The 54,879-nt window shown below is 73.2% G+C and carries 56 protein-coding genes (2 of these 56 only partly in view); 14 read left to right on the top strand and 42 right to left on the bottom strand.

The features are described 5' to 3' along the window. A protein-coding gene (locus EDD30_RS00780; RefSeq protein ID WP_071803408.1) for a nucleotidyltransferase domain-containing protein crosses the window boundary here: on the top strand, positions 1–669 show its 3' portion. 90 nt of this gene lie to the left of the window's left edge; only the last 669 of its 759 coding nucleotides appear in the window; its start codon lies off the left edge, out of view; the stop codon is at positions 667–669. Positions 670–800: 131 nt separating this feature from the next. Then, positions 801–1,148 carry a hypothetical protein gene (locus tag EDD30_RS00775; protein ID WP_071803407.1) on the top strand — a complete coding sequence of 116 codons (348 nt, stop codon included), beginning with the start codon at positions 801–803 and terminating at the stop codon, positions 1,146–1,148. Positions 1,149–1,150: 2 nt separating this feature from the next. Here the strand turns inward: EDD30_RS00775 and EDD30_RS00770 are convergent, their stop codons facing one another. From EDD30_RS00770 to EDD30_RS00760, 3 genes are all read right to left on the bottom strand, one after another. Continuing rightward, positions 1,151–2,626, bottom strand: coding sequence for a deoxyguanosinetriphosphate triphosphohydrolase family protein (locus EDD30_RS00770; RefSeq protein ID WP_084556137.1), 1,476 nt, complete (start codon positions 2,624–2,626; stop codon positions 1,151–1,153). Between the two features lie 159 nt (positions 2,627–2,785). Further along, positions 2,786–5,272, bottom strand: coding sequence for a DEAD/DEAH box helicase (locus EDD30_RS00765; protein WP_071803405.1), 2,487 nt, complete (start codon positions 5,270–5,272; stop codon positions 2,786–2,788). A 380-nt stretch (positions 5,273–5,652) separates the two neighbouring features. Continuing rightward, the gene (locus EDD30_RS00760; protein WP_071803404.1) at positions 5,653–6,297 is read right to left on the bottom strand and encodes a nucleotidyl transferase AbiEii/AbiGii toxin family protein; all 645 of its coding nucleotides are present in this window, start codon (positions 6,295–6,297) and stop codon (positions 5,653–5,655) included. A 202-nt stretch (positions 6,298–6,499) separates the two neighbouring features. Between EDD30_RS00760 and EDD30_RS00755 the strand changes: the two genes are divergently transcribed. Further along, positions 6,500–7,291: a DUF3152 domain-containing protein gene (locus EDD30_RS00755; protein WP_071803403.1), complete on the top strand. Its 792-nt coding sequence runs from the start codon at positions 6,500–6,502 to the stop codon at positions 7,289–7,291. Between the two features lie 118 nt (positions 7,292–7,409). On the opposite strand, the gene EDD30_RS00750 is transcribed toward EDD30_RS00755, so the two are convergent. Continuing rightward, positions 7,410–8,177, bottom strand: a complete 768-nt coding sequence (locus EDD30_RS00750; RefSeq protein WP_071803402.1) for a DUF3152 domain-containing protein — start codon at positions 8,175–8,177, stop codon at positions 7,410–7,412. 114 nt (positions 8,178–8,291) lie between these two features. Next, positions 8,292–9,227, bottom strand: coding sequence for an EamA family transporter (locus EDD30_RS00745; RefSeq protein ID WP_211353734.1), 936 nt, complete (start codon positions 9,225–9,227; stop codon positions 8,292–8,294). Between the two features lie 84 nt (positions 9,228–9,311). Here EDD30_RS00745 and EDD30_RS00740 point away from each other — a divergent pair, with 84 nt between their 5' ends. After that, positions 9,312–10,184, top strand: coding sequence for a LysR family transcriptional regulator (locus tag EDD30_RS00740; RefSeq protein WP_071803901.1), 873 nt, complete (start codon positions 9,312–9,314; stop codon positions 10,182–10,184). A gap of 10 nt (positions 10,185–10,194) precedes the next feature. Here the strand turns inward: EDD30_RS00740 and EDD30_RS00735 are convergent, their stop codons facing one another. The 11 genes from EDD30_RS00735 to EDD30_RS00685 all read right to left on the bottom strand — a co-directional run bounded on the left by EDD30_RS00735 (position 10,195) and on the right by EDD30_RS00685 (position 19,743). Beyond that, entirely contained in the window at positions 10,195–10,746 is a 552-nt protein-coding gene (locus tag EDD30_RS00735; protein WP_071803902.1) for a MerR family transcriptional regulator, read from the bottom strand. Between the two features lie 172 nt (positions 10,747–10,918). Further along, complete coding sequence (locus EDD30_RS00730; RefSeq protein ID WP_071803903.1) at positions 10,919–11,383, bottom strand: bifunctional nuclease family protein; 465 nt, start codon at positions 11,381–11,383, stop codon at positions 10,919–10,921. A gap of 267 nt (positions 11,384–11,650) precedes the next feature. Next, positions 11,651–12,331 carry a transcriptional regulator FtsR gene (gene ftsR / locus EDD30_RS00725; RefSeq protein WP_071803910.1) on the bottom strand — a complete coding sequence of 227 codons (681 nt, stop codon included), beginning with the start codon at positions 12,329–12,331 and terminating at the stop codon, positions 11,651–11,653. A 59-nt stretch (positions 12,332–12,390) separates the two neighbouring features. Next, on the bottom strand, positions 12,391–12,843 hold the full coding sequence (odhI, locus tag EDD30_RS00720; RefSeq protein ID WP_067499957.1) for an oxoglutarate dehydrogenase inhibitor Odhl: 453 nt from the start codon (positions 12,841–12,843) through the stop codon (positions 12,391–12,393). A gap of 221 nt (positions 12,844–13,064) precedes the next feature. Further along, the gene (gene gcvH / locus EDD30_RS00715) at positions 13,065–13,445 is read right to left on the bottom strand and encodes a glycine cleavage system protein GcvH (RefSeq protein WP_071803904.1); all 381 of its coding nucleotides are present in this window, start codon (positions 13,443–13,445) and stop codon (positions 13,065–13,067) included. A 28-nt stretch (positions 13,446–13,473) separates the two neighbouring features. Beyond that, positions 13,474–14,403, bottom strand: a complete 930-nt coding sequence (locus tag EDD30_RS00710; protein ID WP_071803905.1) for a DUF881 domain-containing protein — start codon at positions 14,401–14,403, stop codon at positions 13,474–13,476. A gap of 9 nt (positions 14,404–14,412) precedes the next feature. After that, entirely contained in the window at positions 14,413–14,745 is a 333-nt protein-coding gene (locus EDD30_RS00705; protein ID WP_071803906.1) for a small basic family protein, read from the bottom strand. Further along, positions 14,745–15,629 (bottom strand): DUF881 domain-containing protein, encoded by an 885-nt coding sequence (locus tag EDD30_RS00700; RefSeq protein WP_071803907.1) that lies wholly within the window; start codon positions 15,627–15,629, stop codon positions 14,745–14,747. Before EDD30_RS00700 ends, EDD30_RS00705 begins: the two co-directional genes overlap by 1 nt. Then, complete coding sequence (clsA, locus tag EDD30_RS00695) at positions 15,626–16,243, bottom strand: cardiolipin synthase ClsA (RefSeq protein WP_071803908.1); 618 nt, start codon at positions 16,241–16,243, stop codon at positions 15,626–15,628. The genes EDD30_RS00700 and clsA overlap by 4 nt, the downstream gene beginning before the upstream one ends. A gap of 154 nt (positions 16,244–16,397) precedes the next feature. Continuing rightward, positions 16,398–18,344, bottom strand: a complete 1,947-nt coding sequence (locus EDD30_RS00690; RefSeq protein ID WP_123677997.1) for a vWA domain-containing protein — start codon at positions 18,342–18,344, stop codon at positions 16,398–16,400. 1 nt (position 18,345) lies between these two features. Beyond that, the gene (locus tag EDD30_RS00685; protein ID WP_123677996.1) at positions 18,346–19,743 is read right to left on the bottom strand and encodes a sigma 54-interacting transcriptional regulator; all 1,398 of its coding nucleotides are present in this window, start codon (positions 19,741–19,743) and stop codon (positions 18,346–18,348) included. A gap of 97 nt (positions 19,744–19,840) precedes the next feature. Between EDD30_RS00685 and EDD30_RS00680 the strand changes: the two genes are divergently transcribed. Together EDD30_RS00680 and EDD30_RS00675 are read left to right on the top strand one after the other, a co-directional pair. Next, positions 19,841–20,680: a PhzF family phenazine biosynthesis protein gene (locus EDD30_RS00680; protein ID WP_071808250.1), complete on the top strand. Its 840-nt coding sequence runs from the start codon at positions 19,841–19,843 to the stop codon at positions 20,678–20,680. 23 nt (positions 20,681–20,703) lie between these two features. After that, entirely contained in the window at positions 20,704–22,338 is a 1,635-nt protein-coding gene (locus EDD30_RS00675; RefSeq protein ID WP_123677995.1) for an ABC-F family ATP-binding cassette domain-containing protein, read from the top strand. On the opposite strand, the gene glgC is transcribed toward EDD30_RS00675, so the two are convergent. Next, a complete protein-coding gene (glgC, locus tag EDD30_RS00670; protein ID WP_071806758.1) occupies positions 22,335–23,567 on the bottom strand; it encodes a glucose-1-phosphate adenylyltransferase in 1,233 nt (410 codons plus the stop codon). The two genes, EDD30_RS00675 and glgC, sit on opposite strands and share 4 nt — an antisense overlap. A 59-nt stretch (positions 23,568–23,626) precedes the next feature. On the opposite strand from glgC, the gene glgA reads away from it, so the two are divergent. After that, positions 23,627–24,835, top strand: coding sequence for a glycogen synthase (gene glgA, locus EDD30_RS00665; RefSeq protein WP_071806757.1), 1,209 nt, complete (start codon positions 23,627–23,629; stop codon positions 24,833–24,835). On the opposite strand, the gene EDD30_RS00660 is transcribed toward glgA, so the two are convergent. After that, on the bottom strand, positions 24,817–25,731 hold the full coding sequence (locus EDD30_RS00660; protein WP_123677994.1) for an NAD(P)/FAD-dependent oxidoreductase: 915 nt from the start codon (positions 25,729–25,731) through the stop codon (positions 24,817–24,819). The genes glgA and EDD30_RS00660 overlap by 19 nt on opposite strands. Before the next feature lie 32 nt (positions 25,732–25,763). Here EDD30_RS00660 and EDD30_RS00655 point away from each other — a divergent pair, with 32 nt between their 5' ends. Next, the gene (locus EDD30_RS00655; RefSeq protein WP_071806756.1) at positions 25,764–27,371 is read left to right on the top strand and encodes a glycoside hydrolase family 10-like protein; all 1,608 of its coding nucleotides are present in this window, start codon (positions 25,764–25,766) and stop codon (positions 27,369–27,371) included. On the opposite strand, the gene EDD30_RS00650 is transcribed toward EDD30_RS00655, so the two are convergent. Beyond that, positions 27,361–28,638 (bottom strand): DUF418 domain-containing protein, encoded by a 1,278-nt coding sequence (locus EDD30_RS00650; RefSeq protein ID WP_071806755.1) that lies wholly within the window; start codon positions 28,636–28,638, stop codon positions 27,361–27,363. The two genes, EDD30_RS00655 and EDD30_RS00650, sit on opposite strands and share 11 nt — an antisense overlap. Before the next feature lie 103 nt (positions 28,639–28,741). Between EDD30_RS00650 and EDD30_RS00645 the strand changes: the two genes are divergently transcribed. Both EDD30_RS00645 and EDD30_RS00640 read left to right on the top strand, forming a co-directional pair. After that, on the top strand, positions 28,742–29,389 hold the full coding sequence (locus tag EDD30_RS00645; protein WP_071806761.1) for a GNAT family N-acetyltransferase: 648 nt from the start codon (positions 28,742–28,744) through the stop codon (positions 29,387–29,389). Beyond that, entirely contained in the window at positions 29,386–30,294 is a 909-nt protein-coding gene (locus EDD30_RS00640; RefSeq protein WP_071806754.1) for a PaaX family transcriptional regulator C-terminal domain-containing protein, read from the top strand. The genes EDD30_RS00645 and EDD30_RS00640 overlap by 4 nt, the downstream gene beginning before the upstream one ends. Before the next feature lie 10 nt (positions 30,295–30,304). Here the strand turns inward: EDD30_RS00640 and EDD30_RS00635 are convergent, their stop codons facing one another. The 4 genes from EDD30_RS00635 to EDD30_RS00620 are packed head-to-tail and all read right to left on the bottom strand — an operon-like array spanning position 30,305 to position 33,329. Next, the gene (locus EDD30_RS00635) at positions 30,305–31,324 is read right to left on the bottom strand and encodes an AraC family transcriptional regulator (protein ID WP_084556577.1); all 1,020 of its coding nucleotides are present in this window, start codon (positions 31,322–31,324) and stop codon (positions 30,305–30,307) included. Between the two features lie 36 nt (positions 31,325–31,360). After that, the gene (locus EDD30_RS00630) at positions 31,361–31,702 is read right to left on the bottom strand and encodes a phospholipase (protein ID WP_071806753.1); all 342 of its coding nucleotides are present in this window, start codon (positions 31,700–31,702) and stop codon (positions 31,361–31,363) included. Between the two features lie 4 nt (positions 31,703–31,706). Beyond that, positions 31,707–33,110: a DUF4331 domain-containing protein gene (locus EDD30_RS00625; protein WP_071806752.1), complete on the bottom strand. Its 1,404-nt coding sequence runs from the start codon at positions 33,108–33,110 to the stop codon at positions 31,707–31,709. Between the two features lie 15 nt (positions 33,111–33,125). Then, positions 33,126–33,329: a hypothetical protein gene (locus EDD30_RS00620; RefSeq protein WP_244945052.1), complete on the bottom strand. Its 204-nt coding sequence runs from the start codon at positions 33,327–33,329 to the stop codon at positions 33,126–33,128. Between the two features lie 257 nt (positions 33,330–33,586). Between EDD30_RS00620 and EDD30_RS00615 the strand changes: the two genes are divergently transcribed. Continuing rightward, positions 33,587–34,024 carry an SRPBCC family protein gene (locus EDD30_RS00615; RefSeq protein ID WP_244945051.1) on the top strand — a complete coding sequence of 146 codons (438 nt, stop codon included), beginning with the start codon at positions 33,587–33,589 and terminating at the stop codon, positions 34,022–34,024. A gap of 183 nt (positions 34,025–34,207) precedes the next feature. Here EDD30_RS00615 and EDD30_RS00610 read toward each other — a convergent pair whose 3' ends face one another. Then, positions 34,208–35,557 carry an MBL fold metallo-hydrolase gene (locus EDD30_RS00610; protein WP_071806750.1) on the bottom strand — a complete coding sequence of 450 codons (1,350 nt, stop codon included), beginning with the start codon at positions 35,555–35,557 and terminating at the stop codon, positions 34,208–34,210. Positions 35,558–35,697: 140 nt separating this feature from the next. On the opposite strand from EDD30_RS00610, the gene EDD30_RS00605 reads away from it, so the two are divergent. Further along, positions 35,698–36,900 carry an aminotransferase class V-fold PLP-dependent enzyme gene (locus EDD30_RS00605; protein WP_071806749.1) on the top strand — a complete coding sequence of 401 codons (1,203 nt, stop codon included), beginning with the start codon at positions 35,698–35,700 and terminating at the stop codon, positions 36,898–36,900. Between the two features lie 191 nt (positions 36,901–37,091). Here EDD30_RS00605 and EDD30_RS00600 read toward each other — a convergent pair whose 3' ends face one another. The 12 genes from EDD30_RS00600 to EDD30_RS00545 form a co-directional block, all read right to left on the bottom strand. Then, positions 37,092–37,889 (bottom strand): MBL fold metallo-hydrolase, encoded by a 798-nt coding sequence (locus tag EDD30_RS00600; protein WP_071806748.1) that lies wholly within the window; start codon positions 37,887–37,889, stop codon positions 37,092–37,094. Positions 37,890–37,938: 49 nt separating this feature from the next. Then, the gene (locus EDD30_RS00595; RefSeq protein ID WP_071806747.1) at positions 37,939–38,352 is read right to left on the bottom strand and encodes an SMI1/KNR4 family protein; all 414 of its coding nucleotides are present in this window, start codon (positions 38,350–38,352) and stop codon (positions 37,939–37,941) included. Positions 38,353–38,409: 57 nt separating this feature from the next. Then, positions 38,410–38,829, bottom strand: coding sequence for a hypothetical protein (locus EDD30_RS38095; protein ID WP_143162778.1), 420 nt, complete (start codon positions 38,827–38,829; stop codon positions 38,410–38,412). 218 nt (positions 38,830–39,047) lie between these two features. Further along, positions 39,048–39,728, bottom strand: coding sequence for an MBL fold metallo-hydrolase (locus EDD30_RS00585; protein ID WP_071806745.1), 681 nt, complete (start codon positions 39,726–39,728; stop codon positions 39,048–39,050). Positions 39,729–39,768: 40 nt separating this feature from the next. Further along, on the bottom strand, positions 39,769–40,839 hold the full coding sequence (locus tag EDD30_RS00580) for a polyprenyl synthetase family protein (RefSeq protein WP_071806744.1): 1,071 nt from the start codon (positions 40,837–40,839) through the stop codon (positions 39,769–39,771). Continuing rightward, positions 40,836–42,218 (bottom strand): alkaline phosphatase family protein, encoded by a 1,383-nt coding sequence (locus tag EDD30_RS00575; RefSeq protein ID WP_071806743.1) that lies wholly within the window; start codon positions 42,216–42,218, stop codon positions 40,836–40,838. The genes EDD30_RS00580 and EDD30_RS00575 overlap by 4 nt, the downstream gene beginning before the upstream one ends. Next, complete coding sequence (gene eboE, locus EDD30_RS00570) at positions 42,215–43,366, bottom strand: metabolite traffic protein EboE (RefSeq protein ID WP_071806742.1); 1,152 nt, start codon at positions 43,364–43,366, stop codon at positions 42,215–42,217. Before eboE ends, EDD30_RS00575 begins: the two co-directional genes overlap by 4 nt. After that, positions 43,366–44,214, bottom strand: a complete 849-nt coding sequence (locus tag EDD30_RS00565; protein ID WP_071806741.1) for a TatD family hydrolase — start codon at positions 44,212–44,214, stop codon at positions 43,366–43,368. Before EDD30_RS00565 ends, eboE begins: the two co-directional genes overlap by 1 nt. After that, positions 44,214–44,810 (bottom strand): EboA domain-containing protein, encoded by a 597-nt coding sequence (locus EDD30_RS00560; protein WP_071806740.1) that lies wholly within the window; start codon positions 44,808–44,810, stop codon positions 44,214–44,216. Before EDD30_RS00560 ends, EDD30_RS00565 begins: the two co-directional genes overlap by 1 nt. Beyond that, complete coding sequence (locus EDD30_RS00555) at positions 44,810–45,652, bottom strand: sugar phosphate isomerase/epimerase family protein (protein WP_071806739.1); 843 nt, start codon at positions 45,650–45,652, stop codon at positions 44,810–44,812. Before EDD30_RS00555 ends, EDD30_RS00560 begins: the two co-directional genes overlap by 1 nt. After that, positions 45,649–46,497: an SCO3242 family prenyltransferase gene (locus tag EDD30_RS00550; protein ID WP_123677993.1), complete on the bottom strand. Its 849-nt coding sequence runs from the start codon at positions 46,495–46,497 to the stop codon at positions 45,649–45,651. The genes EDD30_RS00555 and EDD30_RS00550 overlap by 4 nt, the downstream gene beginning before the upstream one ends. Further along, positions 46,494–47,630 (bottom strand): inositol-3-phosphate synthase, encoded by a 1,137-nt coding sequence (locus EDD30_RS00545; protein WP_071808155.1) that lies wholly within the window; start codon positions 47,628–47,630, stop codon positions 46,494–46,496. The genes EDD30_RS00550 and EDD30_RS00545 overlap by 4 nt, the downstream gene beginning before the upstream one ends. A gap of 190 nt (positions 47,631–47,820) precedes the next feature. Here EDD30_RS00545 and EDD30_RS00540 point away from each other — a divergent pair, with 190 nt between their 5' ends. Both EDD30_RS00540 and EDD30_RS00535 read left to right on the top strand, forming a co-directional pair. Next, positions 47,821–49,044, top strand: coding sequence for a PP2C family protein-serine/threonine phosphatase (locus EDD30_RS00540; RefSeq protein WP_123677992.1), 1,224 nt, complete (start codon positions 47,821–47,823; stop codon positions 49,042–49,044). After that, on the top strand, positions 49,041–49,397 hold the full coding sequence (locus EDD30_RS00535) for an STAS domain-containing protein (protein WP_084556889.1): 357 nt from the start codon (positions 49,041–49,043) through the stop codon (positions 49,395–49,397). Before EDD30_RS00540 ends, EDD30_RS00535 begins: the two co-directional genes overlap by 4 nt. 34 nt (positions 49,398–49,431) lie before the next feature. Here the strand turns inward: EDD30_RS00535 and EDD30_RS00530 are convergent, their stop codons facing one another. The 6 genes from EDD30_RS00530 to metH all read right to left on the bottom strand — a co-directional run. Further along, positions 49,432–49,614, bottom strand: coding sequence for a hypothetical protein (locus EDD30_RS00530; protein WP_071807815.1), 183 nt, complete (start codon positions 49,612–49,614; stop codon positions 49,432–49,434). A gap of 83 nt (positions 49,615–49,697) precedes the next feature. Continuing rightward, entirely contained in the window at positions 49,698–51,113 is a 1,416-nt protein-coding gene (locus EDD30_RS00525; RefSeq protein ID WP_244945544.1) for a PrsW family glutamic-type intramembrane protease, read from the bottom strand. After that, positions 51,113–51,667: a hypothetical protein gene (locus EDD30_RS00520; protein WP_071807817.1), complete on the bottom strand. Its 555-nt coding sequence runs from the start codon at positions 51,665–51,667 to the stop codon at positions 51,113–51,115. Before EDD30_RS00520 ends, EDD30_RS00525 begins: the two co-directional genes overlap by 1 nt. 95 nt (positions 51,668–51,762) lie before the next feature. Continuing rightward, positions 51,763–52,431 (bottom strand): response regulator transcription factor, encoded by a 669-nt coding sequence (locus EDD30_RS00515; protein WP_211277907.1) that lies wholly within the window; start codon positions 52,429–52,431, stop codon positions 51,763–51,765. Between the two features lie 44 nt (positions 52,432–52,475). Next, entirely contained in the window at positions 52,476–53,198 is a 723-nt protein-coding gene (locus tag EDD30_RS00510; protein ID WP_071807819.1) for a hypothetical protein, read from the bottom strand. Between the two features lie 10 nt (positions 53,199–53,208). Further along, positions 53,209–54,879: the 3' portion of a methionine synthase gene (gene metH / locus EDD30_RS00505; RefSeq protein WP_280526114.1), read on the bottom strand. The gene runs 1,977 nt beyond the window's last position; the window shows 1,671 of its 3,648 coding nt (coding positions 1,978–3,648); its start codon lies off the right edge, out of view; it ends in the stop codon at positions 53,209–53,211.

Genomic DNA, 54,879 nt, shown 5'->3' with positions numbered 1-54,879 from the left:
GGCTTCGCCTCCGTCGACAGCGACCTCGACCTGCGCGGGAGCCACCTCCTGCCCGCGGCCGACGTCGTCGGCCTGCGTACCGGCCCCGAAACGATCAACACCGACAGCTTGCGCGACGGGGTCGAGCTCGACGTGGTCAGCCACGACCTGCTCAAGTTCGCCCGCCTGTTCCACAGCCGCAACGGCTATGTCCTCGAACAATTGCTGTCCCCGCTCGTCGTCAAGACCTCGGCGGTGCACCGCGAACTGATCGCGCTCGCGCCCGCGATGATCACCCGGCACCACGCCCACCACTACCTCGGCTTCGCCGCCACCCAGGAACGGCTGTTCGCCAAGACCGGCGAGCTCAAGCCCGCCCTGTACACGCTGCGCGTCCTGCACACCGGCATCCACCTCATGCGCACCGGCGAGGTGGTCGCGGACCTCGGCGCGCTCTGCGACCTGCCGTACGTGCCGGAGCTGATCGCGATGAAGCGCGCGGCGGAGCACGGCGCCTTCCCGCCGCATCTTCGCGAGGCGGTGGCGGAGGACGTGAGCCGGCTGCGTGCCGAGCTCGAGACCGCCCGGGAGTCCTCGACCCTGCCGGACCACGCCGACCCGGAGGCGGTCGAGGCGCTGCACCAACTGGTGGTCCGCGCCCGCCTCTCCGGCTCGGTCTCCGGAGACTGACCCGACCCGGCTGTTTGTCCGGCAGTCGGCGTAGCCGTCGTGTTTCGGGGTGAGGTGGCGCTCCGCGTGTAGAGCATCCTAGGAACCTAGGGGTTACCCGGCGGTGCCGGCCGGCGTTTACGCTGGTCCCCATGTCCACCCGCGCGCTCGACGACCCGGTCGTCCATCTCGCGCGTCCGCACCGGCCCGTGCTGGTCGCCGGAACCCTCGCCGAGCTGACCGGTCCGACCCGCGGCCTGGTCGAGCTGCCGCTGCGCCTCTGGTGGCACCCCCACCGCGCCTTCGACCTCGGCGAGCACACGATGCTGCTGTGGATGTACGAGAACGTGCTCCGCGAGGCGATCCGCATCGACGAGCTGCGCGCCCACCTCGACGGGCCGACCCTGGTGCGGGTCTGGCCCGAGCTCAACCTGCCGCGCGGCGTCCGTGCGGCCTGGGAGGCCCGCCACCCCGGCCTGCGCCGGAGAACCCCCGCGTAGGGTCACCCGTCCCAGTCGGCCGTCCCCTGCACCCGACGGCCGTGCAGCCAGTCGAAGAGGTCGTCGACCTGGCTGTCGGTGAGGCTGCACAGGAAATCCGGGATGAGTCGCCTGCGCAGCGAATGGTCCCGGTCGAACGCCGGGTCCTGCTCGAGGGACCGCACCAGGCGCTTCATCGGGCCCGGCAACAGGGCGGGGTCGGATTCCAGGAGTTCCGCCAGCCGGAACACCACCAACCTCAGGGTCGCCTTCTCCCCGATCTCGCGGTCACCGACGACCCGCGACGTGAGGACGTGGCCCCTGATGGCCTTCAGGACCTGGATCTCGTGCCACTTCGGGCGGCTCAGACCGATGAACGGCCCGCCGGGCCAGTGCGGTTCGCCGGGTGCTCCGGGCGCCAGACGCACATCGGCGATGTATGCGCCGATCATCTGCGAGCAGTGCCAACGGACCCGGCCGATCTCGTCGGCGAGACCGGTGAAGGGCTGGGGAACCGCCCGCAGCAGCAGTTCACGGACGGTGACGAGCGCCTGCTCCATGAGGGACTTGTCGAAGTACGCCTCGTAGTCGGCGGCGAGCTTCCTCTTCAGAGACACGACGGTCTCCGAGCTGTCATCGATCAGCTCCCGTGCCGCCTCGACGTCGACGACACGGGCGAGGAAGAAGTCCTCCAGGTCGTGGATCGCCGAGCTGATGTCGTCGGCCACGTCCATGATCGAGGCCTCGAGGGTCTGCACCTCGTCGGGAAGGGCATCGCAGAAGGAACGGGCGTCGGCAATCTCGGCGCCGTCCTCCGCGTACGCATTGAACTTGCACCAATGCCGGCGGTAGTCCGGATCCCCCTCGACGAAGTCGTCGTGGTCCACCAGCATCGGCCGGCGCACCCACGGGTACTTCAGAATGGCGGCGCGCGTCGCGCTGGTGAGGTCCATTCCCGGAGCGTCCTGATACTTGCGCTCGAGCCGGGAGACTATCCGCAGGGTCTGGGCGTTCGGATCGAACCCGTCCGCGAGTCCCAGTTCCGTCCGGGCCACCTCGTCGAGAATCCGCTCCCCCACGTGGCCGAAGGGCGCATGACCCAGATCGTGGGCGAACCCGGCGGCCTCGGCGACGTCGACGTCCAGCCCGCCCAGCACGCGCAGCTTGTCCCGGCGCTCCATGTCCGCCTCCGTGTCGCCGATCAGGAGCTGTTCGGCGATGCTCCGGGACACCTGGGCCACGCGCAGGCTGTGGGTCATCCTGTTGTGCGGCAGGATCGGATCGGAGGGACGGGAGTTGACCGCCTGCGTCACGCCCGTGAGCCGCATCCACGCCGAGGAGTAGAGGATCCGGTCGCGGTCGCGCATGCCCTCGGTCCGGGGATCGGTCGGCGACGGGTCCTGGTGCCAGCGCCGGCCGTCCCGCAGCTCCTGGTGCCGCATGTCGCGGGCGACGCGTCTCGGTGAGGAAAGAACCGCCACGGGCAGGGCCGTCGTCATCGCTGGGGTCGCCCTTCGTGTGCCAACACACCGCTGTCCTGCGGTCAAAGCATGGCATGACGAGGGCGCCCGCCCGGCGCATAGACGAGATGCGGGAGGCCGTGGATCCGGCGTCTCGCCACAGAAGTGAACTGGGGCAACGCCAGCCTCACCAGGAAGTCAGTGCGGCCCCACCGCGATGATGCGGATCGCCGCGGCGCCGGCCTCGTCGCTGGCGGCCAGGTCGATCTCGGCGTCGATGCCCCAGTCGTGGTCGCCCTCCGGGTCCTCGAAGACCTGGCGGACCTTCCACACCGCCGGGCCGGCGTCGATGTGCAGCAGCGCCGGGCCGCGGGCCGCCGGGCCGGTGCCGACCACCGGGTACTCGGCGTAGTAGTCCTCCAGCGCCTCGATCCAGCGGTCCGTCGTCCAGCCCGACTCCGCGTCCAGCTCGCCCAGGTCCTCGGCGCGGCGCAGGGCGAAGAGCTCGACGCGGCGGAACATGGCGTTGCGGACCAGGACGCGGAAGGCGCGGGTGTTGCGGGTGACCGCCGGCGGCCTGTCGTCCAAGGGGGTCGGTTCGGCGATCTCCGCGCCCGGGTTGCGCAGGCGCTCCCACTCGTCGAGCAGGCTGGAGTCGACCTGGCGGACCAGCTCGCCGAGCCACTCGATGAGGTCTGTCAGCTCTTCCGTACGCGCGTCCTCCGGCACCGTCTGGCGCAGCGCCCGGAAGGCGTCGGCGAGATAGCGCAACACGAGGCCCTCGGAGCGGGACAGGCCGTAGAAGGAGACGTACTCGGTGAAGGTCATCGCGCGCTCGTACATGTCGCGGACGACAGCCTTGGGCTTGAGCTCGTGGTCGGCCACCCACGGGTGCCCCCGGCGGTACGTCTCGTACGCCGCCTCGAGCATTTCCACCAGCGGCTTCGGGTACGTGACCTCCTCGAGCAGCTCCATGCGCTGGTCGTACTCGATGCCCTCGGCCTTCATGGCGTTGACCGCCTCACCCTTGGTCTTGAACTGCTGTGCCGAGAGCACCTGGCGGGGATCCTCCAGCGTCGCCTCGATCACCGACACGACGTCGAGCGGGTAGTCCGGCGACTCCTTGTCGAGCAGCTCGAGGCAGGCCAGGGCGAACGGGGACAGGGCCTGGTTGAGGGCGAAGTCGAGCTGCAGGTCGTCCACGAGACGGTAGGCCCCGTCGGCCTTCTCGATCACACCGCCGGCGAGCAGCGCCCGGGCGATGGCGATGGCGCGGCGGATGTGCCGGCGCCGGGCGGCGGGCTCCTCGTGGTTGTCGGTGAGCAGATGCCGCATCGAGGAGAACGGGTCGCCGCCGCGGGCGATGACGTTGAGCAGCATCGCGTGCGAGACCTGGAACGACGAGGTGAGCGGCTCCGGATCGGCCGCGACCAGCCGGTCGAACGTGGGCTGGCCCCAGCCGATGGTGCCCTCCGGCGGCTTCTTGCGGACCACCTTGCGGCGCTTCTTGGGGTCGTCACCGGCCTTGGCGAGCGCGCGCTCGTTGTCGATCACGTGCTCGGGCGCCTGCACGATGACCGTGCCCAGGGTGTCGAAGCCGGCCCGGCCCGCGCGGCCCGCGATCTGGTGGAACTCGCGGGCCTTGAGCAGCCGGGTCCGCACTCCGTCGTACTTGGACAGCCCGGTGAACAGCACCGTGCGGATCGGGACGTTGATGCCGACGCCGAGGGTGTCCGTACCGCAGATGACCTTGAGCAGGCCGGCCTGGGCGAGGGTCTCCACCAGGCGGCGGTACTTGGGCAGCATGCCCGCGTGGTGCACGCCGATGCCGTGGCGGACCAGGCGCGAGAGCGTACGCCCGAAGCCCGCGGTGAACCGGAAGTTGCCGAGCGCGGCGGCGATCGCGTCCTTCTCGGCACGCGTGCACATGTTGATGCTCATCAGCGACTGCGCGCGTTCCAGGGCGGCCGCCTGGGTGAAGTGCACGATGTACACCGGCGCCTGGCGAGTGGTGAGCAGCTCCTCGATCGTCTCGTGCAGCGGCGTCATCGCATACGAGAACAACAGCGGGACCGGCCGCTCGGCGTTGGCGACCACGGCGGTCTGCCGGCCGGTGCGCCGGGTCAGGTCCTCGACGAAGCGGGTGGTGTCGCCGAGCGTCGCCGACATGAGCACGAACTGCGCCTGGGGCAGCTCGATGAGCGGCACCTGCCAGGCCCAGCCCCGGTCGGGCTCGGCGTAGAAGTGGAACTCGTCCATCACCACCTGGCCGACGTCGGCGTTGGCACCCTCGCGCAGGGCCAGGTTGGCCAGGATCTCGGCGGTGCAGCAGATGATCGGGGCGTCGGCGTTGACGCTGGCGTCGCCGGTCAGCATGCCCACGTTGTGCGCGCCGAACTGCGCGCAGAGGGCGAAGAACTTCTCCGACACCAGCGCCTTGATCGGCGCGGTGTAGAAGGTGGTGCGCTTGTCGGCCAGCGCCGCGAAGTGCGCGCCCGTGGCCACCAGGCTCTTACCGGAGCCGGTCGGGGTGTTGAGGATGACGTTCGCCCCGGTGGCGATCTCGATGAGCGCCTCCTCCTGGTGGGGGTAGAGCGTCAGGCCCTGCTCGGTCGCCCAGGTCTGGAAGGCGTCGAAGACGGCGTCGGGGTCGGCGGTGCCGGGCAGGCGTTCGGTCAGCGTCATGATGCGTGCAGTCTATGAGCAGCCCGGCGCCGCACAGCACCGTGGCCGGGCGCGAACCGCGCCCGGCCACGGAAGGGACCTTGCTGTGGAGTGGAGCGTGACCTACGCGGCGAACGCCGCGTAGATCGGGCCGGCGACGCTGCCCGCGAGGCCGATGACGGCGGCGAAGACGGCGATGGTGGAACCAATTCTCAGGCGCATGTCGGGAGCCTTTCCGGTGTGACTGGCCTCGCTGACAGCAAGATTCGGGGTCGCCGGTTGCGGCGTGGGACCCGCTCGGTTGCTAACAGGTTGCCGAGGGCCGGCCCGGACACCGGGCGGCCGGACCCCGTGGTCAGCGGGGCCGCGCCAGCCGGCCGCGCCAGCCGGGCGGGCTCCGGTCAGCGGGGCCAGGGCGCCAGGCGGCCGCGCAGCGCCGCCACCTCGGCGGCGCCGAGGCCGTAGACCGCGAACCGGGCGTCGTCGAGGCGGTCCAGGTAGCGCCCGGCGTCGGCGATGTCCTCCGGCTCGAGGGAGTCGTCGAGCGCGTGGGCCAGGGCCAGCACCCGCTCCAGCGGATAGCGCTCGAGGGCGGCGGCGACGTCGATGTAGTCGCGGACCTCGCGCCGGTTGACCAGTGCTGCGACCTTGGACGCGACCAGGTCGTCGAGGTGCATGACCGGGCCGACGTCCATGACCACCGGGGCCCTGCGCCGGTCGAGCCGGGTGAGCGTCAGCCGCAGCGCCCGGCGGCCGTCGGCGACGTGATACTCCCGCAGGTCCTCGTCCATGCCGGCGAACATCTCCTCGCCGGTCTCCCGGAACACCTGGTATCCCGCCGCGGTGAGGGCCTGCGTCACCTCGACGGCGGCGGCCCGCACCGCGCCCGCGGTGTCGGTGAACAGGTCGATGTCCTCGGTGTGGCGCCGGACCAGGCCATTGACCAGCCAGGCGACGCCACCACCGAGCACGAACCCGTGCTTCTCCCCCACCCCGAGCGCGATGGTGGCGACATCGCGGTAGAAGTCGTCGATGTGTGCGGTCACCGCCAGACCGTAGCGCCCACCTCCGACAGAAACGGTCGGAGGTTTTTTCACATCCGCCTCACAACCGCTTCTCTATCTTCTTCTCTCTGCCTGACACCCGCGGCGACGACAGGAGAGACACGATGTGTTGCCGGAGCGTGACCGAGCCGGCGGCGGCGTGACCAAGCGCTCAGCGCACCGGCGCCCGAGCCGATGGTCAGGCATGACACGGTCCTGGTCGGTGCTGGCGGCGTTGCTGCTGCTCGTGCTGCCCGGACTCGTCCTGATCGGCATCGCGGTCCGCCCCCCACGCGCGCCGGCGGCCCGGCCGGCGATCGCCGCGCCGCTGCCCGCCCCGGTCCGCCCGACGCCGAAGACCGACCGGGCCACCCGAGTGGAAAAGATCACTTACCCGGCGCGCGGAGGGGGCGCCTGGCGCACGGCGCCCGGCGCGAACCGCACCGGCGGCAGGAGCGGCACGCTTCTGCGCTACCGGGTGCTCATGGAGACCGACATCAAGGGCATCGGCGTGGGTACGTTCGCCGACGCGGTCACCACCACCCTCGACGATCCGCGCGGCTGGACGGCCGGGGGCACGCTGCGGCTGCGGCGCGTCGGGCCGGGGCAGCCGTACGACTTCACCATCTACCTGGCCACCCCCGTGACCCGCGACGAGCTCTGCCAGGACGCCGCCGACGGCTACACGTCCTGCCGCAACGGCGACAGCGTCGTGGTCAACGTCGCGCGCTGGGCCAAGGGTGTGCCGGGCTACGGCGCCGCGCTGCCGGTGTACCGGCAGTATCTGGTCAACCACGAGGTCGGCCACCGGTTGGGCCACGGCCACGAGCTGTGCCCGGGCAAGAACGAGCCCGCGCCGGTGATGCAGCAGCAGACCCTGGGGATGCACGGCTGCACGGCGAACCCGTGGCCCTACCGCAACGGGAAACGCTATGCCGGCGATCCCGGGGCGTACGACGACGCCTCGCCGGCACGCGAGGGTGGCCGCGGCGCCTGACCAGAGCCGTGGCCGGAACGGCGGTCAACCATCAGGATCGCCGAATCATCCCTTCACCGCACCGGCGGCGGTCTCGAGTGACCACGCCGTCGCGTTTCCACCTGCACCCTTTCGGGGCTCAGGGCTTCGAGGCGCCCTCGCGTGGGGGTACCTCGTCCTCGTACGCGCCCGAGGCGCCCGCGTAGCGCTCGCCGTCGCGGTACGGCCAGGAGTTCGGCGTGCAGCCGTGCATGCCGAGGGTCTGCTGCTGCATGACCGGGGCCGGTCGGCCCTTTCCCGGGCAGAGCTCGTGGCCGTGGCCCAGCCGGTGGCCGACCTCGTGATTGACCAGGTACTGCCGGTAGACCCGCAGGCCGGCCCGGTAGCCCGGCACACCGTTGGCCCACCGGGCGACGTTGAGCACGACCTTGTCGCCGTTGCGGCAGGACGTGTAGCCGTCCCCCGCGTCCTGGCACAGCACGTCGCGGGTGCCGGGGGTCACGAGGTAGACCGTGAAGTCGTGCGGCCGGCCGCGGCCCACCCGGCGGAATGACAGGTCGCCGCCGGCGGTCCAGCCCCGTGGGTCGGCGAGCGTCGTCCGGACGGCGTCGGCGAACGTACCCGCACTGATGCCCTTGATGTCCTTCTCCACGAGCACTCGGTAGCGCAGCAGCGTGCCCTGCCGCTCCCCGGCAGGCTCACCCTCCGCGGCGGTGAACGCCTCGGCGCCCTGCGCCGGATAGGTGATCTTCTCGGGGCGCGGCTCGGGGGCGGCCGCGGCGCTCTTCGACGGCGACGCGGGCACGAACACCGGTGTGGCCGCACCCGCGTCGCCGGCGGCGGGAGTGCATCCGGCGAGCAGGGCGATGGCAACGGCGGCCGGCGCGACGGAACCGCGTACGGACATGGCTTCTCCTTCGCACGAGGGGCAGTGCGACAGAGAAGACCCGTGAGGCCCCCGAAAAGTTGATCTCGATCCTTGTCAACCTTTTCCGGACCTCGCCCGTCCTGGGGACGGACCTCAGCAGGCGGCCGGAGTGACCGACGCAACCGCGGCCGGCGGCCGGTCGGGGGCCGGGGAGGGGGTCGGGGCGGGGGCCGGGGCGGGGGTCGGGGCGGGGAGGGGGCGGGTGCCGGTGCGTTCGGCGCCGATGCCCGCCGCCACCACGACGGCGATGCCGGCGATCGGGCCCCACCCGGGCCGCTGCCCCAGCGCGAGCAGGCCGATGACCAACGCGAACGCCGGTTCGAGGCTCATCAGCGTGCCGAAGGCCGACATGGTGAGCCGGCGCAGCGCGAGCAGTTCCAGCGCGAACGGCACCACGGGCAGGAGCACCGCCAGGGCGAGCCCCGCGAGCATCACCTCCCAGGTCAGGTCGCCGAGCACCGACGGGCCGGCGACCACGGTGGCGACCAGGGCGGCCACCGGCATCGACACCGCCAGTCCGCGCAGGCCCGAGACCTCGTCGCCCACCCGCTGGGTCAGCACGATGTACGCCGCCCAGCACACCGCGGCACCGAGCGCGAAACCCGCGCCGACCGGGTCGATGCCGCCGTGCCAGGGCTCGGTGAGCAGCACCACGCCGACCGCTGCCAGCGCCGGCCACAGTTTGGTGCCCCGCCGCCCGCGGACCACCGCGACGCCGAGCGGGCCGAGGAACTCCAGGGCGCTGGCGGTGCCGAGTGGCAGCCGGGCGACGGCCGCCATGAACAGGATCGTCACGCCCGCCGTGACGACCCCCAGCGCCACACAGGCGAGCAGCGCCTTGCGGGAGAACGAGCGGGCCCGCGGCCGCACGAGCACGAGGAGGATGACCGCGGCCCAGGCGAGGCGCAGCCAGGCGGTGCCCTGCGCGCCGAGGCGGTCGAGCAGGGCGGTCGAGGCAGCCAGGCCGAGCTGGACGAGCAGCATCGCGGCGAGGGCCATCGCGGTGCCGGTACGGGCGTCGTTACGCATGCGGCCCAGTGAACGTCCGGTAGACCGTCCGCGTCCACGTGAGAATCATGGACAAAACGTTCGATGATGACGGACGATAGGGCCATGGAGACCCGCCGCCTGCGCCTTCTGCTCGAACTGTCGCGACGCGGGTCGATGCGCGACGTCGCGGATGCGATGCACCTCACCACCTCGACCGTGTCCCAGCAGCTCGCCGTCCTGGCCAAGGAGGCAGGCGCGACCCTGCTCGAGCCGGAAGGGCGGCGGGTCCGGCTCACCCCGGCCGGGCGGCGGCTGGCCGAGCACGCGGTGACCATCCTCGCCGCGGTCGACGCCGCGCGCCTCGACCTGGATCCGGGGGCGGTGCCGTCCGGGGAGGTGCGGGTGGCCGGCTTCGCGACCGCCGTACGCCGCTCGCTGCTGCCGGCGGCGGCCGTTCTCGCCCGCGACCATCCCCGGGTCCGGCTACGCATCCACGAGCACGAGCCGTCCGAGGCGTTCGCACTCCTCGCCGCCGACGCGGTCGACCTCGCGCTGACCTACGACTACAACCTCGCCCCCGCGGCCTTCGACGCCACCGTGGAGACGGTCCCGCTGTGGTCGGCGCCGTGGGGACTGGCCGTGCCGGCCGCGGCGCCCGGCAGCGGCTTCGCCGACTTCGCCACGGCGGACTGGATCGTCAACTCGCGCAACACGGCGGACGAGGAGGTGGTGCGTACCGTCGCGTCCCTGGAGGGCGTCGTGGCCCGCATCGCGCACCGGGCCGACAGCCTGGACCTGGTCGAGGATCTCATCGTGGCCGGGCTGGGCGTGGGACTGCTCCCGGCCGATCGACCCGCAGCGCCCGGCGTACGGCTGCTGCCGCTGCCCGGCACTCCCGCGTTGCTGCGCAGTTGGGCCGTGGTCCGACGAGGCCGGGCCGGGTGGCCGCCGCTCGCCCTGATGCTGCGTCTGCTGCGGTCGGTCCCGACCGCATAGGAAGGATCCGTCAGCCGGCCCGGCGGCGGGCGCGGCGGGCGGCCAGCTCGTCACCGGCCGCGGGCTCGGCCGGTGAACCGACGGGTTGCGGTGCGGCGGCGGGCTCGGCGGGCAGGTGCGACAGCGAGCCCTGAATCTCCTTGAAGGCCCCGCCGATGGCGATGCCGAAGACGCCCTGGCCGCCCTGGAGCAGATCGACGACCTCCTCCGGCGAGCGGCACTCGTACACGGTGGTGCCGTCGGAGATCAGCGTGATGCCGGCCAGGTCGTCCACCCCGCGCGAGCGGAGCGTCTCGATCGCCTTGCGGATGTTCTGCAGCGACACCCCGGCGTCGAGCAGTCGCTTGACCACCTTGAGTACCACCAGGTCGCGGAACGAGTAGAGGCGCTGTGTGCCGGAACCCGACGCGTCACGGATGCTGGGCACCACGAGCGTGGTGCGGGCCCAGTAGTCGAGCTGGCGGTAACTGATGCCGACCGCCTGGCACGCGGTCACACCGCGATAGCCGACCTCACCGTCCTCGCCGACGAGAGGACCCTCCTGAGGATCTGAGCCGTGCACGCGACTACCTCCCCGCTGCGCGGTGCCGCTTCACCTGGACCTGACGAGCCTATAACTCAGCGTGCCCGGAAGCAGGGAGGTAATGCCGCGACACGCCGCGGACGGACGACCGGACATGTGGCGAACGTCGATACAAACAGGCGAAAACGCCACTCGGCGCCGGCGTGCGCGATCAGCCTGCGAAGTCCTCCGGGCGGACCTGGTCGAGGAATTCGCGGAACTTCTCGACCTCGTCTTCCTGCTCGTCCGGGATGACGATGCCGGCCTCGGTCAGCACCTGGTCCGCGCAGCGGATCGGGGCGCCCACCCGCAGCGCCAGTGCGATCGAGTCGCTCGGGCGCGCGGAGATGCGCAGGCCCTCGCCGATCAGCAGGTCGGCGTAGAAGACGTTCTCTTTCAGCTCCGTGATCTCGACGGCCTTCAGCGGTGCCTCCAGCGCCGCGAGGACATCTCGGAGCAGGTCATGGGTCAGGGGCCGCGCCGGCTTGACGCCCTGCTGCTCGTACGCGATGGCGGTAGCTTCCACCGCGCCGATCCAGATCGGCAGATACCGATCGCCGTCGACCTCCCTGAGCAGGACGATCGGCTGGTTGCTGGGCAGCTCCACCCGAACCCCGACCACGCTCAGCTCGCGCACCGCCCGCCTCCGTGTCGCACGTCGTTCGCCGCCCCGTCGGTCACCGCGCCAGCGGCGATCGTCAGGCTGTATCCCGCCCTATCCTGCACGGTACACGGGCGCCGCGGGACAGGCGCCACACGAGGTCCGTGTCCGATCCCTGTGGCCATACCCCGCCGCAACGGTCCGAACCGCAGGTAGGGGGCCAGATCGGCCGCCGCCTGTCCCCGCCGGCGCCGCACCGGGGCGACCGGGGCGGTTAAGCGCTCGGCGTAACCCGCCCGCCGTTCAGCGACCGAGGGTGTCGCGCAGACCCGAGCGCACCAGCGCCGCGTGCAGCCGCTGCGACAGCGCCTGCAGCTCCCGGGCGGTCTCCGCCGCCCTGGCCCGCGCCGCCGGGTCCTGCTGGCGCACCAACGGCGCCAGCAGTTGGGCGAACAAGCCCACCTCACGGTCCGCGCCGGCGCGGAAGGCGCGGAGGTGGCGCACCTCGAGGCCGTGGCGGGTCAGGCCGGCGACCGCCTCCACGATCACCACCGCGTCGCCGTCGTACCAGCCCGGCGGGCGGGAGGTGACCAGGCCGATGCGTTCGAGTTCGCTGAGCAGCGGCTCGGCGACGCCCGTCCGTTCGATCAGGTCGGCGCGGGCCACCCGGGCGTCGGCCGCGTCCGCGGCGACCTCCGCCTCCGAACCCACCGCGACCAGCGACGGCCGCTGGCGGCTCAGCGGATCGTCGCCGCGTTCGAGGGCCTCGAGCTGCTCGCGGATGACCCGCAGCGGGAGATACTGGTCCCGCTGCGCGGTCAGCACGAACCGCAGCCGGGCCACGTCGTTCCACGAATACTTGCGGTAGCCGGAGGCGGTGCGCTGCGGGTCGACCAGCCCCTCCGCCTCCAGGAACCGGAGCTTGGAGATCGTCGTGTCGGGGAACTCCGTGCGCAGTTGGGCCAGCACCTCCCCGATGCTCATCAGCGCGACGTCACGACCCGGGCGCGTGCCCGGGTCGTGTGCGGCCGCCCCCGCCGGGTTCACGCCCCGCCGCCCTCGCCCTCCGGCCGCGGACCGGCGATGAAGACCAGGCGGAACTTGCCGATCTGGACCTCGTCGCCGTTGCTCAGGGTCGCGGACTCGACCCGCTCACGGTTCACGTACGTGCCGTTGAGCGAGCCGACGTCACGGACCGTGAACGTACCTCCGTCACGGTGGAACTCGGCGTGTCGGCGCGACACCGTCACGTCGTCGAGGAAGATGTCGCTGTCGGGGTGCCGCCCGCTCGTGGTCACGTCATGGTCCAGCAGGAACCGCGCACCCGCGTTGGGACCCCGGCGCACCACCAGCAGGGCCATCCCTGGCGGCAGCGAGCCGGACATGCGGCTCGGCACCACGTCGGTCTCGGGACCCTCGAGCACCTCGTCGAGCGCTCCGAGGTTCAGCGTGGACGTGACGTCGAGCGGGGGGAACTCGTCGTCTGGGCGCGTCATGGACCACCTCACGGATCTGTTTCGGTCGCCGCCCGACGACGAAGGGTGAGCGAGCCGGACGAGAGGTCCGGAGCGCAGCGCCCCCGCCGCCGCTGCCCGGTACTCCGGACGTACGACTATCGGTTTCGAAGTAATAACAGTTCTACATGTGCCCCGCGAGCCTAGTCAGCGCCGAAATGGCGGGCAACCGGACGCGCGGGCGACGGGCGGACCGGTCCGGCTCAGCCGTCGGTCAGTGCCTTGTAGGCCTCGGCGTCCAGCAGGCCGGAGAGCGCCGCCGGGTCCTCCGGGGCGATCTCCACCAGCCACCCGGCGGCGTACGGCTCGGCGTTGATCAGCTCCGGTTCGTCGGCGAGCGTCGCGTTGCGGGCGACCACGGTGCCCGCGACAGGCGCGTAGATCTCCGACACGCTCTTGGTCGACTCGATCTCGCCGAGCTGGTCACCGGCCTGCACCGTGGTGCCCTCCTCGGGCAACTGCACGAAGACGATGTCGCCGAGCGCGTCCTGCGCGAAGTGGGTGATGCCCACGCGCACGGGCCCGGTGCCGTCACCGGACACCCACTCGTGCTCGGCCGTGTACCGCAGATCCTCGGGAATCACGCATTCCTCCGTTGAGAAGCGCGCCCGCTCAGGAGACCGGACGCGCGTACTGCAGGCTGGCTGGCTGACGCACCGCGGTCACTTCGACCGTGGTGCGCTGCTCCATGGTCACGTTACCGCCGGCCTGGCTCACCAACGCCACCACCCCACCGGGGATCTGCAACGCGGTCTGCATGGTCGCCGGCACGCCGATCACCCAGAGCGTGTACGGGCCGCTGAGCTGCTTACCGTCGACCATGACATCACCGCCGTCGGCATCGACGAAGTACGACGACGCGACGATGCGCACCGAGACGCCGTTGTTGCCGATGAGCTCCATCACTTCCCCGCCGGCACCGCGCAGCTCCTGCACGGCGTTGAGGATCGCCGACGCCTTCAGCGGCTGCCCGCGCGGGTCAATGGTGATCTTCAACCCGGGTCCGCGGGCGGGGAGCGTGCCGGAAAGCAGGCCCAGCTCCTGCGCGCGCTTGCCGGCCTCGGCCAGGGCGGCCTGGCGCCCGGCGACGCCGGAGGTGAGCTGTTGCTGGCTCTCCTCCAGGGTGTTGATCTCCTGTTGCAACCGCTGGTCGCGGGCCTCCAGATCGGACAGGATCCGGACCAGGTCCTCCTGCCGGGCCGAGGCCAGGCCGGAGTCCGCGTCGTTGCTGCGCAACTGCACCACGAGGGTGAAGCCGAACAGCGCCAGCAGCACCCAGATGAGCGCGCCCGCCGACGACAGGCGGCGCCACGGCGCGGCGACCGGCTCAGCGGCCGGCGCGGCGCTCACCGCTTCGGGTGACTCCGCGGGCGCCGGCTCATCCGGGACAGGCGGATCTTCGGACTTCTCCGGTTCGTCCGGCTCAACGGGCTCGGCCGCTGCCGTCTCTTCGGTGGCCGGCGGCGTCTCGGCCGGCGGCGTCTCGGCCGGCGGCGTCGTAGTGTCGCCCGGCCGGTCCTGGGGGTCCTTCTCGTCGCTCATCGCCCGCCCCTATGCCCGGAACAGGTGCCGGCGGATCGCCGCCACGTTGCCGAAGATGCGCACGCCGAGGACCACCACGACCCCCGTGGAGAGCTGGCCGCCCACGCCGAGCTGGTCACCCAGGTAGACGATCAGCGCCGCCACCACCACGTTGGCGATGAACGACACGACGAACTGCTTGTCGTCGAAGATCCCGTCGAGCTTCGCCCGAACCCCGCCGAAGACCGCGTCGAGCGCGGCGACGACCGCGATGGGAAGGTACGGCTGCAGCGCCGGCGGCACCGTGGGATGGAACACGATCCCGAGGACGACACCGGCGATCAGGGCGAGTACGGCGATCATCAGCCGCCTTCCGACGGGGAGCTGGACGGGGACGCCGTGGGCGGCGTGGACGGGGTGGCCTGGCGCAGATTCGGCTCGGTGGCGGCGTCGAGGGTCACGTCCCGCACCTCGGCGACGTCGTACGACATGCCGTACTTGGTGTGCAGGGCCCGGAAGAACCGCCCGGCCGTGCCGTCGCGGAAGTTCTCCACGAGCGACTCCGGCCCGATCGCGACGACCTGGTACGGCGTGGTCACCGGCCGGAAGTCGACCAGGATCGCCTGCCCGGCCTGGCGGATCGTCGAGGTGGAGGTGAGCCGCTGACCGTTGACCGCGATCGCCTCGGCGCCGGCCGCCCAGAGCGCGTTGGTCGCGAGCTGCAGGTCGGTGTCGCGGACCCGGGCCTCGCTGCGGCGTTCCCCGGTGGCCGGGTCGATCGGGGTCGGTCCGTCGCCGACGGTGACCCGGGCGCCCGAGCCGCGTACCGGCGCCAGCCCGGTCTCCGCCTCCAGGTCGCGCAGCCGTGCCACGGCGGCGCCGCCGAGCTGACGCTCGCGCAGGTCGGCGACCTCGGCGCGGAGCCGCTCGGCGCGGGTCTGCAGCTCGGCGGTCTCCTCGCGGCGGTTCTGCACCTGTTCGATGAGGGTGTCGCGGGCCCGGGCCCGGGCCGGCTCGTCGGCGACGGTCTGCCGGTAGGCCACGACCAGCAGGAAGCCCACTCCGGCCAGGGTCAGCGCGCTGATCGCACTGAACAACTTGCGGCGGGCGGCGGTCGGGCCTTCGCCGCGGGCCCGGCGCGCGGCCGCGTCGGCGTACCCCGGGTCCAGCGGATTGCGGAACAGCTCGGTGAGGAAGTCCGGGGTGAAGGTCCGGGGCTGCGCGCCCCCGCCGTCGGGCGAGCTCATCCGGCGACTGCCTCGCGCCGCTCGTGGACGCGGTCGGCGCGCAGCAGCGCACGGGCCTGCACCAGGTAGAGGACGGCGGCGATCCAGTAGAGACCCAGGGCCCACCACGCGATGGCCCAGCCGAGCGGCGCGGTGACGTCGGCGATCGACGGGACCGCATGGGCCAGCAGCAGGACCGGGAATGCGGCGAGCAGCATGAACGTGCCGGTCTTGCCGACGTAGTGCACGGGCGGCGGCCCGTACCCGTGGCGGCGCAGCACGAGCAGGACGACGCCGAGGAACGCCTCGCGCAGCAGCAGGGCGCCGGTCAGCCACCAGGGGACGACCTCGCGCACGGTGAAGCCGGTGAGGGTGGCCAGGATGTAGAGCCGGTCGGCGAACGGGTCGAGCAGCTCCCCGAGCCGGCTGACCGAGTTCATCCGGCGGGCGACGTACCCGTCGACCCAGTCGGTGGTGCCGCCGAGCGCGAGCACGACCACCGCCGCGACGTCGTTCTCCGCGCCGAGCAGCAGGTAGAGGAAGAGCGGCACGCCCAGCAGCCGGACGAAGCTGATGATGTTGGGGAGCGTCCAGATGCGGTTGCTGGCGGTGATGGGCGCAGCCTGCTGCGACATGGCGCCCCCCTCTCCCCCGGACCGGCCGCGAGCTCGGCGCCGTTCCCCTGGCTCGCTCGCCGAATCACTATATCCAGCCTTACCACGGCCGAGGAGCACCCCGTGCCGGGCGCCACCACGCCTAATTCATCCTAGGAAGATAGGCTGAAGCCCCTTACCGCCGACCGCGTCGGCTGCGCACGTAGTCGTCCACCACATAGCGGCCGAGCTCGCCCACGTCCGGGCTGAACACCCGCCCGCCGCTGCGCTGGGCCACGGCGTCGACGAACCGCCGCAGGCCCGGCTCCTCCCCGAGCATGAACAGGTTCAGCGTGGCGCCGTACCGGGTGAGCTGGTCCACCTCGCGCACGGTGAGCCGGACGGTCTCCGGATCGGTCGGCCAGGTGAAGAACGCCTCGCCGTCCGCCTCGAGATGCGCGGTCGGCTCGCCGTCGGTCACCACCAGCACCACCGGCTCCGCGCCCGGATGCCGGCGCAGGTGCCGGCCGGCCAGCTTGAGCGCGTGCTGCAGATTGGTGCCCTGGACCAGGTCCGGCTCGACCGCGGCCAGTTCGCCCTGCGACAGCGGCATCGCGTGGCGCCCGAAGCCCACGATCTGCAGCGAGTCCTGCGGGAACCGGGTCGCCACAAGGTGCGACAGGGCCAGGGCCGTCTGCTTCATCGGGCCCCAGCGGCCGTCGGCGAACATCGAGTACGACAAGTCGACGCAGAGCGCCACCACCGCGGAGGCGCGCCGCTCGGTCTCGGCGACCTCGAAGTCCTCCGGCTGCAGGCGGACGGGCAGCAGCGCGGCGCCCCCGCCGGCGCGGCGGCGGACCGCGTTGCCGACCGTGCGCACCACGTCGATCGGCTGCTCGTCGCCGAAGTGCCAGCGCCGCGACGAGCCGGTCAGGTCCCCGGCCGCGCCGGCGTCGCGCAGGTCGTGCTCGCCGCGCCGCCGTCCGCCGAGGTCGTCGAAGACCCGGGCCAGCGCCGTGCGCCCGAGCCGCCGCAGCGCCTTCGGCGACAGCGTCAGCCCCTGCTCGTCGCGGGTGACCCAGCCCTGGCGCCGCAGCTCGCGCTCCAGCTCGCGCAGGCGCCGGACGTCGTCCGCGGCGTCCCGGCCGAGCTGGCGTTCCACCGCCTCCACGTCGACGTCGTCGAGGGTGGCGCCGGAATGTTCCTGGCTCAACTGGTCGAGCAGCTCGTCCAGCTCGCCGATCTCACCCAGTGCCGCGGCGGCGTCGCCGTAGCCGAGGTCGCCGGGACCGCGCACGCGCTCGCCACGGCCCCAGGCGAGTCCCGGTCGCAGTGCCCGCAGGTTCTCGGTCAGCTCGGCGAGCCGGTCGCGCAGAGGTCCGCCGCCCAACGCCTGGTCCATGAGCCGCGACAGCTCCTCGCGCTGCTGCGGGCTCAGGGAGCGCAGCAGCCGCTCGGCCGCGGCGGCCCGCCGGGCCAGCGAGTCGATCAGCTCCTCGACGCTCGCCGGCCGCTCCGGGAAGAAATCGCCGTGCCGGGCCATGAACCGCGCGAACGCGTCGCCGGTGTCCTCGCCACGGGCATGGCGACGGAGCAGGTCGTTGAGGTCGCCGATCATCTCGGCCACCCGGGCCTCGGCGGACGGGTCCCCGAGGGCCTCCCGCAGGCCGGCGAAGCGCTGCTCGACGACCTCGCGCCGCAGGCCGGCGAGGATCTGCTGGTAGAGGCCGCGGGCCTCGGCGCTGGCCCAGTCGTAGCCGGAGAGTTCGTCGACCGCGCGCGACGTGGAGCGCGGCAGGTTGTCCAGGACCGCCTCGCGGAAAGGGTCGCCGCGGCCGCGCAGCTCGTCGCGTTCGGCGGCGAGTGCCTGGTCCAGGAGCTGCCGCGCGCGGGTGACCGCGCCGTCGAGGTTGCCCCGGCGCAGCGCGTCCCGGCGCAGCCGCTGGGCGCGGGCCCGCAGATCGTCGAGGCCGCGGCCGTCGCGCGGGCCACGGCGGATCAAGTCGCGCAGCGCGTCGTGCAGGCTCTCCCCGCCCAGGACGCGCTCGCCCACCTCGTCGACCGCGGCGCGCACGTCGTACGGCGGCGCGAGCGGGTCCGGCCCGTCGCGCCACGCCCCGTAGCGGAAGCGGCTGCCGCTCACGTCAGCTCCCGTACCGGGTGCGCCCGTCGCTGGTCAGCTCCTTGGCCAGCCGGCGGGTGAGGTGCAGACCCTCGAGGACGAACTCCACACCGGACGCGGCCTCCCCCGGGCCCGGGGCGTCGCCGAGGCCGAGCCGGTCGAGGACCTTGGCCAGCCCCGGCACCGTGCCGATCTGGGCGAGCAGCTCCTCGGCCGAGACCAGGTCGCCGGTCTCGATGGTCGTGCCCTCCGCGACGAGGCCGGTGAAGCCGGACAGGTCGAGACCGGACAGCCGGGCCCGGAACGTCTCCGCGGTCGCCAGGCGCAGCAGGTGAGAGAGGATCTCGGTCTCGCGGCCCTCCTCGCCGCTGTCGAACTCGACCTTGCCGCGCAGCGTGCTGGTGACCGACACGGTGTCGCCGATGCGGGCGACGGCCTCCCGCTCCCCGCGCAGCCCGGACCGGCGCAGCGCCGACGCCGCCACGGTCTCGGCCGCGGCGATGGCGAACCGCGCCGAGACGCCGGAGCGGGAGTCCACCGACGGCGACTCGCGCACCTGGCGGGTGTACCGGGCCAGGACGTCGATCAGATGGTCGGGCACGGTGGCGACCAGCGCCGCCTCCTGTCGGATCAGCGCGGTCTCGAGGGCCAGGTCCACCGGGTAGTGGGTCCGTACCTCGGCGCCGAAGCGGTCCTTGAGCGGGGTGATGATGCGGCCCCTGTTGGTGTAGTCCTCGGGGTTGGCCGTGGCGACCAGCAGCAGGTCGAGCGGCAGCCTCAACTGGTAGCCGCGCACCTGGATGTCGCGCTCCTCCAGCACGTTGAGCAGCGACACCTGGATCCGCTCGGCGAGGTCGGGCAGCTCGTTGACGGCGAAGATGCCCCGGTTGGTGCGCGGCACCAGCCCGAAGTGGATGGTCTCCGGGTCGCCCAGCTCGCGCCCCTGCGCCACCTTGATCGGGTCGACGTCGCCGATGAGGTCGCCGACGCTGGTGTCGGGGGTGGCCAGCTTCTCGCCGTAGCGCTCGCGGCGGTGCAGCCAGGAGATCGGCAGCCGGTCGCCGGCCTCCTCCGCGAGCCGGCGCGACGCCGGGGTGAGCGGCTGGTACGGGTGCTCGCGCAGCTCCGAGCCGGCGATGACGGGCGTCCACTCGTCGAGCAGGCCGGCCAGGGCGCGCAGCAGCCGGGTCTTGCCCTGCCCGCGCTCGCCGAGCAGCACCATGTCGTGGCCGGCGAGCAGCGCGCGCTCGACCTCGGGCAGCACGGTCTCGTCGTAGCCGACGATGCCGGGGAACCGCGGCTCGCCGCGGCGCAGCCGGTCGAGCAGGTTGTCGCGCAGCTCCTGCTTGACGGTCCGGAACTCGTGCCCGCTGGCGCGCAGGTCGCCGAGCGTCCGCGGAAGATCGGTGGGCTTGGTCACCCCCGAGACGCTACTCCCGGCGCGCGGCGGGAGACCAAGACCAGAGGCCGCCGATTGGCCCTGGTCGCCCGCGCCGGTGCGCGGCAGGCTCGACGCCATGACAGACCTCGAGATCCTCCGGTACGCGGCCTTCAGCGCCGACCCGGCCGGCGGCAACCCGGCCGGCGTGGTCCTGGACGCCGCTCGCCTGCCGGACGCCGAGATGCTGGCCGTCGCCGCGAAGGTGGGCTACTCCGAGACCGCTTTCGTCACCGAGGACCGCGGGGACGGGGTCCTGCGCGTGCGCTACTTCAGCCCGCTCGCCGAGGTGCCGTTCTGCGGTCACGCCACCGTCGGCACGGCCGTGGCGCTCGCCGACCGGCGCGGGCCGGGCACGTACGTCTTCGTCACCAACGCCGGTGAGGTGCCGGTCACCGTGGACGAGCACCGGCGCGCCACCCTGACCAGCGTGGGCACGCGGGTCGCGGAGCTCGACGCCGACGACCTGGCGGCGTTGCTCGCCGCGCTGCGCTGGGCGGGGTCCGACCTCGACGCCACCCTGCCGCCGCGGGTCGCGTACGCCGGCGCGTACCACCCGATCGTGGCCGTGAGCAGCCGGCAGCGCCTCGCCGACCTGGACTACGACGTGCCGGCGCTGACGGCACTGATGCGGCGCCGGGACTGGACCACGATCCAACTCGTCTGGCGCGAGGACGAGCACCACTTCGACGTCCGGAACCCGTTCCCGGTCGGCGGCGTCTACGAGGATCCGGCGACCGGGGCCGCGGCGGCCGCCCTCGGCGGTTACCTGCGGGAGCTGTGGCTGGTCGAGGGCGACGCCGTCATCGAGCTGTCGCAGGGCACGGACCTGGGGCGCCCGGGGCGGCTCACCGTCACTCTCGTGCCCGGCGAGGCCGGAGTACGCGTCAGCGGCACGGCGGTGCCGATCCCGGACTGAGCCGGCGCTAGAGTCGGGCCCCGATGAGCGCCACGATGATCGCCCGGGACCTCGCCGCGGGGCACGGCGACCGCACCCTGTTCCACGGCCTGGACCTGGTCGTCGCCCCGGGCGACACGATCGGCCTGGTCGGGGCCAACGGGGCCGGCAAGACGACGCTGCTGCGGACCCTCGCCGGCCTGCTGCCGGTGGAGTCCGGCTCGGTGGCGCTGAGCCCGCCCACCGCCACCGTCGGCTACCTCCCGCAGGAGCGCGAGGCGCGCCCGGGCGAGACGGTCCGCGACCTGCTGGCCCGGCGCACGGGCGTGGGTCCCGCGCAGGCGGCCATGGAGGCGGGCGCGGAGGCGCTCGCCGCGGGGACGGAGGGCGCGGAGGAGGCGTACGCCGCGGCGCTGGAACGCTGGCTGGACCTCGGCGGCGCGGACCTCGACGAGCGCGCCGAGCAGGTCACCGCCGACCTGGGGCTGGCCGTGGCGCTGGACCACCCCACGACGGCCCTGTCCGGCGGCCAGGTGGCCCGCGCGCAGATGGCGTCGCTCCTGCTGAGCCGCTACGACGTCTTCCTGCTCGACGAGCCGACCAACGACCTGGACCTGGACGGGCTGCGCCGGCTGGAGGAGTTCGTCACCGGGCTGCGCGCCGGGACGGTGCTGGTCAGCCACGACCGCGAGTTCCTGTCGCGCACGGTCACCGACGTGCTCGAGCTCGACCTCGCCCAGCAGCAGGTGCGCCTCTACGGCGGTGGCTACGAGGCCTACCTGGAGGAACGCGCGACCCTGCGCCGGCACGCCCGGGAGAACTACGAGGAGTACGCCGGAAAGGTGTCGGCCCTCGAGGATCGGGCCCGGATGCAGCGCAACTGGATGGAACAGGGCGTGCGCAACGCCCGCCGCAAGAGCAAGGACAACGACAAGATCGGCCGGAGCATGCGCGCCGAGTCCACCGAGAAGCAGGCGGCGAAGGCGCGCCAGACGCAGCGGATGATCGAGCGGCTGGAGGTCGTGGAGGAGCCCCGCAAGGAGTGGGAACTGCGGATGGAGATCGCCGTCGCGCCCCGCGCCGGCGCCGTCGTGGCCGCCCTGAGCGACGCGGTGGTACGCCGCGGCGCCTTCACCCTGGGCCCGGTCACGCTGCAGGTCGACTGGGCGGATCGGGTGGCGATCACCGGCGCGAACGGCTCCGGCAAGTCGACGCTGCTCGCGGCCCTGCTCGGCCGGCTGCCGTTGCAGGAGGGCAGCGCACATCTTGGACCGCAGGTGGTGGTCGGCGAGGTCGACCAGGCACGCGGGCTCTTCCTGGGCGGGGAGCCGCTGCTGACCGCGTTCGGCGCGGCCGTGCCGGACCTCGCCGACGCCGACGTGCGGACGTTGCTGGCGAAGTTCGGGCTCAAGGCGGCGCACGTGCGGCGCCCCGCGGGCACGTTGTCGCCGGGCGAGCGGACCCGGGCGGCGCTGGCACTGCTGCAGGCGCGCGGCGTCAACCTGCTGGTGCTGGACGAGCCGACGAACCACCTCGACCTGCCGGCGATCGAGCAGCTCGAGTCGGCCCTGGCCGGCTTCCCGGGGACGCTGCTGCTGGTCACCCACGACCGGCGGATGCTTGCGGCGGTGCAGACCAACCGCCACTTCGAGGTGGCCGGCGGCATCGTCACCGGCTAGGGCTCGATGCGCTGGCCCTTGCCGACGACGACGATGCCGCTGTCGCTGACCGTGTAGAGCTTGCGGTCCCGGTCGAGGTCGACGCCGATCCGGGCGCCCTCGGGAATGGTCACGTTCTTGTCGATGATCGCGTTGCGGACGACCGCGCGCCGGCCCACCGACACGCCCTCCATGATCACCGAGCCCTCCACGTGCGCCCAGGAGTTGACGCGCACGTTGGGAGAGATCACGGAGCGCTCCACCAGGGATCCGGAGACCACCACGCCGGGCGAGATCATCGACTCGACGGCGCGGCCCTGGCGGTCGTCGTACCCGTGGACGAACTTCGCCGGCGGCCAGGAGCCGTAGTTGGTGAAGATCGGCCAGTCCATGTTGTAGAGGTTGAAGACCGGCAGGGTCGCGATGAGGTCCATGTGGGCCTCGTAGAACGAGTCCAGCGTGCCCACATCGCGCCAGTAGCCGCGGTCGCGCTCGGTGCTGCCCGGCACCTCGTTGTCGCGGAAGTCGTAGACGTTCGCCTCGCCCTTCGCGACGAGCATCGGAATGATGTTGCCGCCCATGTCGTGCTTGCTGTCGGGGTTCTCCGCGTCGGCGGTCACCGCCTCGCACAGGGCCCGGGTGGTGAAGACGTAGTTGCCCATCGACGCGTAGATCTCGTCCGGGGAGCCGGGCAGGCCGTCGACCTCCGTGGGCTTCTCCCGGAACGCGCGGATGCGCCTGCCGTCCTCCGCCACGTCGATGACGCCGAACTGGTCGGACATGGCCTTCGGCTGGCGGATCCCGGCCACGGTCACCGCGGCGCCCGAGGCGATGTGGTCGTTGACCATCTGCTTCGGATCCATGCGGTAGATGTGGTCCGCGCCGAACACGATCACGTAGTCGGGGTTCTCGTCGTTGATCAGGTTGAGGCTCTGGTAGATCGCGTCGGCGGACCCGGCGAACCAGCGCGGACCGAGCCGCTGCTGCGCCGGCACGGGCGTCACGTAGTTGCCGAGCAGGGTCGACATCCGCCACGTCTTGGTGATGTGCCGGTCGAGAGAATGCGACTTGTACTGCGTCAGCACGACGATCTTCAGGAACCCGCCGTTGGCCAGGTTCGACAGGACGAAGTCGATCATGCGGTAGATGCCGCCGAACGGGACGCCGGGCTTGGCCCGGTCCGCGGTGAGGGGCATCAGGCGCTTACCCTCGCCCCCGGCCAGAACGATCGCGAGCACCTTGACAGCCATGACGTGACGCTAACTTTCCCGCCGCGCTCCCGCCAGTCGAAAGGCTTATTCTGCCTGACGTGACTGACTCGCGTACGACACTCCGCGTCGACCTTTTCACCCGGGAATACCCGCCGGAGGTGTACGGCGGCGCGGGCGTGCACGTCGAGTACCTCGCCCGGGATCTGCGCCCGCTCACCGACGTCCGGGTGCACTGCTTCGGCGGCGCTCGCGACGAGGCGGGCGTCACCGCGTACCCGGATCCCGCCGGCCTCGCCGGGGCCAACGCCGCCCTGCGCACGATGGGCGTCGACCTGGAGATGGCGGCGGGCGCCGAGGGCGCGGACATCGTGCACAGTCACACCTGGTACGCCAACCTGGCCGGGCACACCGCCAAGCTGCTGTACGGGGTGCCGCACGTGGTCACCACGCACAGCCTGGAGCCGTTGCGCCCCTGGAAGGCCGAGCAGCTCGGCGGCGGCTACGCCCTCTCCTCCTTCATCGAGCGCACGGCGATCGAGGCGGCGGACGCGATCATCGCCGTCTCCGCCGGGATGAAGCGCGACGTGCTGACCGCGTACCCGAGCGTCGACCCCGGCAAGATCCGGGTGGTCCACAACGGCATCGACACCGCGCAGTACGCCCCGGACCACGGCACCGAGGTGCTCGAGCGCCTCGGCATCGACCCGGACCGGCCCAGCGTCGTCTTCGTCGGGCGCATCACCCGGCAGAAGGGCCTGCCGTACCTGATGCGCGCCTGCCACGACCTGCCCCCCGAGGCGCAGATCGTGCTGCTCGCCGGCGCGCCGGACACCAAGGAGATCGCCGCCGAGGTGGAGGGCCTGGCGATCCAGCTCCGCAACGCCCGCGACGCGCGCGGCGTGGTGTGGGTGCAGGAGATGCTGCCCAAGCGGGAGGTCGTGCAGGTGCTGACCCACGCGACCGTCTTCGTCTGCCCGTCCGTCTACGAGCCCATGGGCATCGTGAACCTGGAGGCGATGGCCTGCGAGACCGCCGTGGTCGCCACCGCGACCGGCGGCATCCCCGAGGTGGTGGCGGACGGCGAGACCGGCCTGCTCGTGCCGATCGACCAGGTCGCCGACGGCACCGGCACCCCGGTCGATCCGGACAAGTTCGTCGCGGATCTGGCCGACGCGATCCGCGCGCTCGTCGAGGATCCGGACCGGGCCCGGCAATGTGGCCTCGCCGGGCGCCGCCGCGCGGTGGAGAAGTTCTCCTGGGCCACCATCGCGATGGACACCCTCGAGGTCTACCGCACAGTGCTCTGAGAACCGGTGCTCTGAAGCAGGGCAGCGGCGACCGCGCGTCCGGACGCCCAGGCGGTCTGGACGCGCGGCCGGCCGAACGCGTCCCCGGCGAGCCACACCCGCCCGTCGGTGGCGTAGGGGGCGTCCGTCGGGGCCGGCTGGGCGTAGGGCCAGTGGTGAATGTGGACCCGCGGCTCGGCGGCGATGCCGAGCAGCTCACCCGTCGCGCGGGCCATGACCGCAGCGGCGGCGTCCGGGTTGTCGAGGTGGGCGCGGGCGAGCCCCGGGGTCGAGTGCGCGACCAGGACCGGCGCGCGGTCGCCGCGCCGGTCGCCGTCGTCGCACACCGTCGCCAGCACCGGATGCTCGTTCACGAACGCGCCGTGGAAATCACCCCAGACCCTTTCCGGGTACGCCAGGACGGCCGTCAGCACCGGCTGCCACCGCTGGCGCCGGGCGGCGTCGGCCACGGCGGCGGGTGGGCGCACGCGCAGCGCCTGCGGGCCGGGCATGGCGAGCACCACCGCGTCCGCGTCGCCGGGGACGGCCCGGACCTCCTGGTCCAGCCGCACGTCGAGTCCCTCGGCGAGATCCGCCGCGAGCGAGCGCAGGCCGCCCGGCGCCGCCCACCGCACGGGTCCGCGCGCGGGCGAGCCCGGGTGCACGGCGAACGTGTCCGTCCAGGGCCGGGCGAGCCCGCGCGAGCGCCAGCGCTCGGCGAGGGCCGCGAAGTCCGGGTCGTCGGCGACGAAGTAGGCGGCGCCGATGTCGGCGTACCGGCCGCCGTGGCGCCGGCTCGCGAGGCGCCCGCCGACCACCCGGCCGCGCTCGTGCACCCGGACCCGGGCACCGGCGGCGGCGAGCTCCCGCGCGCAGGACAGCCCGGCGATGCCGGCCCCGACGACCACCACGTCCATGCCCCGACTCTAGGAGCAGGCACACTGGGTGGGTGCCCCGTCCCCCCGTCAGGCTCGTGTTGATCATCTCCGTCGTGCTGCTCGCGGTGGTTGCGCTCGGTTTCGCCCTCGTGCGGGCCGCCTCCCACGACGCACCGGAGCCCGCCCCGACCACCGGCCAGGCGGCGGCCGGCGCCCCCGGCCGCTGCGGCGCGGTGCCGGTGCGGGCCACCCGCGAGCTGCGCGGCATGTGGCTGACCACGGTCATGAACATCGACTGGCCCAGCCGGCCGGGCCTGGGCGAGGCGGAGGTCCGCGCCGAGTATCTGCGGTGGCTGGACCTGGCCGTCGCCCAGCGCCACAACGCGATCTTCGTGCACGTCCGGCCCTCCGGCGACGCGTTCTGGCCCTCGGCGTACGCGCCCTGGTCGGAGTGGCTCACCGGCAAGCGGGACGGCCGGTCGCCCGGATGGGACCCGATGGCGTTCATGGTGGCCGAGGCGCACGCCCGCAACCTCGAGTTCCACGCCTGGTTCAACCCGTACCGGGGGACCCAGCCCGGCCCCGGCGGCCCCGGCGCCGACTTCGCGAAACTGGCGCCGAACCATCCGCTGCTCAAGCACCGGGACTGGGCGATCGCCTACCCCGACGGCGAGCGCGCCAGGCTGTACTTCGATCCCGGCAATCCCGCCGCGCGCAAGTTCGTCGAGGACGCGATGCTGGAGGCCGTCGAGAAGTACGACGTGGACGGCGTGCACTTCGACGACTTCTTCTACCCGTACCCGGAGGGCGGCGGGAACACGTTCCGCGACGACGCCAGCTTCGCCCAGCGCTCGGACAAGTCGATGAGCCGCGCCGAGTGGCGCCGGCAGAACGTCAACACGCTGGTCCGGGAGATGAGCGAGCGGATCAAGCAGCTCAAGCCGTGGGTCAAGTTCGGGATCAGCCCGTTCGGCATCTGGCGCAACAAGACCACCGACCCGGAGGGCTCCGACAGCCGGGGCCTGCAGAGCTACGACACCATCTACGCCGACACCCGCACGTGGGTGCGCGAACGCTGGCTCGACTACGTGGTGCCGCAGCTCTACTGGGCGATCGGCTTCGACAAGGCCGACTACGCCAAGATCCTGCCCTGGTGGACGGAGGTGGTCGAGGGCACCGGCGTGCAGCTCTACATCGGCCAGGCCGACTACCGCGTCGGCGAGAAGGGGCCGTGGCGCGAGCCCGGCCAGCTCGAGCGCCAGCTCGCCCTCAACGACACCTACGGCGTGCACGGCAGCGTCCACTTCAGCGCCAAACAGGTCCGCGCCGACCGGCTGGGCGCGGTCACCCGCTACCGCACCCGGCACTACGCGACGCCCGCCCTGCTGCCGGCCATGGACCGGCTGTCGGCGCGACCGCCGGCCGCGCCCCGGGTGACCGCCGTCCGGCGCGCGAACGGCGTGACGGCCGTGGAGTGGCAGGCCGGCGGCGGCAGCGAGCCGGTCTCCTGGGCGCTCTACCGGGTCGACGGCGCGGCGGCGAACCTCGTCGCCACCGGCCGGACAGGCACGCAGCAGGTCGTGGATCCGGCGCCGCCCGCCGGGGGCGCCACCTACTGCCTGAGCGCCCTCGACCGCTCCGGCAACGAGAGCGCCCCGAGCAACCCCGTCACCGGCTAGGCGACTCACCGCCGGTTGCCGCCGCGCTCGCGGACGTCCACCGGGCGGTACGCCGGCGCGGCCACGCGGCGTTGGTCACCGCCCGCAGCACCCATTCGAGCGGACCGTGGGGATGCCGGCCCATCCACCACTTGCAGGCCGCGAGCTGCGCGGCGAACAGCACGATCGCCACCGCCAGCACCCATGGTGGGGACAGCCGGCCGACCATCGCGGCGCCGTAGCCGGTGAAGACGAGCGCGCAAGCCAGCGACTGGGTGAGGTAGGCCGTCAGGGTCATCCGGCCGGCCGGCGACAGCACCTCAGCCGCACGGCGACCCCGTCGGCTCGATGTCCACCGCAGCAGGGTGGCCGCGTAGGCGGCCGCGAGCAGGGGCGCGGTGAGCATGTCCAGGCCGAGTGCGAACATCTGATACGCGGTGCCGGGATACTCCAGGCTCGCGTGGGCGTAGACGATGCCGCCGATCAGCCCTACCGGCGCACCGATCCACTGCAGCCGGCGCAGCACGCGTCCGATGCGACCGAGGTCGGTCAACACGCGGCGCTTGCCGGCGGCCAGGCCCAGCAGGAAGGCGGCCAGGGCGGCCGGAGCCTGGAAGAAGACCAGAAGCTGCACGACCTCCGGCAACTGGTCCAGATAGGTGGCGATCACCGAACCCGGACCGCCCCGCAGCCCCTCGGCGGTCCGCTGCACCTGCGGGCTCACCGCGGCGGCGTCGACGCCGCCGCCGCCGGCCGCCATCTGGACGGTTGCGAGGGCCAGGTAGCCGGCGGCGGTGGCGACCAGCAACGCGATCGCCGTACGCACTGCCGTGCGCGGCCGGACGCGGCGCGCGGCGAGCAACAGCAGACCCAGGCAGGCGTACGTGGTGAGGATGTCGCCCGGGAAGAGCAGGACGGCGTGGAACGCACCGATCAGGAACAGTGCCGAGAGGCGGCGCAGGAAGCGGGGGACGAATCGGCTTCCGGTGCGCGCCGCCGAGTCCATCTGGAGGGTGAAGCTGTAGCCGAACAGGAACGAGAACAGCAGATAGAACTTGGTCTCGAACAGGATCGTCACCAGGTAACGCACACCGCGGTCGAGGGGCGCGGCGAAACCGGGATCCTCCAGCCCGGTGCCGTGGTAAGCCGAGGCGAAGTAGGTGATGTTGACCATCAGAATGCCGAGGAGAGCGAAGCCGCGCAGCGCGTCGACGACCGGGATGCGACCTCCCCCGCTGCCGTGCGGTGAAGTCCGGTCCCGCCCCTTCGTCGGTGCCTGTTGATGCATGCCCGCTCCAAATCTATCGCTACTCAAACGATCGTTGCGTCGATGAACGTATACCGGATGATAGAGTTTGGGAAGTGAGCACAGCGGGTGAGGAGACGTGACGGTGCACACCGGAGACGGGAGCGAGACGCACGGCGCCGAGGGCGGCGCAATCACCGTGCGGCGAGACGTGCCCACGGGCACCGAGGGGCGCGTGGCCGAGCTCTACTGGGAGGCCTTCGGGCGCAAACTGGGCGCGGCACTGGACCCACCGGACAAGGGACGGCGTTTCATCGCCACCCACCTGCACCGTGATCGCGGAGTGGTCGCGCTGGCCGGAGACCACGTGGTCGGCGTGGCCGGCTTCCAACTCGGCGGCCGGGGGCTCACCGGCGGCGGCCCCGCCGATGTCCTGCGCACCTACGGCGCGGTGCGGGGCCTGCCTCGGCTCGCGCTGCTCGCGCTGCTGGAACGCACCCCGGCACCCGGGCAGCTCGTCATGGACGGCATCGCCGTCGACGCGGGCCACCGCGGCCGCGGCATCGGCAGCGCCCTGCTCGAGGAGATCGCCCGCGTCGCCGCCGGCAGCGGCTGCGACCGGATCCGCCTGGACGTCATCGACGTCAACCCCCGGGCGCGCGCACTGTACGAGCGGCACGGATTCACCGCGGTCCGCACCGAGCAAACCCCCTACCTGCGACGCCTGATGGGATTCACCGCCGTCACCACCATGCACCGCAGCGTCGGCGACCGGCGGGACGAGACGCGATGAGCCGCGCCGGCGCCGGGCCGGGTCCGTCGAGGACGGACACCAGCGCGGTGATCACCACCCGCCTGCTGGTCCACGCGATGGTCCGCGAGGACGGCACGGTCGACGCCGACGGGCTGTACACCGTGGCGGGCGCGCTGGACATGACGGATCAGCAGGTGCGCCTCTGTATCAAACGGCTCGTGGCGGAAGGGCGCTTCACCCACGAGGGCCGGGGCCGCAAGGCGTTGCTGCGCACCACCGCCGACATCACCGGCACCATCGCCCCGGAGACCGGCTACGTCCGGTACGCGTACCGCCAGGACCGCGGCGACGCCCCCTGGGACGGCACATGGCACCTCATCGCGTTCGCGATTCCCGAGTCGGCCCGCGCGGCCCGCGACACCCTGCGCGACACCATCCTGCGACTCGGCGCGGCCGCCGTCCAGGGCGGACTGTACGTGACGGCCAACCCCGTCGCCCCGCGCGTCGAGGCCACGGCCCGCCGGCTCGGCGTCCTGGACTCCGTCACCTTCCTGACCAGCCGCGACCTGCGCATCGGCGACCATCGCGACCCCGCCACGCTGGCCGGCACGCTCTGGCCGCTCGGCGACATCGCCGCCCGCTACGACCGGCTCGCCGCCCTCGCCCGGGCCGGGCTCGACCGGCTCGCAGGCGCCACCCCGCTGACCGACACCGGCCATCTGGTCCTCGCCCTCGAACTGGCCGCCGAGTTCACCCGCGCGATGGACCCGGATCCGCTCCTGCCACCGGAACTGCTTCCCCGGCCCTGGAGCGGCGCCCACGCCCGGCGCCTCGCGGCCCTCTGCTGGACCCGCCTGCTCGAGAGTCGCCCGCCGACCGGCGGACAGCCCCGATTGTTCCGGCTGTACGCCGACATCATCCGCGAGGCGGCCCAGCCATCCTGAACCGGCCCGGCTACCCGCGGTCGCCGCGCAGGGTCTGGGACGGGGAGACGCCGTAGCGGTCGCGGTAGGCGCCCGCGAAGCGGCCGAGATGGGTGAAGCCCCAGCGGTAGGCGACCTCGCTGACGCTGACCTCGCTCCGGTCCGCCCGGGTCAGCTCGGCGTGCACCCCTTCCAGGCGCAGCCGGCGCAGATAGGTCAGCGGCGGCACGCCCACGTGCTGGCGGAACGACTCCTGCAGCACGCGGATGCCGACTCCGGCGATGCCGGCCAGCTCCGTCGCGGTGAAGGCGCGGCCCGGTTCCGCGTGCATGGCGTCGAGCGTGCGCTTGACCGTACGCGGACGCCGCGCCGTCGGCTGGCCCGGGACGCCGTCGCCGGAGGCGTGTTCGACGGCGCCGGCGAGGCCGCTGATCACCAGGTCGCGCCAGCGGCGCAGCAGCCAGGGCAGGGCGATCAGCCCGTCGGTCTCGCGCAGCTCGGTGTGCAGCAGGCGGATCAGCCCCATCCAGCTCCGGCCCGGGCCGGCGGCCGTGCCGAAGGTGGCGCCCAGCGGCAGCGGCGCGCCGCCGGGCGGATCCAGGGCCTCCAGCTCGCGTTCGAACGCGAGCCGTTCCACTTTGACGCTGTAGAGCCGGCAGTCGGCCGACCAGCGCAGGTCGATGTCGCCGACCGGCTGGAACACCGCGGCGCGGCTCGGATCGGCGGTCGTCGCCGCGCCGCGGTGCAGCACCTGGACCTGCCCGGTCAGCGGCGCCAGCACGTGATAGGCCGTGCGCAGGTCGCCGATCGCCACGCAGATCTCGACGCCGTAGCTGACCTCGCCCACGGTCAGCGGGCCGAGCTGCACGACGTCGCCGGAGAAGGCGAAGCCCTCGATGCCGCCGGTCGGTTTCACCTCGAGCGGTCCGTAGAACATCCGGCGGCAGAAGGCCCGCGCCTCGTCCACATCCGTCGTTCTCAGCGCGGAGCGGCCCGCCACGTCCGTCAGCACCGGACCAGGATCCCGACCGGCCTCCCCAGGCGTGTCCATCAGCTCACCCTAGACCGACACGGGGGTCACCGGCAGTTACAGAATGGCCGCTTCCGGCCATTCGTACTCGGCGACGGCCCCGCCGGCCACGTCGACCTCGGCCAGCGCCGTCACCGGATCGCGCCAGATGACGTACCGGCCGGCCGGCAGGCTGTCGATGACGACACTGAACATGACGCCGTCGCTGACGTAGCGCGCCCGGACCGCCGCGTGGGTACGCCGGGTCGCGTCGTCCACCGGGCTGACCTCGATCTCGTGCCCGTGCAGGCTGCCCGGGGTGTGGATGACCAGGGCGCCGATCCCGGCTCCGATGTTGAGCACCACGGTGCCCTGGCCGGAGGGGGCGAGGGTGTGGTGGTGGTGAACTCCGACGCTCACGGTGTCAGTCCTCCGCCGGGGGGTTGTTGAAGCCGTCGAACGGCACGCCGAGGTAGGGGAACTTCTTGAGCAGCTTCGAGCTGGCGTCCTTGATCGTCAGGCCCTGCTCCACCAGCGCGGCCGCCTCGTCCGGCTCGAACTTCTCGTCGACCAGCGGCACGGTCACGCCGGCGATCGCCCGCAGCGAGATCGACACCACGTCGTCGGCGACCCGCCGCCCGTTCGGGAAGCCGGCCAGGTCCCCGCCGAGGATGCCGAAGCCGTTCTCCTCCTTGGTCGGCGGCACCGCGGTGTTGAGCCGCAGCATGTCGGCCTGGGTCTCGCCGGTGTTGTTCTGGAAGTCGTCGATCAGGCCGTCCGGGATGCCGGTCAGCAGGATCGCGACCAGGTCGGCGCGGGCGGTCTTCGCCTCGTTGAGCGCGGCGAGCTTGTCGAACAGGCCCGGGTAGAGCACCGGCAGCAACTGCGCGAGCTCCGGCTGCTCGACGAACTCGGCGAAGCGCTTGTCCTCGCTCGGTGGCAGGCTGTTCCACAGGTCCTTCTGCGCCATCGGCACGATGACCTCGTTGAACAGCGGGTTGCCCAGGCGCGAGACCTGCACGTGCGGGCCGACGTACACGTCGTCGTCGTTCTTCTTGCCGTGCCGGACCTGGACCTGGCGGCGGCTGGCCGAGGTCCACACGCCGATGACCGCGCCCGCGTCGCGCCCGCGCACCTTCTTCTTGCCGTCCTTGCGGACCATGTGCAGCGGAAGCTGGATCGCGATGCTGTGCACGTTCATCTTGTCGGTGGCGTTGACCGCCTTGCCGGCGTAGTTGAACAGCTTCTGGCCGACGAGATGCTTGTCCTGGAACGGGCGCAGCGTGCCCAGGTCGAAGATGGCGCCGAGGTCGACGAAGAACGGGTCGGCCCGCTGGCCGGCGAAGACCTTCTCCCCGGTCTTCAGCTTGTGCACCGCGTCGGCGGCGAGCTTGTCGTAATCCGGAATGGACAGCGGACCGACGTTGCACGGCGGGCACGGCAGTTTCTCGGCGAGCACGGTGTGCTTACCGTTGGCGTCCACCCGGGTCACCGAGTAGAACTGGCGGCGGTTCCAGTTCTCGCTGTCCAGCGATTCGATCGGCCCGGTGTTGTAGAGGAACGTCCGATCGTTGCGCAGTTCGGTGCGGAACCGGAACTGGTACGTCAGATCGGGGCGCCCATCACCGTTGTTGTCGACGTGCACCTCGTAGAGCACGTCGTCGCCGAATTCGAAGAAGTTCGGCCCGCTCGCCGGCAATTGCAGCGGCACATAGTTGGCGATGAGCGTCACCGTGTCCGGGTGGTCCGGGCTGACGAACGCGTACAGGTCGGAGCTGTCGGCCACGGGATCCTTGCTGATCTCCGGGGCTTCGCGGTGCGAGGACATGAGTTGCCTTCCTGATCAGCGCTTGACGGCTTTGAGCAGCTTCTTCGCCAGTTCGGCGTCGGTGATCGTCACCTTGTCCCCGCCGGAGAACACGTCGAACGTGCCCTTCTCGGCGTCGCGCAGGGAGAGCACCAGCGGCTCGTTGTCGCCGGCCTTGCCCGCCTTCTCGCCGGCGAGGCTGAGGCCGGCCACCCCGGCGGCCGAGGCAGTGACTCCCACGGTCGCGGCGATCGTAAGAACCCGACGGCGGGACAGGCGGGCGACCGCCCGCGTGCCGTAGTGGACACGACTCATGCTCGGCCTTTCGTCACGCGCTCCGGAGGTCTCCCCCCGGCGGCGCAAATCGGGAATGTTGCCCGGACAGACGTCGTCGACAGCCATCAGTACGAAGCGGCCCGCGAAGCGGTTCAAAGCAATTTTCCAGTAAAGGTTTCCCACAGGTTGGCGGCCGGCGTGAGCGTGCGACCATGCCCGTCGTGTCCACCGAACAGTTCAGCCACACCTTTTGGGCGCCCGCACCGCCCGGCCGCATCCACGCGCATCTGAGCCGCCCGGAAAGCTACGTCGGCCTGTCACCGCTCGTCGTGGCGGTCCGCGACATCCGGCGTACGGACCAGGCGGTGTCGTACGTGGCGGTGGAACGGTTCCGTTTCGGGCCTCTGAGCTGGCACAACCCGATCCGCGTGACGATGACCTCCCCGGTGCCGGGGCGCCGGCTGACCAGCGACGTCCGTAGCCCCGGACGGGTCCACCTCGTCGCCACGGTGGATCTGACCCCGGAGGGCGAGGGCACCCGGGTCACCGAGGCCGTGACCGTGTCATTCCCCCGGCTGCTGCGCGGCTTCGTGCTCGGCCAGGCACGCTCGGTGCAACAGGCCCGGGCCGCGGAACTCGTCCGCCGCATGACGGCCTGACCTCTCGCGGCCATCGGCCGGACCGAGCCGGGCTGTCGGCGGGAATCGACGGAGGTCCACGGCCCCGGCGGGTGGCCCGGCACAGCAGCGGCACGGGACGGGGCCGGCCGGCCGCACGCGGCACGGGACAGGGCCGGCCGCACGCGGCCCGGCGGTTGACCGCCGGGCCGGGAGGGCGAGCGGTCAGACGATGGGCAGACCGGCGGCGGCCGCGTTGGTCCAGTCGTCGTCGACGGCGACGGCGGTGCGGCCGGCGCGGGTCAGCAGGCTTGCCGCCGCTGCCGCGCGGTAGCCGGCCGCGCAGTGCACCCAGACCGTTCCCTGCGGCATCTCGGCCAGGCGGGCGGTGAGCTGCGGCAGCGGGACGTGGATCGCCCCGGCCAGGTGGCCGGCCTGCCATTCGCCGTCGGCGCGGACGTCGAGGACGACGTCCGGCTCGCTCGCCGCCAGATCGGCGAAGGTGGCCCGACGGCCCTCGGCGAGGTCGGCGGGACCGCGGGCCCAGTCGTCGGGGGTGCCGGCGGCCGCGGCGGTCGGGCGGTCGATGCCGATGCGGGCGAGTTCGCGCTGGGCGGCGGCGACCTGCTGGGGCGAGTCGCCGAGCAGGGTCAGCGGGGTGCCGTGCGGCAGGGTCCAGCCGAGCCAGGTGGCCAGTGGGCCGTCGGTGCCGAAGCTCAGCGTCCCGGTGAGGTGGCGGTACGCGTACGCCTTGCGCGAGCGCAGATCGACCACCCACTCTCCCGCGTCGATGCGCCGGCGCAACTCGTCCGGGTCGGCGCGCCGGGCCGGGGTGAGATCGATCAGGTCGGCGCCCTGGGCGTTGCGCACGCCCATGTGCGCGTAGTAGGCCGGGTATGCCCCTAGCCCCGCCAGCAGGTGCTCGACGTACGCGTCGGCGTGCAGCCGCAGCACCGGGTTGACGTTCTTCTCCCGGCCGATCGTGGAGGTGTCGGCGTCCGGCGGGGTGGCCGAGCAGAAGCTGCCGAAGCCGTGGGTAGGCCAGACCGGCGTGCCGTCGGGCAGCAGGTCGGCGAGGCGGCGCGCCGAGGCGTGCTGGTGGTGGGCGAGGGTGCGGGCATGGCCGGCGCCGAGCAGGTCGGTGCGTCCGGTCGTACCGAAGAGAAGGGAGCCGCCGGTGCAGACTCCCGCGACCTCGCCGTCGTGGGTGACCACGTACGCCAGGTGGTGGAAGGTGTGACCGGGGGTGGCCACCGCCGTGAGGGTGAGCCGGTCGGAGACCGCGATCCGGTCGCCGTCGGCGACCGGGACCCGGGCGAACTGCACCTCCTCGGCGGCGGCGACCAGGTAGGCCGAGCCGGTGATCCGGGCCAGGGCGAGACCGCCGGAGACGTAGTCGTTGTGCAGGTGCGTCTCCGCCACGTGGGTGATCCGGACGCCGAGCCGGCCGGCGAGGGCCAGGACCCGGTCGATGTCGCGTTGCGGGTCGACCACCACCGCGACCTCGCCGTCGTGCACGAGGTAGGTGCGGTCTCCGAGGGACGAGGTCTCCACCACTGCGGTTCCGAGTGTCATCGCTTCCTCTCCGGACCTGGCGCCGTTGCCGTCCGAGTGCCGTCAGATTAGCGATCCCGGACCATGCTCCGACAGTCCGCGACACGCCGGACAGAAATCCTATCTTGCAGGTAGAGTTTCCAGCGATTACCGTCTGACCCATGGTCAGCGTCCTGAGCCCCACTGAGGTCAAACTCCCCGACGGCAGCAGCGTCGAGTTCGCCAACCTCGACATCGCCGCCACCGCGCCCTGCCTCGACGTCGTCGCCGCGGCGGTGGCCGACCTGCTGCCCTGGTACGGCAGCGTCCACCGAGGAGCCGGGGCCCTCGCCCGGCGCAGCACCCGCGAGTACGAGCAGGCCCGCGAAACGCTCTACGAGCATCTCGGTTGCGGCCCGCAGGACACCGTGGTCTTCACACGCAACACCACCGACGCGCTGAACCTGCTCGCCCATGTCGTGCCCGCCGGCACCACCGTGGTGACCTTCGACGCCGAGCACCACGCCAACCTGCTGCCGTGGCGCGAGCCGGTACGCCTCGGCGTGCCGCGCTCGGCCGCGGAGGCGGTCTCCACACTGGACGGGGCGCTGCGCCGGCTGCCCGGCCCGGCGCTGGTGGCGGTCACCGCGGCCAGCAACGTGACGGGCGAGCTGTGGCCGATCGCGGAGCTGGCCGAGACCGCGCACCGCCACGGCGCCCGGATCGCCGTCGACGCCGCACAGTTGGCCCCGCACGGGCCCGTGGACATCACCGCGCTGGGCGCCGACTACGTGGCCTTGTCGGGACACAAGGTCTACGCCCCGTTCGGCGCGGGCGTGCTCGCCGGGCGCGCCGACTGGCTCGACGCGGCACCCCCGTATCTCTCCGGCGGGGGCGCGACCGCGGCGGTGTCGTCCGACTTCACCGTACGGTGGCACGACGGCCCGGCCCGGCACGAGGCCGGCACGCCCAACCTGATCGGGGCGGTGGCCCTGGCGACCGCCTGCCGCGCCCTGGCCGAGGCCGACCTGACCGAGGAGCACCGCCTCGTGGCACGCCTGCGCGCCGGCATCGCCGCGCTGCCCCGGGTCGAGGAACTGCGCCTGTTCGGCCCGGAGGCGCCCCGGGTCGGCATCGTGTCGTTCGCGGTCCTCGGCCGCGACCACGACCAGCTCAGCACGATCCTGGGCCGCGACCACGCGATCGGGGTACGGACCGGGCTGTTCTGCGCCCACCCACTCACCCGCCGCCTGCTGCGCGAGGCCACCGACCGCCTCGACCCGGCGGCCGAGCCGCCCGGCGCGGCGATCCGGGCCAGCGCGGGCATCGGCACCACCGAGGAGCACATCGACCGCCTGCTGGCCGTGCTGGCCGACCGCACGTAGCCGCACCCGGCCCGGACCGGGCCCGCACCACGTCACGGCCGGTCCCCAAGGCGCGCCAGGCGATGGTGTCCGTCCGGATCAGACCCCTGAGCCAGGCCGTCATCGACGCGTTCAAGACGTCGGCGGCGCGGATGCCCGAGGTGCTGAGCGTCTTCGGTCTCCTGCCCGGGCCCGCCTGAGAGCGGGCGCGCTCAGACACGTACCGGAAGCTCCAGGGTCTCGCCCCGCTCCACCGACCGGATGCCGGTCAGGCCCGCCCGGCGGGCCCGGTTCAGGTACGCGGACAGCGGCGCCTTCTGGACCTTGTAGTCGTCGTTGTGGATCGGCACGGTCAGCCCGGGCCGGATCAGCTCGGTGGTCGCCACACCGTGCCGGTCGTCCATGGTCAGCAGCATGCCGAGCACCCGCGTGCCCCCGAGGTGGATGAGCATGGCGTCGATCGGGCCGCACCGCCGCGGGATCTCCTGGAGCCACGGGCCGTAGAGGGTGTCGCCCGTGACGTACATCCGCAGGCGGCAGCGCCCCTCGGTCTCCAGTTCGAGCACGGATCCCATCACCGCCGGCAGCAGCCTGTCGACCGGGCCGGGTCCGTGTCTTCCCGGCACGGCCGTGACGCGCAGCCGCTGGCCGCCGCGTTCCCAGTCGCAGGTCTCCCAGGTCGCGAGGCCGCGGGCCTCGGTGAACCGCGTGCGCCGCAGCCTGCGCTGCGCCTGCGGGGTGGTGACGATCGGCAGCCCGGGCGGCAGATCGCGGCGCGCGGACCGGTCGAAGTGGTCGCCGTGCAGATGCGACAACAGGACGGCGTCCAGCGCCGCGACGTCGACCACCTCCAGGACCGGGTCGAGCACCCGCTTCGTCCACAGACCCTTGCCGAGGTAGACGCGGCTGCCCGCCGGTCCGAAGGCGGGGTCGGTGAGCAGGGTGAAGCCGCCCAGGCGCAGCACGGTCGTCGCGTTGCCCACGAAGGTGACGCTCGCGTTCACGGTCATCTCCGGCGCGTACCCCGGAGCGACCCGTTCATGCGGGCTCGCGCGCGGGTCAGCCCCGGTTCTGGCCGGCGAGAGCGCGGGTCACGTAGTCCGCCAGGTCGGTCGCGACCGTACGACGCTCGCCGGTCCGCCGCTGCCAGGCGACGATGCCGCAGGACGGGTCCGTGGGGACGCAGCCGACCAGCTCCGTGTCACCGCCGCCGAAGAACAGGAGAGCGCCGGAGGGAGCATCGGCGCGGAGTTCGAGGTTGTCGCGCACGATGCGCTCCACCGGCCATACCACGGCCACACCGTCGCGGCCACGCACGCCGCCGGTGTCGCGCAGCAGCTCGGCGAGGTCCTCCGGGAGCGCCGCGCCGAGCCGCTCCCCCGCGGCCGCGACCGCCTGCGCGGACGCGCCGCCGGCGAGCGTGGCCGAGGGCAGCACCGCGAGGACGACGTCACGCCAGGAGACCGCCAGCATGGTGGCATCCTACGAGAACCGGGACCCCGGGACGAGTGCGCGGGGGCCGCGCCTGCCTCACGGAGGCGGGATGGCGGCGTCCGGCCCGGACGCCCGGGCCGCCCGGATCCGCACGCCGAGCTCGTACAGTCGCCGGGCGTCGGTCTGGGCGAATTCGAGTGCCCGCGTGGCGAGTTCCTCCGCGGCGCGGCTGACCGTCTCGGCCAGTTCCCGGGCCATCTCGTACGCCGCCTCGGCCTGGTCGACCTGCGCCACGAGCCTCAGGTTGGCCGGCTCCTCCCGGCGTGCGTCGCGCAGCACGCCGAGCAGTTCCCAGGCCAGGCGTTCCTCGCGGTGGGCGGCGTGCTGGGCATCGGCCGCCGAGAGGGCGGCCAGGTCCCGGTTGACGGCACGCACCGCGATGTCGTCGCGCAGCGCCTCGTACTCGGCCAGGAGCTGACGCCGCTCCTCCTCGGACATCCCCGAAAGCTCGGACACCCCAGCAAGCTAGCACCGCGAGCCGCGGGCGCGTCCACCCTCGACCCGAACGGGTACACGGACATCGATCGGCTCGGCTCCGCCCGGCTCGGCCCGGCGGCTCAGCGACCGGCGGCCCGGCTCGGTCACCAAAGGCTCAGCGACCGGAGGCGACCAAAGGCTCACGACCGGAGGCCGGCGACCGGAGGCTCAGCGACCGGAGGCCGGCGACCGGAGGCTCAGCGACCGGAGGCGGCGAAGGTGCGGAACGCCTCGACGGCGCGCCCGGTCAGAGCGGGTCCGTGGCCGAAGACGGCGTGATCGAAGTCGAGGCCGGCGAGCCGTGCGACGCTGCGGCGCTGGGCGTCGAGATCCGCCGAGACCATCTTCGGCGCGCTGCCGATCCGTCCCCTGCCCCGCCCGGCCGCCGCGTCGCCGGCGAAGAGCACCCCGCCTGCGCGATCCAGCAGGTACGACAGGTGGCCGGGAGTGTGCCCGGGCGTGTGCAGCGCGGTGAAGCCCGGCACCGGTACGGCGCCGTCCACGCTCACCACCTCGTCGACCGTCGCGGGCTCGGCCTTGCCCATGAAGAGGCCGACCAGCTTCACCACCGGGTGCCGGGAGACGGCCTGGGTCTCGCCGGTCACGTACGGCACGTCGTCGCGATGGGCGACGACCCGCGCCCCCGAGCGGCGGCGCACCTCGGCGAGGCCGCCGGTGTGGTCGGGATGGTGGTGGGTGAGCAGCACGGTGGTGACGTCGCCGATCGTGCGGCGGATGTCGTGCAGGGCCCGGCCGATCCGCGCGGACTTGCCCGGCAGTCCGGTGTCGACGAGCACGACGCCGTCGTCGGTGACGACCAGATGCACGTGGACATAGCCGATGCCGAGCTCGAACACGCCGTCCACCACTTCACGCATGGCGTGATGATGCCATCCGGAGCCCGGGCGCGGGAGAGGATCAGCGATGCCGCGCGACGACCGACGCCGCCAGCGCGGCCAGGGCGGCCCGCGCGTCCGGGGTGAGCGGCGCCCGGTCCAGGGCCGCGGTCGCCGCGGCGGCGCGCCGGCCGATCAGGTCCTCGATCCCCTCCCTCGCCCCGGTCGCCTCGATGATCGCCCGCAACTCCCCCGCTCCCGCCTCGTCGAGGCCGGGTGCGCCGAAGAGCTCGCGGATCCGCGCGTGCTGGGTCCGGTCGGCGCGGTCGCGGGCCATCGCCAGCATCGCGGTGGGCTTACCCTCGCGCAGGTCGTCCAGGACCGGCTTGCCGGTGACGGCGGGGTCGCCGAAGACGCCGAGCACGTCGTCGCGCAACTGGAAGGCGTCGCCGAGCGGATCGCCGAACGCCTGCAGCGCCGCCTGCAGCCGCGGCCCGGCCCCGGCCAGTCCGGCGCCGATCTGCAGCGGCCGGGTGACGGTGTAGCGGGCGGCCTTCATCCGGATCACGGTGAGCGCCCCGGCGACCGAGCCGTCGCCGACGCCGGACACCAGGTCCAGATACTGCCCGGCGATGACCTCCGTGCGCATCACCGTGAACACCCGGTAGCCGCGGTGGATCCACTCGATGGGTAGCCCGCAGTCGTGGAACATGTGGTCCGCCCATGCGGCGCAGAGATCGCCGCAGAGCAGGGCGGCGCTGTGGCCGTACCGGACGGCCTCGCCGCGCCAGCGGTGGCGGGCGTGCAGGTCGGCGAAGTGGCGGTGCACGGTCGGCTGGCCGCGGCGCAGCGCGCTGCCGTCCATGATGTCGTCGTGGATCAGGGCGAAGGCGTGGAACAGCTCGAGCGCCGCGGCGGCCGCGACGATCGCCTGGCCGTCGGGCTGCCCGGCGCCGCGCCAGCCCCAGTAGCAGAACATCGGGCGCAGGCGCTTGCCGTCGGCGAGCACGAACCGGCGGACGGCGTCGAGCACCCCGCGGGGCGTGCCGTCGGGCCAGTGCGGGCGCTGCCGGTCCAGGTACGCGACGAGCACCGCCTCGCACCGGCGGGCCAGCCCGGCGGCGTCGGTCTGCGCGGCCGTCCCGACCGTCACGACGTCAGCCCCGCGAGCTCGAGCAGCAGTCCCTTCACCTCGGTGGCGCCGACAGCCGCCCGCTCGGCCGCGGGGTCGGAGCAGAGCAGCACCGGCGCGTCGGCCGGGTCGGCGGGCAGGCGCCCGTGGGAGCCGCGGACCGCGCGGGCTCCGGCGTCCAGGCCGACCACGCTCATCGTGTAGCGCATCCCGAGCTTCTTGCGCAGCAGGGCCAGCGTGGCGCGGCCCCGGGCGGCGGCCGGGCCGGCCGGGTCGAAGAAGAGCTCGGCCGGGTCGTAGCCCGGCTTGCGGTGGATCTCGACCAGCCGCGCGAAGTCGGGCGCCGCGGCGTCGTCGAGCCAGTAGTAGTAGGTGAACCAGGCGTCGGGCTCGGCGACGAGCACGAGCTCGCCCGAGCGTTCGTGGTCGAGCCCGTGCGCGGCCTGGGCGGGCCGGTCCAGCACCTCGGCGACACCGGGCAGGCCGGCGCAGAGTTTCGCCACGGCCGGGACGTCGTCGGCCGCCGCCACGTAGACGTGGGCGATCTGGTGGTCGGCCACGGCGAAGGCCCGGGAAGTCCAGGGGTCGAGGTATTCCATCCCGGCCTGGGTGTACACGTGCAGGAGGCCCTCGGCGCGCAGCAGCCGGTTGACGTCGACGGGCCGGGACACGTCCGTGATGCCGTATTCGGACAGGGCGACGACGGTCGCGCCGCGGTCGGCGGCGGCGTCGAGCAGCGGTCCCAGGGTGGCGTCCACCTCGGCGGCGGCCGTGGCCGCCCGCGGGGCCGAGGGACCGTGGCGTTGCAGGTCGTAGTCGAGGTGCGGGACATAGACCAGGGTCAGGTCGGGGTCGTGCGCGGCCATGATCCGCCGTGCCGCGCCGCAGATCCACGCCGAGGAGGCGATCCCGGCGTTCGCGCCCCAGTAGCTGAACAGCGGGAAGGTGCCGAGCTCGCCGGTCAGGTCGTCGTGCAGCTCCGGCGGGTACGTGTAGCAGTCCGGATCCTTGCGTCCGTCGGCGTGGTAGATCGGCCGCGGCGTCACCGTCCAGTCGGCCGGGGCGCCCATCGCGTACCACCAGCAGATGTTGGCGACGGTGTAGCCCGGGGCGAGCGCCCGGGCGGCGTCCCACACCTTCTCGCCCCGGACCAGGGCGTGGTGCTGGCGCCAGAGCAGCACCTCGCCGAGGTCACGGAAGTACCAACCGTTGCCGACGATGCCGTGCCCGCTGGGCATGGTGCCGGTGAGGAAGGTCGACTGCACCGAGCACGTCACCGCCGGCAGCACGGTGCCCAGTGGCGCCTGGAAGCCGGACTCGGCGAGCCGCGTGAGGCGGGGCATGTGTCGCAGCAGCCGCGGGGTCAGGCCGACGACGTCGAGCACCACCACGGGCCTCACGACGGCACCCCCTGGGCGGTCGCGAGCCCGAGCGCGGCGAGCTGGGCGCGGGCGAAGAAGAGCTCCGCGGCGATGCCGGAGGCCAGCTCCGCCGGGCCCGCCGGTCGCGATGCCGGCGGCAGCACATGCCAGGTGTACGTCTCCACGTCGAGGTGGTCGCAGTCGGCCGTGTCGCCGCCGAGCAGCTCCCGCAGGGCTTCGGCCAGCACGTCGACGGTGGACCGCAGCGGCGGGACGGGCGGGGAGTGCAGCGGTACGTGGTAGTGCACCCGCCAGGGCTGTGCGTCGCCGCCGGGCGTGGCCAGTGCGGCGTCGAGATCGTCGGCGCGCAGCCCGGACGAGCCCCGGGTCTGGTGCAGGAAACGCGGTTCGGCGTACTCGCCGAGCACGGCGGCGTCGCGGCGCGGGTCGGCGCTGGCCAGCGCGGCGGAGATCTGGGTCTTGACCACCGGCAGGCCCGCCTCGCGCAGCCGCCGCAGGGCCTGCGCCGGTTCCTCCCACGCGCAGGCAAGATGGGCGAGGTCGAGGCAGACGCCGAGCACCGACGTGTCGGCCTCGCCGAGCAGGGCGACCGCCTCCTCGGTCGTCTCGATGATGCAGCCCGGCTCGGGCTCGAAGGCCACCCGCACCGGCCTCGGCAGCTCGTGCAGGTCGCGGGCCAGTTCGTCGAGGGCGCGGCGGCAGGCACTCGCCCGCCCCGCGTCCCAGGGCTCGTGCCAGGCCAGTGGCAGCGTGGAGATCGACCCGCGCGCGGCGTCGCCGGGAAGCAGGTCGGTCAGAACCCGGGCCAGGTCCCGCGTGTACGCGAGCCGCTGCGGCGTGGTCCAGTCGGGCTGGTAGACGGCGTGCTTGACCACGGGCTCCTGGAACGCCTGGTACGGGAACCCGTTGAGGGTCACCACCTCCAGCCCCCGGGCGTCCAGGGCGCGGCGCAGGCGCTGCCGGTCGCCCGGCGCACCGGCGAGCCCGGCGGCCACCGGCGCGGCCAGCCACAGCCCGAGTCCGAGCACATCGGCGCCGAGGCGCTCGCGGACCGGCACGGCGTACGTGTCGAGCTGCGCCAGGATCCCCTCGAGGCTCTCGGCGGCATGGACATTGGTACAGTACGACAGATGCACAGTGGTCCCGTCGGGGTGGTACAGGCGCATCAACTGCCTCCCCGGGCGATCGAGCTGCCGGCGTACGCCCCCGATCCGTCGGGCGCGGAGAGGTCGAGGCGCCCCGACCGGCCGTAGAACTCGGCGGGGTTGCGCCACAGCACCCGGTCGACGTCGTCGGCGGTGAAGCCGGCCGCGAGCATCGCCCGCCCGGTGGCGACGGTCAGCAGTGGATCCGAGTGCCCCCAGTCGGCGGCGGAGTTGACCAGCACCCGCTCGGTGCCGTACTCCTTCAGGATCTCCACCATCCGCGACGGCGACATCTTGGTCTCGGGGTAGATGGAGAAGGCCGTCCAGCAGCCGGAGTCGCGCACCGCCGCGACGGTGACCTCGTTGAGGTGGTCGACGGCGACCATGCCGGGGTCGATGCCCGAGGCGGCGACGACGTCCAGGCTGCGGCGGGTGCCCGACGCCTTGTCGCGGTGCGGGGTGTGCACCAGCGCGGGCAGCTCGTACCGGACCGCGAGCTCCAGTTGGGCGGCGAAGGCCTCGTCCTCGGCCGGCGTCATCGCGTCGTACCCGATCTCGCCGACCGCGACCACGCCGTCCTTGTCGAGGTAGCGCGGCAGCAGGTCGAGCACCCCCTTGCAGCGTGGGTCGTTGGCCTCCTTGGGATTGAGCGCCAGGGTGGCGTGGTGGCGGATGCCGAACTGCGAGGCCCGGTACGGCTCCCACCCGAGCAGCGAGTCGAAGTAGTCGGTGAAGGAGCCCGGGTTGGTGCGCGGCTGCCCGAGCCAGAACGCGGGCTCGACCACCGCCCGTACGCCGTGGTCCGCCATCCTGCGGTAGTCGTCGGTGGTCCGTGAGGTCATGTGGATGTGCGGGTCGAAGACGCGCATCAGTCCTCCTTGCGCAGAAGGTGCCGGTTGAGCAGCCCGACGGCGTCGGCGCTCAGCCGGCGGCCGGCCGCGGCGCGCTCGGTGGCCAGGGCGGCGAGCATCGCGACCAGGGTCGCGTCGGTGCGGTCGTCGAGGCGGTCGACATTGCTGAGCGGGATGCCCATGAACACGCATTTCACGACGCCCTGGCGCCAGGTGGCGGCGTCGAGATGCGCCGCGTACGGCCCGAGCGCGGCCGCCACGAGCCGCGGGTCGTTGCTGCGCAGTGCGTCCTCGGCCAGCGGCACTCCGGCGGCACCGATGTCCAGCAGGGGCAGGGCGTGCAGCACGGCGAGGCGTTCGGCGGCGTCGCCGTACCAGTAGAGCTCGGCGACCCGGTCGGCGGCGGCGACGGCGAGCAGCAGCAGGACCCGCCCGGCCTGCCCGGCGGTCCAGCCGGGACGGTCGGGCAGCGGTTGGCGGCCCAGCTTGCGCCCGGCCCGGGCGAACAGCGGCCCGGCCGAGTCCGGGTCGGCCCGGACTCGGGCCTCCGCCTCGTCGAACCACGCCTTGCCGGGTACGGCGGCCACCACCGCACGCAGCTCCTCGAGGGTCATCACCGCACCTCCCGCTCGGCGGCCCGCAGGTAGGCGAGCGACTCCCGGGCGACCGTGGGTGCCGCGTGGGAGTGCCGGGGCAGCTCGACGGCGACCAGGCCGCGGTATCCGCCGTCGATCAGGGCTCGCAGCACGCTCGGGAAGTCGATTTCCCCGGCGCCGAACTCCAGATGCTCGTGCACGCCCCGCCGCATGTCGTCGATCTGCACGTTGACCAGGTACGGCGCCGCCTTCGCGACGCACTCCGCGACGGGCTCGGGCTCGAGACAGCGGCAGTGCCCGATGTCGAGGCTGAGCCCGAAGGCGGCGGGGGCGCCCAGCTCGTCGCGCAGCCGGTGCCAGCCGGCGAGGTCCTCGACGAGCATGCCCGGCTCGGGCTCGAAGCCGACCGGCACGCCGCGCGCGGCGGCCACGCCGGTGATCTCGGCGCACCCGTCGACCAGGCGGCGCCAGGCCGTGGGCTCGTCCACCTCGGCGGGACGCACCCCGGCCCAGAACGACACCGCCTCGGCGCCGATGTCCGCGGCGACGGCTACGGCCCGGCGCAGGAAGTCGAGCCGCAGCTTGCGGTCGTCGTGCAGCAGGGTGGGCGCATGCTTGCGCCAGGGGTCGAGCAGGTAGCGGGCGCCGGTCTCGACGACCACGCCGAGGTGGTGGTCGCGCAGCCGGTCGGCGACCGCGGCGACCCGCCGGGCGAGCCCCGGGGCGAACGGATCGAGGTGCTGGTGGTCGAGGGTGAGCGCGACACCGCGGTAGCCGAGGCCGGCGATGACCTCGATCGCCTCCGCGAGGCGGTGACCGGCGAAGCCGTTGGTGCCGTAGCCGTACCGCAGGGCGCTCATGTCGGCGACACCCGACGGGCGAGCAGCCGGCCGACGGGCACGGCGGCCGCGACGGCGAGCCCGGCGAGCGCTCTCCCGGCACGGGCGGTGAGCGCGCCCTGCAATGCGGGCAGTGCCGTGATCCCCGCGCCGACGGCGGCGCGCACCCGGGCGGGTGCGGGGTCGGAGATCAACACCGTCTGCGCCTGGCCGAAGCCGGCGGCGTACTGCCCGGCGAGCAGCACGGCCGGCAGGCCACCCCGGGCGGCCGTCACACCGGCCACCGCCGTGGTGGTCGCCAGGGCCGCGGCGGGCAGCAGCGGCGTGGGACAGCCCGCGACCTCGTGCCGGGACATGACGGTGACCACGTAGGTGTGCACGGCGATCGTCGCGGCGGCCGGGAGCGCCCGGACGGGATTTCCGCCGCTCGCGCCGAGCAGCACGTCGAGCGCCCGGCAGGCGGCCATCCCGGCCGGCCCGGCGGCGGTGTTCTTGAGGCGCAGGTCGTAGGCCCACACGGCGGCGGCCAGCGGCAGCGCGACGGACAGCGCGCGGGAGCCGCCGGCGCGGCCCGCCACGGCCAGCCCGGCGGCGGTGAGACCGGCGGCGACGCCCAGCGCGACCGGCGCGCTCACCCGGCCGGACGGGACGGGGCGCTCCGGGCGCTCCACGGCGTCGAGGTCGCGGTCGGCCCAGTCGTTCGCGGCCATCCCGGCCCAGTAGAGGCAGACCGACGCGGCCGCCAGCCCGGCGCTGCGGGCGCCGAGCGTGCCCGCGGCGGCGGCGCCCGCCACCACGTCCCCGGGCACGGACAGCGCGGCGGGCGCCCGGACCAGCTCGGCGAGGGTCCGCAGCGGCGCCTTCATCGGGCGAGCCCGGCGGCGAACCCGGCGAGCGTGTCCCACTGCGCGGCCAGCGCGGACGGGCCGTCGCCGAGCGGGTCCTTGAAGAAGAAGCCCAGCTCGGTCAGGGGACCGTGGCGCCCGGCCCGGTGCGCCGCCGCGGTGAGCCGGGCCAGGTCGAGCACGAGCGGGGCGGCGAGCGCGGAGTCGCAGCCGTGCCAAGTGAACTCCATGCGCATCCGGGTGCCGAGGAAGCCTGCGAACGTGACGAGGTCCCAGGCGGTCTTGAAGTCGCCGAGCTCGGCGACGTGGTCGATGCGGCTGGTGCCCTCCGGCCGGTAGCCGAGCGCGTCGCCGAGGACCCGCTGCTTGCTGGCGACCTTGGCGGCGTTCGCGGCCGGGTCGGCGAGGTTGGCGCCGTCGCCGCCGCCGAGCAGGTTCAGGCCGGACCAGCTCGTCACGCGCAGGTGGCGCTGGGCGAACATGGGCGCGAGCACGGACTTGACCAGCGTCTCGCCGGTCTTGCCGTCGTTGCCGGCGTAGGGCACCGCGGCCGCGGCGGCGAGCTCGGCGAGCGCGGGCAGGCGCGCACCGGTGGAGGGCGTGAAGTCCACGAAGGAACATCCGGCCGAGAAGGACGCGTACGCGGCGAGCGAGCTCGGCGGCAGCACCTCCTCCGGACCGGCGAGCGCGCCGCGCAACGCCGCGAGCGAGGCGTGGGCGGGGTGCCGGGCCGCGGTCGGCTCGGTGGTGGCGACGTTGAGGACCACGATCCGGTCGAGGGCGTGGCGCCGGCGGAAGGCGCGCAGGTCGGCGGCGATCGCGTCGGCCGTGCGCGCCTGGGTGCCGCCGTCCGGCAGCGCTCGCAGCTCCTGCTCGGTGCGGCCGAGCTCGTCGGCGAGGGCGGCGACGAGGCGGCCGGGCACGACCCCGGCCTCGGCGAGGTCCTCGGCCTTCTTGGCCACCGGCAGGGTCACCACGTCGTGGCCGCCGAACACCAGGTCGGCCCAGCCGGGAAGGGCGGCGCCGCGCAGCTCCGGCAGCTCGGTGACGCAGCCGGTGGGCCCGGCCAGGCGGGCCCGCAGGGCGAGGGCGCCGGTCAGTGCGGTCACCGCGACGGAGCCGCGCGCGCCGATCAGCCAGACTCCGGTACGCATGCGGCATCCCCTCCGGGAAAGGACATGGACCCGACTCGCGGTAACACGACGTGTCTTCTGTGTTACGTGAGGCGACGCTAACCCAGTGGCGGCGACAAAGGAAACCCTCAATATCGAGAAACTTCTCTATGCGCCGGGAGAACTTTCTTGTCCTCCGTACGAAAGTGGGTCGGCATCGTAGGGTGTCGGCATGGCTGTCGAGGCGGGACCCTGGCACGGACTCATCTCCGAACTTCTGGACCGTTCCCACCTGTGGCAGCCCGAGGACCTCGGCGGCGTCCTGGATCGCGCCGCCGGCCGGCTCGGCCTGCGGATGACGGTGTACGTCGCGGACGCCGAGCAGCGCATGTTGCGGCCGCTCCCCGTGCCGGGCCGGGCCGGGGCCGTCCCGCTGCCGATCGACGCCCATGCCGCCGGGCAGGCCTTCGCCCTGGTCGAATCGGTGGTCGCGGACGGCCGGCGGTGGGTGCCCATGGTCAACGGCACTGACCGGATGGGCGTCCTCGAGGTGGAGACGCCCGCCGGGACGGCGCCGGACGAGCGGCTGGCCCGGCCGTGCGAAACCGTCGCCGGCCTGGTCGGACACCTGATCACCACCACGATGCCCCGCGGCGACCACCTCCACATGGCCCGCCGGTCGAGGCCGATGACCGCCGGGGCGGAACTGCTCTGGCACCTGCTGCCGCCGCTGACCGTCAGCGTCGCCGACTTCGCCGTCGCCGCGGTGCTGGAGCCGGCGTACGACGTCGGTGGGGACGCGTTCGACTACACGGTGGACGGCCGGCGCCCACAGTTCGTCGTCCTCGACGCCGCGGGCCGCGGCATGAAGGCCGCGCTGGCCGCCGCGGTCGCGCTCTCCTGCCTGCGCGCGGCGCGACGCGCGGGCGGCGACCTGCCGGCCCAGGCACGCGCCGCCGACAAGGAACTGCTGCGGCAGTTCCCGGACGCCCGGTTCGCCACGGCGGTCCTCGCCGAACTGGACCTCGACACCGGCGTGCTGCGCTACCTCAACGCCGGTCATCCACCGCCGCTCGTCCTGCGGGCCGGCACCGTCGCCGGCACGCTGACCGACGGGCGACGGCTGCCGCTCGGCATCGCGGACCCCCGCGCCACGTGTGCCGAGATCATCCTGCAACCCGGTGACCGGCTGCTGCTCTACACCGACGGCGTCACCGAGGCTCGGGACCCCACCGGCGCGCAGTTCGGCCAGAACCGCCTCGCCGACACGCTGGAACGCCACGCCGCCGACGGGCTCCCGGTCCCCGAAACCCTGCGGCGGCTGTCGCACACCGTCCTCGCCCACCAGAGCGGACCCCCGGCCGACGACCTCACCCTGCTACTGGTGGAATGGTCGTCGGGCGCGGCCCGGCGGACGGTGCCCCCGACCTCACGAGCGGACGAGCAGGAATCATGAATCCCGACATCCTCAGCGTGACCACGCAGGACCCGGCGGACGGGATCAGGGTGCTGTCGGTGGCCGGAGAGATCGACCACGACAGCGTCGAGGTGCTGCGCGCGGCGGTGGAGCAGGCGCTGGCCGACGGCCGGGACCGTCTGGTGGCCGACCTCTCGGCCGTGCCGTTCTGCGACTCGGGCGGCCTGAGCCTGTTCGTGGAGACCCACCGCCGCACCACGGCCCGCGGCGGCTGGCTACGGCTGGCGGGCCCGCAGCCTTCGGTCCGGTTCGTGCTGGACGTCGCCAACCTCGACGGCTACCTGAGCGTGCACCCGACGCTCGGCGAGGCGCTCCCGCCGGCCGGAGAGTAGTGGCCTCGGCGGCCGGTCAGAGCTGGCACACTCCCTAGCCGACCTGTCGGCGCCGACTCACGACGGTCGCCGCCGCCGTGGCCACCGTGGCCCAGGCGAGCAGGATCGCCGGCACCAGCAGCGCCGCCCGGCCGGCGTCGGCGGTCACCGACACCGCCACCGGATGGCTCGACGGCGGCGCGACCACCCCCACCCACAGCAGGGAGGGTGAACCCATCGACGCATGTCGACCATCGTCCCGCAGCCGGGCAAGGCGCTCATCGAGGAGCAGCGCACCTCAGGTGGACCATCGGCTCCTGGTCATCCGAAGAGGGCGTTGACGAGCACTGTGGCCAGAGCGCAATAGGCGCCGGCCACAGCGGCGGCTACGGCGGTCGTCGCCAGTCGGCCCCGGCCGCGGCGCCAGCGCAGGGCCACGGCACCGGCCAGGGCGACGGCGGCGACGGGGCTGCACAGCAGGCCGGCGACCGCGGCCGCCAGCGTCGTCACGGCGACCGCCGTGGTCGCCCGGCCGGACGCTACGTCCGGCCCGGTCTCCGGTGGGGCGGCCGCCGCCTGCGGCAGGGCTCGACGGGCGGCGACGGCCTCGTCGAGCCACCACTGCACCGTGGGCGCGGGACCGTACGGCCCGGTGGGCGCGTACCCCCGGTACGGCCGGACCGACGCGGCCGCAAGCCGCAACTGTGCCCGGCTCAGGCGCGCGGCGCCGCGGGCGGTCTCGGCGCCGTGCTCACGGCGGATCCGCCACCAGGACGCCAGCCGCGTGCGGACGCCGGCCAGGATCGGTACCTCCTCGGGGCGGATCGCGGCCGGGGCCAGGGCAGCGGCCCCGGCCAGCAGCGCGCGGGCGTCGGCGCGGCGGGTCCGCTGCAACCACCGTAGGGCGGGTACCGCCGCTCCCGTGACCACCAGCAGGTAGCCGGCCATGGCACTGGAGCCGGGCACGGTGGCCAGCAGCTCGGTGGCGCCCGCTGCCACCGGCGAGTTCACCACGGCGTGCATCAGGGCCGCCCCCGACGCGGCGGCGGCCAGGACGCCGAGGCGGTGGCGGCGGGACCGGTCGCGGCGCAGCCAGGCGTACGCGATCCCGGCGCCGGCTGTCGCGGTGAACAGCGGGTGGCCGACCAGGCCGGGTACGGCCATCCGCAGCAGCAGGGTCGACACCGCCGCGCCGGCGTCGTCGGGAAGCACGTCGTCGGCCGCGGTCAGGGCGTAGCTGACGTCCTCGGCCAGCGCGAAGCCGACGCCCACCACGGCGCCGTACAGTGCGCCGGACCAGACGGTGATCACGTACGGCCGCCCCATGAGCAGGACCAGGACGACGCCGGCGCCCTTGCCGATCTCCTCCGCGTACGGTGCGACGATCGCCGGCCCCCACTGCGCGGCGAACGACGGGCCGATCGCCTTGGCCAGCAGCAGGTCCGTGACGTAGCCGCCGGCCGCGCCCACCGCGACCGCGACCGAGGCGCCCCAGGCCAGCGCCGCCGCGACCAGCCACACCGGCCGCCGTTCCACCGGATCGACCGGCCCGAGCAACGCCGCCAGCCAGAACGCCGCGAAGACCACCGCCAGAGGCAGGGAGACCGCCGCCGCCCGGGGCGCGCTGACCGCCAGGAACACCGTCAGCCCGATCACGCCGAGTGTGGACAGCGCGCCGATGCCGCCGAGGATCCAGAACGCGGGCGTACGCGCCGGCGACCACGGTGGGTTCGCCATCACCACGGGTCCACCGCCTCGAAGGTCATGCTCTCGACGAGGGTCCAGATCTCCGCCGGTACCGCCGCACATCCCGATACCGGGGAGATCACCACGACGGCGCCCGCGCCTTCGGCGACCGCGGCACCGTAACAGCCGGGTTCGCCGGCGGTCGTGTCCTTCCCGGCGACCAGGTCACCGCGCTCGCCCACCACGCCGCCGCCGAAGCGCAAGGGCGCGGGAGGCCCCGGCGTCCACCCGTCGTCGCGGGCGAACTTGTGGCGGGTGTGCGCGAGGAAATCCGCGCGCCGCTCGGGCACGGGCACGGACGACACGGCGACGTCCGTCGAGCCGAGGCGGAGCGTGACCGCACCGGTGCCGGGCCGGGACTCGCCCCGGTCCCACCGGGCCCCCGGCGGCACGGTCAGCGCGACGCCGTGACCGACCTCCAGCCGGCCGGCCGGTGCCGGGCCGTCATCCGGGAGCAGGGCACCCAGTCCCGCCGGCACCGCCACCGTGGCACCGAGACCGGCCAGTAAGCCCAGCGTGACGACCGCGTTGCGTCCCGGGCCCACCCGTCCACACTCCCGCCCATGCTCCGTGCCCCCGCCGTACCCGGATGATCGTACGAAGGCGCCGCACGCAGGCCACCGCGAGCCGCCAAGCGGGCTCAGGCCGGGGCGGTCAGGCGGAAGCCGACGCCGCGCCGGTTCTCGATCCAGGCGGGATCGCCGAGCTTGCGGCGCAGGCTGGCCACGTGGAAGTCCAGCGTCCGGCCCGGCCCGGCGAACTCCGGCCCCCACACCGTCTGCAGGATCCGGCGACGGTCGACCACGGCACCCGGGGCCTCGGCCAGCAGCGCCAGCAGATCGTACTCCTTGGGGCTCAGCGACACGGGAATCTTGTGGACCCGTACCTCGCGCGTGCCGAGGTCGATGGTGAGCGGGCCGCAGGCGCGGACCGGCGTCGCGGTGGACCGTCCGGGGCGGCCGCCGACCGCGCGCATCCGGTCCACGACGTCACGGACGCTGACCGGCTTGGGCAGGTAGTCGTCGGCGCCGAGGGCCGTGCCGAGGATCCGGTGCGCGTCGTCGCCGGGCGCGGTCAGCATGATGAGCGGGGTGTCGCCGGTGCGCCGGCGGACGTCGAGGCCGTCGAGGTCCGGCAGCCCGGCGTCGAGCAGCACCAGGTCGGCGGGGCGCGCGGCGAGCGCGGCGGCGCCGGTCGTGACGTGCTCCGCCACGATGCCGTAGTCGGCCAGGCCGCCCACCAACGGCTCGGCGATGGACTCGTCGTGTGCCACCAGCAGGACCCTCATGGCCGCTGATACGGACGGCACGCCCGCACGGTTCAGCGCGGCGTCGGCAAAAGATCTCGGCCGGGTCAGCGGGCGGCGTCGAGCATGAAGCGCAGCGCCGAGCGACGCAGGCCCCGGGGCGTACGGGGCGCGTGCTTGCGCTCGGGGTCAATCTCGGACAGTCGCGCATGCAGCGACTCGCGCGCCCACGGCCCGCCGGTGCGCAGCAGCCCGCCCGCGACCTCGCGACCCTCGACCTGACGCCGGACGAGCCGGGTGTACGCGGGCCCGAACCAGCACCACTCCGGCGGCCGCGGGGGCAGGCCCAGCCAGTCACCCATCGGCGCGAGGTAGGGCTCCTCCGGCCGCTCGGCGGGCCCCACCAGCATCGCGCCGTCGAGGATCTTGCCCCGGGCGATCGACGCGGAGACGTACACCGTGCCCGGATGGGTCAGGGCGAGCGCGAACCGGCGTACCCGTTCGTCGTCCGCACCGAGCACGGCGTCGAGCGTGTGGGACTGCACCGGACCGCGCGGCAGGGCGCCCGCCGCGCCGAACGAGGCGTGGTACACCGGCGGGGTGCCGTCGAGGCCGAGCAGGGTGTCGGCCTCCCCGTACGCCCGGGCCAGCCCCTCGTCGCCGACGCGGTCGAACCGGCCGCGCAGGGGTTCGGTGTGACCGAACCGCCGTGGCACCGCCTCCGGGAGGTGCTCGCGGGCGGCCTCCAGCCAGCGGGGCACGATGGCGGGCGCGCCGCGGTGGCGCTCGTACCAGCGCACGACCAGCACGTCGACCCGGCGTTCCGTCATCGCGCCGAGCTTAGATCTCGTACGCGAGGTTGGGGCGCAGCCACCGCTCGACCTCGTCGACCGAGAGGCCGCGCCGGGCCGCGTAGTCCTCGATCTGGTCCTTGCCGAGCCGTCCCACGGTGAAGTACCGGGACTGCGGGTGGGCGAAGATCAGGCCGCTGACCGCCGCCGCGGGGGTCATCGCGTACGACTCGGTGAGGCCGATGCCGAGGCTCTGCGCGCCGAGCAGCTCGAAGAGGTCCTTCTTCTCGCTGTGGTCGGGGCTGGCCGGGTAGCCGAGCGCCGGGCGGATGCCGCGGAAGCGCTCGGCGTGCAGGTCCTCGATCACCGGGTCGGCGTCCGGCTCGAACCAGTCGCGGCGGGCCTGCAGGTGAAGATGCTCGGCGAAGGCCTCGGCGAGGCGATCGGCGAGCGCCTTGACCATGATGGCGCGGTAGTCGTCCTGCTCGGCCTCGTAGCGGGCCGCCAGCTCCTCGGCGCCGTGGATGGCCACCGCGAAGCCGCCCAGGTGGTCCTGCCCTTCCCCTTCATACGGGGTTTCACTCGGTTTTCCGCCGCGGGAAGGCGCCGGGGCGATGTAGTCGGCGAGGCAGCGGTTGGCGCGGCCCTCGGGCTTGGCCGTCTGCTGGCGCAGCATCGGGAAGCGCACCCCGTTGTCCAGGACGATGTCGTCGCCCTCGGCGTGTGCCGGCCAGAAGGCGTATGCGCCCCGCGCCTGGAACGCGCCGTCCGCGATGATCTTGTCGAGCATGGCGTTGGCGTCGTCGTAGAGCTCGCGGGCGACCGGCTGCTCCAGGATCGCCGGGAACTTGCCCTTGAGCTCCCAGGCCAGGAAGAGGAACTGCCAGTCGATCATCCCGCGCAGGGCGGAGATGTCCGGCGTGACCGTACGGACGCCCGTGAAGGCCGGCGTCGGCAGGTCGGTGAAGTCGACGGCCTCGCGGTTGGCCCGGGCCTGCTCCAGGGTGAGCAGCGGCTGGCTGTGCCGGTTGGCGTGCTGTTCGCGCAGCCGCTGCTGCTCGGCGCGGTTGGCCGTGTCCAGCGTCCGGGCACGACCCGGGTCGAGCAGGTCGGAGACCACGCCGACGACCCGCGAGGCGTCCAGGACGTGCACGGTCATGCCCTCGTACGCCGGGGCGATGCGCACCGCCGTGTGCTGCCTCGACGTGGTGGCCCCGCCGATGAGCAGCGGCAGGGTGATCTCCCGGCGCTGCATCTCGGCGCCGACCGCGACCATCTCGTCGAGCGACGGGGTGATCAGGCCGGAGAGGCCGATCGCGTCGGCGTCCTCGGCGATCGCGGTGTCGAGGATCTTCGCGGCGGGCACCATCACGCCGAGGTCGATCACCTCGTAGTTGTTGCAGCCCAGCACCACGCCGACGATGTTCTTGCCGATGTCGTGCACGTCGCCCTTGACCGTGGCGAGCACGACCTTGCCCTGACCGCGCCCGCCGGCCTTCTCCTTCTCCATGAACGGCTCGAGGTAGGCGACCGAGCGCTTCATCACGCGGGCGCTCTTGACCACCTGCGGCAGGAACATCTTGCCGGAGCCGAACAGGTCGCCGACGACCTTCATGCCGTCCATCAGCGGGCCCTCGATGACGTCGAGGGGGCGGTCCAGCAACTGCCGGGCCTCCTCGGTGTCCTGCTCGACGAAGTCGACGATGCCGTGGACCAGGGC

The sequence above is a fragment of the Couchioplanes caeruleus genome, assembly GCF_003751945.1.
Taxonomy (GTDB): Bacteria; Actinomycetota; Actinomycetes; order Mycobacteriales; family Micromonosporaceae; genus Actinoplanes; species Actinoplanes caeruleus.
This window is presented reverse-complemented; position numbering and strand designations above follow the sequence as displayed.

What these genes read in the sequence shown, in the direction of transcription:
- EDD30_RS00775 (WP_071803407.1), top strand. Translation starts at nt 801, where the DNA reads ATGTCCACCCGCGCGCTCGACGACCCGGTCGTCCATCTCGCGCGTCCG.
- EDD30_RS00770 (WP_084556137.1), bottom strand. Translation starts at nt 2,626, where the DNA reads ATGACGACGGCCCTGCCCGTGGCGGTTCTTTCCTCACCGAGACGCGTC.
- EDD30_RS00765 (WP_071803405.1), bottom strand. Translation starts at nt 5,272, where the DNA reads ATGACGCTGACCGAACGCCTGCCCGGCACCGCCGACCCCGACGCCGTC.
- EDD30_RS00755 (WP_071803403.1), top strand. Translation starts at nt 6,500, where the DNA reads ATGACACGGTCCTGGTCGGTGCTGGCGGCGTTGCTGCTGCTCGTGCTG.
- EDD30_RS00750 (WP_071803402.1), bottom strand. Translation starts at nt 8,177, where the DNA reads ATGTCCGTACGCGGTTCCGTCGCGCCGGCCGCCGTTGCCATCGCCCTG.
- EDD30_RS00745 (WP_211353734.1), bottom strand. Translation starts at nt 9,227, where the DNA reads ATGCGTAACGACGCCCGTACCGGCACCGCGATGGCCCTCGCCGCGATG.
- EDD30_RS00740 (WP_071803901.1), top strand. Translation starts at nt 9,312, where the DNA reads ATGGAGACCCGCCGCCTGCGCCTTCTGCTCGAACTGTCGCGACGCGGG.
- ftsR (WP_071803910.1), bottom strand. Translation starts at nt 12,331, where the DNA reads ATGAGCATCGGGGAGGTGCTGGCCCAACTGCGCACGGAGTTCCCCGAC.
- odhI (WP_067499957.1), bottom strand. Translation starts at nt 12,843, where the DNA reads ATGACGCGCCCAGACGACGAGTTCCCCCCGCTCGACGTCACGTCCACG.
- EDD30_RS00710 (WP_071803905.1), bottom strand. Translation starts at nt 14,403, where the DNA reads ATGAGCGACGAGAAGGACCCCCAGGACCGGCCGGGCGACACTACGACG.
- EDD30_RS00705 (WP_071803906.1), bottom strand. Translation starts at nt 14,745, where the DNA reads ATGATCGCCGTACTCGCCCTGATCGCCGGTGTCGTCCTCGGGATCGTG.
- EDD30_RS00700 (WP_071803907.1), bottom strand. Translation starts at nt 15,629, where the DNA reads ATGAGCTCGCCCGACGGCGGGGGCGCGCAGCCCCGGACCTTCACCCCG.
- clsA (WP_071803908.1), bottom strand. Translation starts at nt 16,243, where the DNA reads ATGTCGCAGCAGGCTGCGCCCATCACCGCCAGCAACCGCATCTGGACG.
- EDD30_RS00680 (WP_071808250.1), top strand. Translation starts at nt 19,841, where the DNA reads ATGACAGACCTCGAGATCCTCCGGTACGCGGCCTTCAGCGCCGACCCG.
- EDD30_RS00675 (WP_123677995.1), top strand. Translation starts at nt 20,704, where the DNA reads ATGAGCGCCACGATGATCGCCCGGGACCTCGCCGCGGGGCACGGCGAC.
- glgC (WP_071806758.1), bottom strand. Translation starts at nt 23,567, where the DNA reads ATGGCTGTCAAGGTGCTCGCGATCGTTCTGGCCGGGGGCGAGGGTAAG.
- EDD30_RS00660 (WP_123677994.1), bottom strand. Translation starts at nt 25,731, where the DNA reads ATGGACGTGGTGGTCGTCGGGGCCGGCATCGCCGGGCTGTCCTGCGCG.
- EDD30_RS00650 (WP_071806755.1), bottom strand. Translation starts at nt 28,638, where the DNA reads ATGCATCAACAGGCACCGACGAAGGGGCGGGACCGGACTTCACCGCAC.
- EDD30_RS00640 (WP_071806754.1), top strand. Translation starts at nt 29,386, where the DNA reads ATGAGCCGCGCCGGCGCCGGGCCGGGTCCGTCGAGGACGGACACCAGC.
- EDD30_RS00635 (WP_084556577.1), bottom strand. Translation starts at nt 31,324, where the DNA reads ATGGACACGCCTGGGGAGGCCGGTCGGGATCCTGGTCCGGTGCTGACG.
- EDD30_RS00625 (WP_071806752.1), bottom strand. Translation starts at nt 33,110, where the DNA reads ATGTCCTCGCACCGCGAAGCCCCGGAGATCAGCAAGGATCCCGTGGCC.
- EDD30_RS00610 (WP_071806750.1), bottom strand. Translation starts at nt 35,557, where the DNA reads ATGACACTCGGAACCGCAGTGGTGGAGACCTCGTCCCTCGGAGACCGC.
- EDD30_RS00605 (WP_071806749.1), top strand. Translation starts at nt 35,698, where the DNA reads ATGGTCAGCGTCCTGAGCCCCACTGAGGTCAAACTCCCCGACGGCAGC.
- EDD30_RS00600 (WP_071806748.1), bottom strand. Translation starts at nt 37,889, where the DNA reads ATGACCGTGAACGCGAGCGTCACCTTCGTGGGCAACGCGACGACCGTG.
- EDD30_RS00595 (WP_071806747.1), bottom strand. Translation starts at nt 38,352, where the DNA reads ATGCTGGCGGTCTCCTGGCGTGACGTCGTCCTCGCGGTGCTGCCCTCG.
- EDD30_RS00585 (WP_071806745.1), bottom strand. Translation starts at nt 39,728, where the DNA reads ATGCGTGAAGTGGTGGACGGCGTGTTCGAGCTCGGCATCGGCTATGTC.
- eboE (WP_071806742.1), bottom strand. Translation starts at nt 43,366, where the DNA reads ATGCGCCTGTACCACCCCGACGGGACCACTGTGCATCTGTCGTACTGT.
- EDD30_RS00565 (WP_071806741.1), bottom strand. Translation starts at nt 44,214, where the DNA reads ATGCGCGTCTTCGACCCGCACATCCACATGACCTCACGGACCACCGAC.
- EDD30_RS00560 (WP_071806740.1), bottom strand. Translation starts at nt 44,810, where the DNA reads ATGACCCTCGAGGAGCTGCGTGCGGTGGTGGCCGCCGTACCCGGCAAG.
- EDD30_RS00555 (WP_071806739.1), bottom strand. Translation starts at nt 45,652, where the DNA reads ATGAGCGCCCTGCGGTACGGCTACGGCACCAACGGCTTCGCCGGTCAC.
- EDD30_RS00550 (WP_123677993.1), bottom strand. Translation starts at nt 46,497, where the DNA reads ATGAAGGCGCCGCTGCGGACCCTCGCCGAGCTGGTCCGGGCGCCCGCC.
- EDD30_RS00545 (WP_071808155.1), bottom strand. Translation starts at nt 47,630, where the DNA reads ATGCGTACCGGAGTCTGGCTGATCGGCGCGCGCGGCTCCGTCGCGGTG.
- EDD30_RS00540 (WP_123677992.1), top strand. Translation starts at nt 47,821, where the DNA reads ATGGCTGTCGAGGCGGGACCCTGGCACGGACTCATCTCCGAACTTCTG.
- EDD30_RS00535 (WP_084556889.1), top strand. Translation starts at nt 49,041, where the DNA reads ATGAATCCCGACATCCTCAGCGTGACCACGCAGGACCCGGCGGACGGG.
- EDD30_RS00530 (WP_071807815.1), bottom strand. Translation starts at nt 49,614, where the DNA reads ATGGGTTCACCCTCCCTGCTGTGGGTGGGGGTGGTCGCGCCGCCGTCG.
- EDD30_RS00525 (WP_244945544.1), bottom strand. Translation starts at nt 51,113, where the DNA reads ATGGCGAACCCACCGTGGTCGCCGGCGCGTACGCCCGCGTTCTGGATC.
- EDD30_RS00510 (WP_071807819.1), bottom strand. Translation starts at nt 53,198, where the DNA reads ATGACGGAACGCCGGGTCGACGTGCTGGTCGTGCGCTGGTACGAGCGC.